This window comes from Dyadobacter sp. 676 (assembly GCF_040448675.1).
In the GTDB taxonomy this organism is placed as follows: Bacteria; Bacteroidota; Bacteroidia; order Cytophagales; family Spirosomataceae; genus Dyadobacter.
In genome coordinates this window covers 3182672-3240342 of sequence record NZ_CP159289.1, presented here as the reverse complement: position 1 = coordinate 3240342, position 57671 = coordinate 3182672, and the positions used below count along the sequence as shown (strand labels likewise).

Below are 57671 nucleotides of genomic sequence, written 5' to 3'. Positions count from 1 at the left end.
AACGGGTTCGCGTAGAACTGCGAAAATTGCGGGTCCTGGCTCCAACCTTTCAGGCAAAGCAGTGTCAGTAGGAAGAGAGGAAGTAAACGCTTGATCATAGATTTATTGGCTTGCCGCTTCCTGAAAAACGGCCCCGTTCCGGGCTCAAAAAATTTACCTGATTAATTTCACAAAATATCCTCAAATTGCGTATTAATATTCAAATTAGAGTGGTTTTCGCGACATTACCGCACAAAATTTTAACATTTTATTTTCGTTAGTAATGTCGGGTAACTTGAATATTCTATGAGACGGCCAGGGGTGTTTGAACAAGTAACGAAACATGGGGCGATTTTATAATAGGTACCAGCACTTTTTTTATGTCCTCTGCCTGCTCATGCTATTAACCGGCATGCGCACGCTGGCGCAGACGCCCTTTTTGGTTCAGGGACAATGTATGCAAAACCCGGATTGCGAAGCGGACTCTACTTCGTTCAGGGATACCGTCAGCACGGCCAGGGCATGGCGGTGGAGCTTCGGTGAAGGCGGAGCAACCGATACGCGCCGCAATCCGCAACATTCTTACATGGCCCCAGGCGCCTATACGGTGACGCTCGTCCGTACGCTGCAAAACGGGGCGCAGGAAACAGTGTCCAAGGTCGTCAATATCGGCGAGCTCCCGCCGCAGTTCCAGCAATGGCGCCAGGATACGACCATTTGTAAGGGCGATACGCTCATTCTCGATCCCTATCCCAACGGTGCGCCGGCCGGTGCCAAATACATCTGGTATCCCAAAGGCGATACGACACAAACGTTAAAAGTTGACAGTTCAGGCTGTTACTCCGTAGAGGTTATCATGCCCAACGGCTGTAAAATCCAGGATCGTATCAACGTCAAGATCTGTATGGAGCCGCAAGCGCAGGAAGGGTCGAAATGGTACTTCGGTGGTAATGCAGGCCTGGATTTTTCGAATACGCCGCCAAGTCCGCTTACCGACGGCAAGCTGAATACCCCGGAAGGGACGTCGTCCATTGCCAATTCTAAGGGCCAGCTGCTGTTTTATTCCGACGGTATCAAGATATGGAACAAGAACGGGGACGAAATGACGTGTACCTTCGGCCCCTGTGCACCCATGAAGGGCAGTCCGAATTCCACGCAATCGGTACTTATTGTTCCCCAGCCAACTTGTAAAGGCTGCGAGTACCTATATAATGTATTTACGACATCGGATATCAATGGCGAAAAGTTGCTGACGGTAAGCGTTGTGGATATGCGCAGGAATAATGGTTTAGGGCAAATCATCGAACAAAACACTACCCTGCAACAGCCTACCACCGAGCGCATCGCCTCCGTCCGGAACGACCGAGACAGTACCTACTGGGTCGTCTCGCACGATTACGGCACCAATAAATTCCGCATTTTCCACGCCACCACCGGCGGGCTCGTCGAAGTATCGGCACCTGAGTTGGGAATGGCGCATGACAGTACCAACAAGGCCGAGGGTTATATGAAATTCTCGTCGCCCGACAGTACTACCGGCGAACGCCAACTGGCCGTGGTAATTCCGGGACCGGCAAGAAACTACGTGGAGCTATTCAGTTTCAACGACTCGACAGGCACATTGACCTACAAAAAAACCATGGACCTCGGCCCCGCGCCGCCTATTGCCTATGGTATCGAATTCTCTCCGAGCGGCGAAAAAATGTACGTATCATTCCAGGGTGAGAACGGCACGAAATCGCTTTTGAAACAATACGACCTGTCCTTGCCCGACAGCCTTGTAACGGCAACAGCCATTACAATCGACAGTTCCGCGACGCAGAAATACGGCGCCCTGCAATTCGGGCCGGACGGCAGGATTTACATGGCCATTGAAGGCAGCGAATACCTTGCTGTGATCGGCGAACCGGAAGGCAACTCATTGACCGGCGTCGATTATGAGCGCGACGGCGTAAATCTGGGCGGCAAAAAGAGCCAGCTAGGCCTTCCGAATATGGTACAGGACTTCACCCAGGAATCACAAGGACCTGGCTTCGAGGCGGATGGATTTTGCACCAATGAACCTACCATCTTTCAGGCCAGTCCGATGTGCGACCCTATCGAAGACACCTATTCGTGGGATTTTCTTGGAAATGGCCAGTTTACCGCACCTTCCAAGCAACAGCAAGCTACTTATACCTATACAAAGCCCGGCACTTACATGGTAGCCATGCGCGCTACCAATAAATGTACGGATACCACAATCGTACAGGAGGTTACCATTTACGAAACACCTTCGAATATCGATCTCGGCCCCGATAAAGACACTTGCGGCGCCTATGTGCCTCTCGATATGAAAGTGAATGCAGAGGTATACGCGTGGATCAATCGTGGACGGGTCGTAGGTCGCGGACGTACCTACAATGCCACTTCAACCGGCCGCTATATCGCCATCGCATTCAATGGTCCGCAAGGCGACTGCTATGCGGCTGATACCATTGAAATCACATTGCGCAAACCACCGGCCTTCTCTATCGGGCCCGATACTACATTATGCCGCGACAGCTCCATCGTACTGCGCGTTCAAAGCGACCGGTGGATCGAATATAAATGGAGTACCGGCGAAGACACCCGCGAGGTGACGATCAGCCAGCCGGGCCAGTACAGCGTTGTGGTCAAGGATCGAAACGATTGCTACAATTCAGACACGATCCAGGTGGGCGAACGGCCTTCTCCGATCCTCGGCCTGGCGCCGGAGAATTTCATTTGCATTCCGGATGGCCAGTCGGTGATCCTGGACGCTGGCGGGCAGGGGCCGTATTCGTACCTGTGGCCTCACTCGGGCGATACCACGCGGACCATCACGGTCAACCAGGAAGGCAAGTACGTCGTCCGCGCTACCAACAAAGAAGGCTGCGTTACAGAGCAATCCACCGAAGTCGTCGATAAATGCGAGCCTCGTTTCTTTATACCCGATGCATTTACACCCGACGGCGAGGGGCATAATGAGATTCTGGAAGTGTTCGGGGCATATTACACCAACTTCTCGATGCGCATTTACAACCGCTGGGGCGAGGTCATTTTTGCTACTACCGACATCGAGGCGCGCTGGGACGGCACCTACAAGGGCCTGAAAGTGCAGCCGGGAAGCTATCCTTATATCATTTCCTATGAAGCACTTTATTATCCCGAACGTGCGCCCATCGTGAAGCGCGGATCGGTGATGGTGATTCGCTAGGCTTTCCTTTTGCAGATTAAAACAGTTATTTTTGGTTAATATTATTCAAACCAGCTGCCGTTGAAACGGTCGGCTGGTTTTTTCAACGTCTATTCAACCGACTATGCGCCAGGATTATCTGTCCGGAGATAAAGAAAATCTTTCAAATACCGATAAAGACATCGAACGGGCGTTGCGGCCGTTGTCTTTCGAGGATTTTACCGGACAGGACAAGATTCTTGAAAACCTGAAAATATTCGTGCAGGCGGCCCGCCAGCGGGGCGACGCCCTCGATCACGTGTTGCTGCACGGCCCCCCGGGATTAGGCAAAACCACATTGTCGAATATCATTGCCAATGAGCTCGGTTCGGGCATTAAAATCACCTCTGGCCCCGTACTCGACAAGCCCAGCGACCTTGCCGGCCTGCTTACGAATTTGCAGGAGCACGATGTCCTCTTCATCGACGAAATCCACCGGCTGAACCCGATTGTGGAAGAATATCTGTACTCGGCGATGGAAGATTATAAAATCGACATTATGCTGGACAGCGGCCCGAACGCACGCAGCATTCAAATTGGCCTGAACCCCTTCACGCTCATAGGCGCAACTACGCGCGCGGGCATGCTCACCTCGCCTCTACGTGCGCGGTTTGGGATTAATGCACGGCTGGAATACTACGATGCACAACTGCTGTCGTCCATTCTGAAACGTTCCGCTTCGATATTGGGAACCCCGCTGGAAGACGATGCTGCATTTGAAATCGCCCGGCGCAGCCGAGGGACCCCGCGTATCGCTAACAACCTGCTTCGCCGGACACGCGATTTTGCCCAGGTGAAAGGTAACGGGCGCATTACGGTAGCCATTGCCGAAATGGCTTTACAGGCGCTCGATGTGGATCAAAACGGTCTGGACGAGATGGATAACCGCATTTTGAGCACCATTATCCAGAAATTCAAAGGCGGGCCGGTGGGGCTGTCGACCATTGCGACGGCTTGCGGTGAAGAAGCGGATACCATCGAGGAAGTGTACGAGCCATTCCTGATCCAGGAAGGTTATATCAAACGAACCTCCCGGGGCCGTGAAGTGACCGAAAAGGCATTCAGGCATCTGGGCATTCTGCCCCGCCATCGCTCCGGCGAACTCTTCTGAGTTTTAAGTTTTTAAGAAGTTTTTACATTGACATACAACATAAACGTGAAAATTGTAATTTTGCGGTAAATTAGCGTGACCGCCTCTTATGATCGAAGTACTGGTTTCCGAAAAGTTGGTAGTGAGAGTGCCCTGTGCTGTGATTGAACATGATGGAAAAGTACTTGCCGGGCAACGGAGCGCGGCCTTGTCCTTCCCTCTCCAATGGGAATTTCCCGGCGGAAAACTCGAAAAAGGCGAAACAGACGAGCAGGCGTTGTTCCGTGAAATCATGGAAGAGCTCAATGTAAGTGTCGAGATCGTCGATAAACTTCCCGAAACTTCCAAAGATCAGGGCTGGCGCGAGATCGTGCTGGTACCGTTTGTGTGCAAGGTGGATAGTACCGAATTTGTACTAACCGAGCATGAACAAATCCTCTGGATGGACCCGGCCGACCTTCCTACCCTCGACTGGACGGAGGCCGATCTGAATGTGATCCAGAATTATTATGATTACCTAGCGGCTAAAAGTTAACCGCTTTCCCTTCACCGTTTCATCGAACCGCCCATTCTCATAAACCAGGTGCCCCGACACAAATGTATGGGTAACGCGTGAGTGGAATTCCGTGCCTTCAAATGGCGACCAGCCGCATTTGGAATAAATATTCGATTTATCAACCCGGGTCGTCGCATTCAGGTCCACAAGGATTAAATCCGCCCAATAACCTTCCCGAATATATCCGCGGCCGTTGATGTCGAAAAGGTCGGCCACGGCATGACTCATTTTTTCGGCCACCCGGTCAATCGAAATCTTACCGGCCTTGCTCAATTCCAGCATTACATTCAATGTATGCTGAACGAGCGGTAACCCGGACGGGGCCTGCCAGTAATGCTGCGCTTTTTCTTCAATGGTGTGGGGCGCGTGGTCGGTTGCGATTACGTCTATGCGATTATCGAGAACAGCTTGCAGAATGGCCTCTTTATGATGTGGCGCTTTAATGGCCGGGTTACATTTGATTTCGTTACCTAATCTACGGTAATCCTCCGCATCGAACCACAAATGATGGACACAAGCCTCGGCCGTAACAAGTTTTTGCCGGCCGTCGGCGAGCAGGATTTTGCCGTCACTGCGGTTTCCTACTTCGAATAAATGCACCTCGTCACCGGTTGAAATGTGGAGAATATGAAGCCGGGTACCGTGTTTGTGCGCCAGTGAGCTGGCAAAAGTGGATGATTTCAGGCACGCTTCCTCGTTCCGGATCAATGCGTGAATGTCATAGGGTACATCGTCACCGTATTTATCCTTGAAATAGGCCATTCTGGCTTTTACGGTCGGTTCATCCTCGCAATGTGTCGCGATAATGCAGGGCGCATTGGCAAAGAGCTTTTCCAGTACGTCGGGTGCATCCACGAGCATATTGCCCGTTGACGATCCCATGAAAATCTTGATACCGCATACCTGCGAGGGGTCGGTGCGCATTACCTCGTCATAATTGTCGTTCGAGGCGCCCATGAAGAAGGAGTAATTAGCCAGCGAAGTATTTGCCCCGATCTGGTATTTGTCTTCGAGCAACTGCTGTGTCAATGTATTAGGAACCGTATTGGGCATTTCCATGAAGGAAGTAACGCCGCCGGCCACCGCTGCTTTCGATTCGGTATAAATACTGGCTTTATGTGTAAGACCAGGTTCGCGGAAATGCACCTGATCGTCTATTACGCCGGGCATGAGGTAGAGCCCCTTCGCATCAATCACCCTGTCCGCCTGCACATGCTGCAAATCCCGTTCGATTTTTTTAATGTGACCATTTTCAATTAGTACGTCTAAATACTGAACCTGGCTCTCGTTTACGACCTGGGCATTTACGATCAGCGTTGTCATAGGCGGCGATTGGTGTTTTGTCGTGCAAAGGTATTCAGACAGGTTGATATTCACCTTTAAAAATTGGAAAAATGAACCTGAAACAACTTCTCCGCGATTTCGCCGACCTGCTTTTTCCCCGATGCTGCGAAGGCTGTGACCGCACGCTGCAGGGTAACGAGGCCACGATCTGCACGCTTTGCCGGATATCGTTGCCGCGCATTGGCACAGGCGGCCTTAACAGTGAATCCTTGCAGTTCAAGTTTGTCAACCTGCCGGAGGTTTTATCGACCCATTCTTTCCTGCTTTTTACAAAAAGAGGGAAGGTCCAAAAGCTGCTGCATGCTTTGAAATATAAAGGAAACAAGGATGTAGGGTTGTTGCTCGGACAAATGTTCGGGCAGGAGCTGAAAGCATCGGGGCATTTGCCGGACGCGGAGGTCATCCTGAGCATCCCGCTGCACAGCGCAAAGCGAAAACAACGCGGTTACAACCAAAGCGACCTGCTTGCGGAAGGCTTTTCGATGGCAACCGGCATTCCATGGTCGGGGACGGCCCTCGAACGTGTTAAATATACAGCCACACAAACAGGCAAAACCAAAATGGAGCGGAGGGAAAATGTGCAAGGTGTATTTTCGGTCAAGCCGGGTTTTGCCCCCAAAAGTGTAATGCTGATAGACGATGTACTCACAACAGGCGCCACGCTGGAAGAATGCGCCAGAACATTACTAACGACAGGCTGCGAGGAATTTCATATCCTGACTATCGCATTGGCACAGCATTAAATCCGAAAAGCCGCCATTCGGAAGAACAGCGGCTTTTCGGATTGGCATTATCTGAGACCTTACTCTTTGTGAGTTCCGGTAGCGATCATCGCGCAACGGAAACCAACCATCGCAGTAGCGGAGTCCTGATCCATGTAGCGGCGTGTGCCCGGCGACAACCAGTAAGCAACGTCGGCCCATGAACCACCTTTGTAAACTCTCAGCCTGTCGTCGATCATCGAGTTATTGTTCTTGGTATCGTAGTTTTTGGCTTCGTCCTGATAACCGTCGCGACGGAAAGAGTTCAGGTCGTTTACGTCGGAGTTTGAAAGCGGACGGTATACGTCGTAAACCCATTCGCTTACGTTGCCGGCCATGTCGTAAAGTCCGTTATCGTTAGGCGGATACGACCTGATTTCCTGCGTAATGATCGCACCGTCATTGGATTTACCGGCGATACCCGCGTAGTCACCGGGACCACGTTTAAAGTTTGCCAGCATAGTCCCCTGCTTACGGCCGCGTGGCTGGCGCATTGTAGAACCATCCCATGGATAAATTCTCGAATTGGCCTGGTTCTCGTCGGAATACTGTGTCCCGATCATCGCCATAGCGGCATATTCGAACTCGGCTTCTGTCGGCAGGCGGTATGGAGGCATTACATAACCGCTCTCGATGCGAAGTTGTGGTGCCGGAGCATCGGCCGCAGCGACTGCCTCGCCTTCTGCTTTTTTCTTTTTACCGAAGGAGAATCCTTTTTTCTTACCACCACCTGCGGCAGCCGCGCCCTTAGCGTTGTTTGCCTGGCTTACGGCGGCAGTACGCCATGTACAATAGTCATTGGCCTGCACCCACGATACACCAACCACCGGATATAAGCGGAAGCCCGGGTGGCGCAGATACATCGTTACGTAGGAATCATTGAAAGACAATTCGTTATACCAAACGTTTGTGTCAGGAAGCGCCTTGCTGTAAAACTCTTCCGAAGAGTCCTTCTGAACCGCATTCAGGTATTCGAGATAGTGAACATTCGCCACTTCCGTCTGGTCCATGTAAAATGACTGGATACTGACGGTCCTTTTGGGGTTATCGCGACGCATCATGACATCCTCTTCCAACGAACCCATCGTAAACCGGCCACCTTCGATGTATACAAGGTCAGGACCGGCCGGCAAAGCTTTGTATTGCTTCACTTCGAACCCGTCTTTACCGTTATAAGCCAAACCCGTTTTCGAGCTGGTTTTACCAGGTTTCAAGCTGGTTGGCTTCTTTTTACTACACGCAGTTGCCGCTAATAACACAATCAGAATCAACGCGATCGACCGGGTACCCATCTTTTGCATGCAAATCATTGCTTTAAAGTGACTTAAGTGTTTGGTATTTTATAGTATGCGAAACCGCAAATGTATGAAATCAATCGGTATTATTTTTAAAAATCAATTATCAGGTCAATGAGGCCTTTTATCTACCGGGTCATTTCCATTAGAATCTGGCGTGCCTGATCAATGCTTTTCACGTCCTCGCAAATCAGTATCAGCTTGCCCTTCTGGTCTTTAAGCGAAATTTGCCTGGGGTGTTTTTTAATATAATCGATCACCTGCCCAAACTTCGCCGACTGAAAGAATTCGTCATTCTGCGAAGTAACGAAGTACCCTTTCATCGTATTGCTTTTCAAAGTCAGTTTTTCAAACTGTAAAGCCTCTGCTTCCCAGCGCAAACGGACCGTTTTCAGCAAGTCCTGCACCTCATGCGGTATCGGGCCGAAACGGTCGAGCACTTCCTGCTCAAACTTACCGAGTTCCTCCTCTGTCGCAATGTTATCGAGGCGGGTATATAACGACAGTCGTTCTGAAATATTTTTGACATAATCGTCCGGTATAAGCGTCGCGAAATCGGTCTCGATCTGTGTATCGGGCACCAGATTCTTTGGCAGGCTGATTACGCCTTCAAACAGGTCTTTAAACTCATTACTTTTCAGCTCCTGGACCGCCTCGTCGAGCATTTTGTGATACAATTCATACCCCAGATCATTCACAAAACCACTTTGCTCGGCCCCTAGCAGGTTACCGGCGCCACGAATGTCGAGGTCACGCATGGCTACCTTGAAACCGTCGCCGAGATCGGAAAACTCTTCCAACGTCTGTAAACGTTTGCGTGAATCACTGGCCAGTGTCGATGCCGACGGCGTCAGCAGATAACAGAATGCCTTCCGGTTGGAACGTCCCACACGCCCGCGCATCTGGTGAAGGTCCGAGAGCCCGAACATGTGCGCGGAGTTGATGATGATGGTATTCGCATTGGCAATATCGATGCCGGATTCGATAATGTTTGTGGAAACAAGAATATCGTATTCGCCTTCGATGAAGTTCATCATCACTTTTTCCAGCTTATCACCATCCATTTGTCCATGCGCTACCCCAATACGAACATCCGGAACGAGGCGCAGGATAATATTCGCAATGGATTCGATGTCATTTACGCGGTTATGCACGAAGAACACCTGCCCGCCACGCTGCACTTCAAAACTGATGGCATCGCGAATGAATTCCTCGCTGAATGTATGCACTTCGGTTGTAACCGGCTGGCGGTTTGGCGGCGGCGTGGCGATTACCGAAAGGTCCCGCGCGCCCATGAGGGAGAAATGCAACGTCCTTGGAATAGGCGTCGCGGTAAGTGTGAGCACATCCACGTTAACACGCATTTCTTTCAGGCGGTCTTTCGCTTTTACACCGAACTTCTGCTCTTCATCGACGATCAGGAGGCCCAGATCCTTGAATTTGACATCCTTATTCAAAATCCGGTGCGTCCCGATCAGAATATCGATTTTTCCCTCTTCGGTTTGCTTCAATGTTTCCTTGATCTCCTTAGCCGATTTGAAGCGGTTGATGTACCCGACCCGCGCCGGGAAATCGGCCAGACGTTCGCTGAATGTCTTGTAATGCTGCATCGCGAGAATGGTCGTAGGAACGAGCACTGCCACCTGCTTACTGTCACAAACCGCCTTGAACGCGGCGCGGATCGCTATTTCGGTTTTGCCGAATCCCACATCACCACAAACCAGCCGGTCCATCGGGTGGGCCTTTTCCATGTCTTCTTTCACATTGGCGGTAGCCGTTGCCTGGTCTGGCGTGTCTTCATACAAAAAGGAAGATTCGAGCTCCACTTGCAGGTAATTGTCCTTCGAGAACGGGAAACCGGGGGCCTGGCGGCGTTTGGCATACAATGCGATCAGCTCGTGCGCAATGTCTTTCAGCTGTTTTTTAACTTTCGACTTTTTAGCCTCCCATTCACCCGAACCCAACTTGCTCATAGCGGGCGGCGTGCCTTCCTTGCCGGTATATTTGGCGATTTTGTGCAAGTTGTGCACACTTACGTACAGTAAGTCGTTGTCCCGGTAAATCAGCCGCACCGCCTCCTGCTCCTTGCCGTTCACGTCCTTACGCTCCATGCCCGCAAAGCGTCCGATCCCGTAATCGACATGCGTTACAAAGTCACCTACCTGCAAGGATTTCAGCTCTTTCAAGGTCATAGCCTTCGATTTGCTGAATTTTTCTTTCAGACGGTATTTATGAAAACGCGCGAAAATCTGGTGATCGGTGTAACACGCCACTTTCAGATTGTCGTCCACAAAGCCTTCGCGTAACGAAATGTTCATTGGCCGGAACTTAACGAATGGATCGAGGTCCTCGAATATTCTTTCCAGCCTGTCGAGCTGCTTGGGCTGCTCGGCGACGATGATATTGATGTAACCTTTGTTCTGGTTTTCGGACAAATCGTCCAAAAGCCTTTTAAAATCCTTGTTAAATGAAGGCTGCGGCTTCGACGAATAAGGCAGCTTTGTTTCCGTTTTGAAATAGAATTTCTTGCCGAACTCGACAGTTTTGAATTTCTTGACCTGGTTCAAAAACCCTCGACGCGTTTCAAAAAGCTCCTGGGGGTTCGAAACAACCTGTACGCCTCCGCCGGTAACTTCTTCGAGCGCTTTTTCAGCTCTTTCAAAACATTTTTCGATGACTTCCAACGTCAGCTCCGCGTCCTTGAACCAAATGGTGGTATCGTCGCCGAAGAAGCTCAAAAACGAATCGCGCGTTTCATGCGAGAGCTTTTGCTGGATGTCGGGAACGATGTTGATTTGCTTCACGCTCTCGATCGAAAGCTGCGTGTCGGGGTCAAAAGAACGGATGCTCTCCACCTCATCCCCGAAAAGCTCGATCCGGAACGGGTGTTCGTTCGCAAATGAAAACACGTCGAGGATCCCCCCGCGAACCGAGAATTGCCCGGCCTCGAATACAAAATCGGTGATTTCGAAGCCATAACTATTCAAAAACTCCGTCAGAAACGCGGGATCGAGTTTTTCGCCGACCTTTACGGAAAAAGTATTCGCCCGTAGCGAGCGCTTGTTGATTACCTTTTCAAACAATGCCTCGGGATAGGTCACAATCTGGACAGGTGCGCTGCGGCCTGCGCTCAGTTTGTTCAAAATCTCGCCGCGCATGAGCACGTTGGCGTTGTCTACCTCTTCATAATGGTAAGGCCTCTTGTAGGAAGTCGGGTAAAAAAGCACTTCCGTCGGCCCCAGCAGGTTCTGCAAATCATTCTGAAAATAAGCGGCCTCCTCACGGTCGCTCAAAATATATAATGCCGCTGTTTTTTTCCGGTGCTGCATTGCGGCCGCGATAACCGCGTCGAGGCTTCCCACCAATCCCTTGATCTGCACATGTGCTGCCTCAGCATCCTTCGAAGCGACTTGCGTGCTCAGCACATCCAGGTAACTGTCGCCTCCGTATAGTGTCAATAAGTCTTTAACTTCCAATTATATTCCAATGCTGCGCGGCGCTGGCCGCAGTGAATGTAAACGCAAAAAGCCGTTTCGGGGAATTTCCCGACCGGCCAAAACTCATAACAACAGTCGTACCAATTTTGTTGCTCTTCTGTTCGAATCGCAAAAATAGCCTGAAATAACCCGGCGTAAAAATCCGGAATATCATTTTATTTTTACCTTTCCGATGAATTCCCTCATGACCGACTGGCTCAACCAACCCCTTTCCCTGGCCGGATTAGCGACCACAATGCTCGAAATACTGGGTTTTGTAACGGGCGCGATCTGCGTTTACCTCAACACCCGCCAGAATGTACTCGGCTGGTTTTTCGGAATTGTCAATGCGGTGCTGTACGGCGTTGTTTTCTGGCAAGTGAGATTGTACGCCGATATGGGTTTGCAGGGCTATTACTTCCTGACGAGCATTTACGGCTGGTGGATATGGAAATTCGGTGGGCAGAATCACGACGGCGTGCATGTAACCCGCACACCCGCGAAACTCTACCCCGTTTTCGGATCGATCTTTATTGCCGTAACCCTCTCCTGGGGCTTCCTGCTTGGCCGGTTCACCGACGCGAGCCTCACATACGCCGATTCCGCATTAACGATCGCCAGCCTGATCGGCCAATGGATGATGGCGCGAAAGTATCTCGAGAACTGGATCGTCTGGATCGTCGCCGACACGGCTTATGTGGTTATGTATTTCTACAAAGACCTGCATCTCACGGCAATTCTGTACGCGGTGTTCCTCGTGTTAGCGGTTATGGGGTATGTGCAGTGGCGCCGTGACGTTGTCAGGCATAGTCAGGGATGGTCATGAAGAGTCAGGTAATAGTCAGGTGTGGTCAGGCATTGTCAATTGTTGTCATGAACGGTCATTATCATCGGTTTAAATCTCTTCCTTATAATGTCAATATCGAACAACACCTGACCATAAGTGACAATATCTGACCATAAATGACCACACCTGACAACACCTGACTACGAATGCCCCACCCCGGCAACATTCGACAAAGCCGACGTCCCGAACAAGAATACTGTATCAGTCGAGCGTATCGAACGGTATTTCCTGATCTTCGAGCAAGGTACGCATGCGCTGAGAATCCTGGAAAACGATTTGCAATTCCTTTTTTGCTACGCCTTCTTCCTCTTCGTCGAGCCATTTCCAGTCTTCGGCGGTGGCATCGAAAATGTCGATGATTGTCAGCAGCTTTTCTTCCGACTTTTCCTTTGAAAGCCACGCCCCGGAATTTTCAATGTAGATAATTACCTTTTTCTCATCGATCCATTCGAGATCGTTGAGCATTTCATCGAGCGCGTCAAGGTTTTTGCCGGAGTAATCCGGGAAGTGCATGGCAGCGGCGATTGCCTCGTGAAAATCTTTGACAGACGTTGCCTTGTTTCCATCAATGTGGGCTATGAATGCGCCCAGGAACGTTTTACGTACATCGGATTCTTCCCGGGCCAACAGGAAGTGTGTGTTTTTCATAGAGTCGTTGATTTTAAAACACTGCAAGTTAGAGAAAAATGGACGTGCAAGTCCAGCCTTTCAGTCGTGTTTTATTTCAAATACCGCTTTCTTAACAAATGCATCATATGCACATTAATGCCCCACTGATCGGACAGCGGCTGATGGGTGAATGGCACGGTAGGCTGGTAGTTTGGTGGTCCGAACTCGGTAAGAACGGTCAGGGTTTCGCCGCTCTTGACCTTGTATTCCACGACTTTGTCCCACCAGGCCAGATGCGCCTTCACTGCGGCTTCCCATTCCGGCGCGCGAGGATCGTTCACCTGCGGGCCTTCTTCGTGTCCCACGCGCGAGTGTATGTGCCCCACGCGTGCAAGTGCGAGCTGAACGGTTTCCTCCTGATCCTGTAACAGGCTTTCGTGCACATTACACCAATGCGAAATGTCGAGCGTCAGCCGCAATGCGGGATTTTCCTCGATGAAATTCCGGGCGATGTGTGCGGCAAAAAGCATCCGTCCACGGTGGGTTTCATGGTAAATAGGGATGCCGCTTTTGACGCTTGCTTCGGTGGTGTGGTCGATAAACGCCTTGTTCTGCTCGTAGGTAAAATGGTCGCGGCCACTATGGCAGTTAATGTAAAGAGGCTTCACGGGCCATTGCGTCGTTGCCGCGTCGATCTGCGATTTGAATGCATTTAAATGTGTCCGATAATCCTTCTCGCCCGATCCGCAGAGAAATCCTACTTCGAGGTTATGTTTTTTCAATGCGTCAAAAAGCTCCTTTTGCTTGTCCCTCGAACCTTGCCACCACATTTCGATGCCGTCATACCCTTCCTTTTTGATTGCCTCGCAAAACTGATCGGTCGTACCCCTGAAACCCCAGTTGGTGCCGAGCACTTTCAATGAGAGTTTGTTGTCAAACTGTGCCGGGGCCTTGTTGCTGTCGGCAATCGATTCAAAGGTGGTTAAAGCTCCCGCTGTGGAAGCGGCGGTGGCTGTATTGATAAAATCCCGGCGGGTCATTTTTAATTTTGAATGAGTGAATGATTGAATGGGGAGAGGTCAGGGATTGTCAAGTGTGGTCAGATATAGTCAGGAGTGGTCAGGTATTGGCATTTGCTCTCACGCAGACACTCCTGACTATACATTACAATACCTGACAATACTTGACCATACATGACTATACATTGACCACATCTGACCATACATGACAAAACCCGACTATTTCTTTGCCGCTACCGGCTTGGTTGCCGTGCTGTCGCCTGCTTTCAGAAACTGCGCCACTTCTGCCTCGCTGAAACCGTTGACGATCTGCAAACCAGGCGTCTGGCGGGCCGTTTGGGCAACCGCACTGTCGGTAACAGCCGATTGCCACACATAAATAGAGCGCAAACTTTTCATGGCCGCGATATTTTTCAGCCCGCTATCCCCGATTTTGGTATCGATCACATTCAGGTATTCCAGATGTGGCAGGCCTTTGATCTGCGCCAGGCCCTGGTCGGTTACGCCTGTGTATTCGAGGTGGAGTTTGGTGAGGTTTTTCAATTTCGCTATTTCTTTCAAAGCACCGTCGGTGATTTGCGTGCCCCCGAGTTTCAACCAGGTTACCTGTTCAGCGACGGGCAGCAGCAATGCAATATCCTTGTCACTGAACTGCGGCGCGTTCACGGCGCTCACTTCCAGTAGGTTCTGGTCTTGGGATAAAGTATTGACAATGAGGCCCGCCTTACGTAACGCCTGAATGTCGGCGTCTTTCGCCGGCGCTACCTTCAATGTCGCAATCGCTGATTCCTTCTGTTTAACTGCGCCCTGGCCGCCTGTTGGCGAACCGCCGCCCAAAGAAGCCAGGGCCGGTTTTACCTGATCCGGCACGGTCAACTCTGACACTTTTTTGTCGGCCGGGGCACCTTGGTCGATCCACCACGAAAGCAATGCGATTTGCTCGGTGCTTAGTTGCGGTTTGCCTTTGGGCGGCATGTGATTGTCGTCGTTTTCATCGAGCAGGCAGCGTTTGATCATATCGCTTTCCGCTCCTTTTCCGGGTACCAGCGCCGGGCCGTTTTCGCCGCCCTTTATGAGCAATGCAAGTTCGTCCATGCGCAAATCGCCCTTTTTCTTGCTCGCATTATGGCATTGCGTGCAACGCGCTTCGAGAATGGGCTGAACTATGTCCTTGTATACTACCGCCTGCTGCACATCGGTAATAGGCTTGATTTCCTTCGCTTTTTCTTCGATCGGGTCCATTCCCGCCAGGCTCCGGAAGGGCTCGGGCGTATATTGGGTAAGATAACCGTCGCCATGGGTAAGCGAGCCGCCATCGTGGCCGGCAGTCATCGTCAGCACGACGGCCACGGCAAATGCGGGCAAATAAACCGCTTTACCAAAAGAGAGCTTACCAACCAGCCTGTCCGACTTCACAAGCCAGGCCACCCAGGCGAATACTGCCACGCCAATGCCCTTCCACATGTGCGCGCCGAGCAGGTCTTCATCGTAGCCGCCGCCCAGCGAAAGCAAATAGCCGGCAATGCAGGCAAATGTGGCGCTCACTGCCGACCAGAACAGCACGAATACCACGGCCGATTCGCTTACCACGATCTTACCTGTCCGCCTGCCAATTTCGATAAGGGCGGCAACTAATAAAAAACCAATCGGCAAATGCACCAGCACCGGGTGAAACCGCCCGATAAAAAGCGCCCAGGGCGACGCCTGAAGAAGAGGAATGAGCATACCGGAAATCGAAAGTTATGGTTTAGGATGTACTTTAAATTGAATGCATTACAATCTGAAAACTTCGGGGCAGGCTACGGCGATCGGAGAATTGTCGGGATTGACTTCCATAATATCGGCCATGTAATCCCACCATTTTTTCATTATCGGCAACCCGGCCAGGCCGGCGGTGGTGTCGTTCGCTTCCAGTTTTTGAAATGCAAAAAGCGCAAGTGTCTCTTGGTCGAGGAAAATATAGTATTCCTTAATACCTGCTTCTTTCAAGAGCCGGCTCAATTCCGGCCATATTTCGTCGTGTCTTTTCTTGTATTCTGCTTCAAATCCGGGTTTGAGCTGCATCCGGAATGCCTTTACTGTTTCCTGCGCCATGATTTGGGTTAAATACTCTAAAAAATGGTATTCCTAAGCGATGATTTGTTTTACAACTTTGCCTTCGGTGTCCGTCAGCCTGAAATTCCTTCCCTGAAAAGGATAGGTGAATTTTTCATGATCGAAACCCATCAAATGCAGGATCGTCGCCTGCAAATCGTGGACGTGAACACGGTCTTTCACACCGTAATAGCCCAATTCGTCGGTTTCGCCATGGCTGTACCCGCGCTTTACGCCCCCTCCCGCCATCCACATGGTATAGGCTTCGAGGTGATGGTCACGGCCCATATAAGGCATTACCACGCCGTTCCTGTTCTCCTGCATGGGCGTCCGTCCGAATTCCGCACCGAAAACGACCAGCGTTTCTTCCAATAGCCCGCGCATTTTCAAATCCTTGATCAATGCTGCAATAGGCCGGTCTGAAATCTGGCATTTGGCGCGCAGGCCGCCTTCTACATTATCGGTGGCATTAGTACCATGACCATCCCAGCCCCAGTCGAAAAGCTGTACGAAACGGACATCGTTTTCCACCAGCTTCCGTGCCAGCAGGCAGTTCATACCAAAGCTCCCTTCACCCGCTTTTACTCCATACATATCGAGAATAAATTGCGGCTCTTTCGAAACGTCCATCACTTCGGGCACCGACATCTGCATGCGGAATGCCATTTCATACTGACTGATCCTCGTCAGAATTTCCGGGTCGCGCACTTCTTCGTAAGTCTGCCGGTTGATTTCATTGATCGCGTCGATGGTCTGCTTTCGGATATTCCGGTTCATTCCTTTCGGGTCGGTCACATACAAAACAGGGTCGCCGCCGGTGCGGCATTGCACACCCTGGTACACCGAAGGTAAAAAGCCGCTGCCGTACACACTTTTACCTGCGTCGGGCTGCCGGCCGCCGGAGGCCAGTACGATAAAGCCGGGTAAATTGCGGTTTTCGGAACCTAACCCGTACACAGCCCATGCTCCGAGGCTCGGACGGCCCAGCCGCGCGCTACCCGTATGCAGGAGCAACTGCGCAGGAGCGTGGTTGAACTGATCGGTATGCATGGCTTTCAGGAACGTGATCTCGTCGGCGACGGTTTGCAGATAGGGCACGTAGTCCGACAGCCAGGCACCTGACTGACCGTATTGAGCGAATTTACCCTGTGGCCCCAGCATTTTCGGCACTCCCTGGATGAATGCAAATTTCTTTCCCTCCAAAAACTCCGCCGGGCAATCCTTTCCGTGATATTTTTCCAACTCCGGCTTGTAATCGAATAATTCGAGTTGTGACGGAGCGCCGGCCATGTGAATATATATCACGCGCTTGGCCTTAGGAGCAAATTGCGGGATCCCGGTCGATGCCAGCGATTCCGAAGCACCCGCGGCCTCGCCGGCTTTCGATGAGCCACATGACCCGAGCAACGAGCCGAGCCCCAAAGCGCCCAGACCGAAGCCCGCCGATTGCAGAAAGTGCCTGCGCGTCTGGCGCAGCACGTCCGCGTGTTGTAGTTCTCTTAGTAGCTTTTCCATTCAGAAATTTGGTCGCTCACGACTTAACTTTTCTATTTAATTTCGCTCCGAATCTGATACCGCCGACTTCCAGTCAACGGAAAAGGGCCGAAGCGGAACCCGTAACCGGGTCGCGTCTACGCAGTTTTACTCTTTCGTCACGACGTTATCCAGATTCAGTAATACGTTCGCTGAAACGGTCAGCGCGGCCAGTTCGGGCGATTTTTCTTTTCCATACACCAAAATACTGTCCACCTCAGAGGGCTTCTGCCGGTACTCATTGAGCGCGTCTTTATACACTTTCATCAATACATTTAAACTCTTCTGCTCAATAGGTTTGAACGTCAGCAGCCGGTAACCTTCTTTGAGCTGTTGTTCAGGCGTTTTGCCGCGTGTTTTCATCTTTGAAGCCAGTTTTTCGGCCGCTTCGAGGTACACCGGGTCGTTGAGGGTCACCAATGCCTGCAAGGGCGTGTTGGTAATGATCCTTCTCGACTGGCAAAATTCCCGGCTCGGCGCATCGAAAGTGGTCATCGACGGGTACGGCGCTGTCCTTTTCCAATAGGTGTAAACTGCCCTGCGGTACTTGTCCTCGCCCTGGCTCACTACCCAGCTCTCGCCGCTGTAAGGCGACTGCCAGATTTTATCGGGCTGGGGCGGCATCACACTCGGGCCGTACATTTTATTGGAAATGAGGTCACTGCATGCCAACGCCTGGTCGCGTACCTGCTCGGCGCTCAGGCGTACGCGCGGGCCGCGCGAGAGCCACACATTGTAAGGGTCCTTTTCCTTACGATGGTCGTCGGAGCGGGAGTCCTGGCGGTACGTGGCCGACATGACGATCGTTTTCAGCAACTTTTTGACACTCCATTTGTAATCTTCCATAAACGACACTGCCAGCCAGTCGAGCAGTTCGGGATGGGACGGTTCCGCGCCTTGCGAGCCGAAATCTTCCACCGTTTCCACAATCCCCCTTCCGAATAGCTGTTCCCAGAAACGGTTTACAATCACCCGGCCGGTCAATGCGTTATCGCGGCTTACGATCCACCGGGCGAGTCCGAGCCGGTCCCGCGGGGCACCTTTCGGCATCGGCGCAAGCAGCTTGGGAACATCCGGTTTCACTTCCGGACCCTTCACCATCCAGTTGCCGCGTACGAACACATTGGTTTTTCTGGCAAAATCGCCTTTCCCTTCCCAAAGTACCGGCATACTCTCCGTCGGCCGCGTCAACGTGGTAGCGTAATCGGCGACAATCTGCTCATAACCCGGCTGACCCGCCCCCGGCAATGCCCGCTGGAATGCCGCCCAGGTAATGCGCACCCATTCTTCCGGCGCTTTGGGGCTGCTTAACGACAGATAAACGTCGTGCTTCCCGGCAGTTTTGGTAATCGGCGCGATGATCACCGTGTCGCGTGTGGGCACCTTGATGGTCGAAAGCACCGGGCCGTCCAGTTTATCCAGATGCAAGGTCAAAACGGCGTTTTCGGCTTTGGTACCGATGTTCATCAGCACATTGTCGGCCCCGGTGAGGTTTACCTGCGGAATGCGGGCATTGCCTTTGTCTTTGACTCCGTAATAGGAAATCACCAGCACGGTAGACTGGTCGCCCTTGATGAAATTATGCGCATTGATCTTCGGTTCGATCACCTTCATGAACTGCGTTTTGGCTTCCAGGTCTTTGGGATCGAATTTTTTTATCCAGTTCTTAACCCTTTCGAAACGGGCCGAATCTTCGCCTTTGTAGAACCGCAGCTTTGGCCATTCGTCCCACACATCTTCGTCACGCGAGTTGTTGAAGAACGCCGCGTACTTGTAATAATCCTCGTGCGGAATGGGATCGTACGGGTGGCTGTGGCATTGAATGCACGCAAATGTGGTTCCCTGCCAAACTTCCCAGGTCGTATTGACGCGATCGATCAATGCTGCTGTACGAAACTCTTCGTCGTCGGTTCCGCCCTCGTTATTCGTCATCGTATTGCGGTGGAAACCAGTCGCTATGACGTTTTCTTCTTTCGGGAAACCATCTTTCTTTTCGGGCAGCAGGTCGCCGGCGAGCTGTTCGATGGTGAAACGGTCGAAAGGCTTGTCTTCATTGAAGGATTTGACCACGTAATCGCGGTAGCGCCACATCGTGCGGCCTCCGTCGCTTTCATAACCCTTTGTATCCGCATAGCGGGCAAGGTCCATCCACATGGATGTCCACCTTTCGCCGTAAGCGGGTGACTTCAGGAGCTTATCCACCACTTTTTCATAGGCGTCGGGGGATTTGTCATTGACAAAATCCTGCACTTCCTTTTCGCTGGGCGGCAAACCTGTAATATCCAGGCTTACCCGGCGGAGCAACGTGGCGCGGTCGGCTTCCGGCGAGGTTTTCAAGCCCTCTTTCCTGAGTTTTTCGGCGACAAAATGGTCGATTTCGTTTTTAGCCCAGGCCTTGTCGCCCGTATTCAGCAGGCCGAACAGATTGGAAAAACTGTTCAGCGACGGCACATCCGGCTTTTCGATTTTCCTGTAAGCCCAATGCGTTTCCCATTCGGCCCCTTCGTTGATCCATTGTTTGAGAATGCCGATTTCCTTCTCATTAAGCGGCGTACCATTTTTCGGCATTTTCTCGTCGGGATCGTCGGTCACGATCCGGCGGATCATTTCACTGGCGTCCGCGTCGCCGCGCACAACAGGTATCTTGCCCGATTTGCCTGGTTCCAGCATTTCGTGTTCGAACAGGAAGCTCACGTCCCCGGCCTTTTTCACGCCGCCATGGCAGCCCATGCAATGCTTGTTGAGGATCGGCTTTACATCGGCATTGTAATCCACCTTCTTTCCCCAGGGCAACCCGCCCCAGGAAAAGTACATTACCGGCACCGCCACCACCACTAAGCCGATCAAAAATCTGGTATGCATTGTTTTGTTTTAAATATTTATACCAAAACTTCAATATAGGATTTGCCCCTCCGTCACTTCCGCTTAGTTATCCAGCAGCGTAGTTCATTTATCGTGTTTCATACCTGGCTAAAAGACTGAATTTAACCAAAATTACCCGATAACATACCGTCAGTGACGAAGGTGCAGCCTGCTATTCCCAAATAGCGTTTTGTTTCACATTCGGATTACCCTGCAACTCTTTCTGAGGCAACGGCAGCACATAATCCCGTTCTTTGGGCGCGCGGTCGAGGTTGTATTTCTCGGCAAAGTGTTTGATCTCCTTTCCGAGGTAATCCACCGGCCCGCCCGGCTTGCTTTTCCGGCGTAATTCCGGATACATAACTTGCTCGAAAACAAACTCCTGCATGCGCTCGTGGATAATCGCGTCGCGCAAAGCGGACTGGCTGAGGCCCTTCAAGGGCGCAAGTCCCGCGCGGGCTCGTACCTTGTTGATCGACGCAAACGCATCGCCCTGTCCGCTTTCGTTGCAGGCTTCCGAATGCCCCAGCAGAATGTCGGCCAGGCGGATGTAAATCGTGTTTTTCTCCGTAGCTGCATTGCTTTTGTCGAGCTCGACGATCTTTGCGGCCCAGGCCTTCCCGAAAATCATCTGCGCCGGGTCGTTCGGGTTGGCATCCGATTTCACGACACCGCCGAAGCGCGACAGGTTATAGTCGGCCTTCTCGCTCCAGTGCACGATCGGGTAGGTGCCATTGATCTTGCCAAAACGGCCCGTAGGGTAACTTTCGATGAATGTTCCCGGAATACGCTTGTCTTTCGGGTCATAATTCGCCCGGAATTCCTGCGTGGCGCTCAGCCAGCTCCAGCCCGATCCGCCTAGTTCGCTGGGAAAATCTTCCGGATTGAAATGCATCGAATGCACGTTGAACTCGTTCGGGTTGGCCGAGGCCGATACCTGGGCCTCAAAAATCCTTTCTCCCTGGTTTTCATGGCTCAGATCAAAATTATGAGAGAAATCCGCGAACAATGTAAGGCCGCTGTTATTGATAATGTCTTCGGCCGTAGCCTTTGCTTCGGCCCATTTTTCGTCCCACAACTGGGTTTTCATAAGGATCGACTTGGCTGCCCATTTGGTAGCACGGCCAAGGTCGGCGCCTGTGTAGCTGGCAGGCAAAAGCTCCGCGGCGGCTTTGGAATCGGCATAAATCTGCTCGATTACGGCCGCTTTTCCGCCGCTGTTCGATGGCAGTTCCGAAATGTTTTGGGTCGATTTGGTTGTCAGCGGTACGTTATCGAAATAGCTCAGCAGGCTGTAATAGTAAAACGCCCGCAAAAACAGCGCTTCGCCTTTGATGCGTTTGACCAGAGCGTCGTTCGTTGGATCCTTCATAGCTTCGGCAGTTTCGATGATCGCATTCGCCCGGTTGATCGAGCGGTAGCAAATTCCCCAATAGGCCTCGATATACTCGTCGGCCGGGTTCACATTGCCCAGGTTGTATTGCAGCGGCCCTTTCTCCCATCCTACCTGGTAACCTATTAGACATTCAAATACATAACGGTCGTAGAAGTAGCCTGAGTATTGCGAATTGAGATCATCGTAAACCGCATTGACGCCCAGGGCCAGCTCGGTGGCCGATTTATAGAACGTTTCCGGATTGATAAAATCGGGTTTCTCCTTCAAATCCGAACAACCCGCAACGGCCAGCAGCACTGCCGAAAGTCCTGTCAATCTGATTTTATATAAAAATGGCTTTTTCATAACAAGCTGATTTCAATTTTTGGAATATTAAATACCAAGATTCACGCCCAATGTGAACATGCGGGCCCGCGGGTAGGCGTCGTAGTCGTCGCCGCGGTTGAGGTTGTTCTGGCCCTGGTTGTTCACTTCGGGATCGAAACCTTTGTATTTGGTGATCAAAAAGAGATTCTGCCCGCTCACGTAAACGCGCGCATTGCGTATGTAGGCGCTCTTGATCGGGAGCGTATACCCGAGCGCAAGATTCTGCAAACGCACGAACGAGCCGTCCTGGATGAAGAATGACGACCGGCGGAAGGAAATGAAGTCGCGGCGGCCATCGATTACCGGACGGGAAGCATTCGGATTTTCCGGCGTCCAGGAGTCGGTCAGGATATTGGCTATCTGATTGATTTTCTGTACGCCGTCAGCCATTTCGGACTGTTGCAGGTTGCGGATCTTGTTGCCGTGCACACCCCGGAAGAATACCGCGAGGTCGAAGCCTTTGTATTTCAGGTTGGTATTGAAGCCCCATGTCAGTTTCGGGTTGGGATCGCCGATGATCTTGAAGTCGTCGGTGGTGTATTTGCCGTCGCCGTTCACGTCCTCATATTTGGGATAACCGGCTTTGGCGGAATAGCTTTTTCCTTCCTCGTCGGACTGGAACAACCCAATGTAGTTGTATCCGCTCCAAACGCCGATCGGATTGCCGCCCTCTACCCAGCTGCCCAGCACGCCGAGGTGACCGCTGGGAGTGCCGGAAAAGAAAGGCGTGCTTTTGCCGAGGTCAAGGATCTTATTGCGCAGGATCGACACGTTACCGCCCACATCCCAGGTCAACGCATTGTTACTGATCAGCTTATAATTCGCGGAGAATTCGAGCCCCTTGTTGCTGAGGGAGCCGGAGTTGAGCATAATCGTGCTGAAACCCGTGCTTTGCGGAATGGAAACGTCGAGGAGCAAATCGGTCGTTTTGTTTTTGAATGCGTCGATCGTCAGGCTGAGACGGTTATTCAGTAACGCGAAGTCCAGGCCCACATTGAGCATCGAGGTGCTTTCCCATTTCAAGTCAGAGTTCGGGATCCGGTTGGGGCCGTAGCCCGAAACGAGCGTCGGTACCGCACCGAAAACATAATTGTAGGATATCAAACCAGCCACCGAACGGTAGACCGGGATTTGCGAATTACCGGTAAGCCCATAGCTTGCGCGGATTTTGAAATCATCGAATGCATTGCCCAGGCCCGAATTTTTGAAAAAATCCTCGTTCACAATGCGCCAGCCGACCGCCGCCGACGGGAATGTCGCCCATTTATTATTCGGTCCGAATTTCGAAGAGCCATCGCGGCGAAGCGTTACGGTGAGCAAATAGCGGTCTTTTAAATTGTAGTTGATCCGCCCGAGCACCGACATCAGTTCCCATTCCACGCGCCCGGAAGTGGGTACCAGCGGCCGGCTGCCGTTCTGCATATTCACAGCGTCGATATCGTCCGAGGGCAGCCCGCGGGTAGCATTGGATTCGAAATAATTGATCTCCTTTTGATAAGTGTAGCCGAGCGTCACGTCCAGGTAATGCCCTTTAGCAATCTCTTTATTATAGGTTAAAATGTTCTCATTCAGGATGTTGTTAGAGTTCCGGTTGGCCTTCTGCAACTCACGGCCATTCTGGCGGCCGAGGTAAGTGAAGTTGTTATAAAATGTGGTCCGACGGGCATTCACGATGTCGAGGCCAAGGCTCGTACGGAATTTCAGGCCATCCAGAATATTGACGCTTAGTGCCGAAGTACCGAAAAGGCGGTTGGTATAGTCCCTGTCATAACCCTCCACGGCCTCCGCCAATGGGTTGGTCATAAAACGCTGGTCGTAGCTCGCATACTGGTAACCGCCGTTCTGATCGTAAACCGGCCCGGTAGGATCGAGGCCCAACGCGGTAATTACAATACCGCCCGGTCCGCCGCGGTCGGTAGGCACATTGCTGCTGCCCGACCGGTTGAACGACCAGCTATTGGTTAAGGTCGCTTTTCCTTTGAGGAAGTCGTTGTCCAGGTTCATCCGGAAACCGTAGCGGTTGAAATCGGTATTTTTGATAATGCCTTTGTTATCCAGATAATTTCCTACAAATGCATACCGCATTCCCTTGGTACCGCCCGTGAACGAAAGCTGATGATTGGAAAGTGCGCCTGTACGCGAAATAACGTCCCACCAGTTGGTACCGGCTCCGATTTGCGCGATTTGTGCATCGGTATAGCGCGGGTTACCGCCCTGACTGCGTTCCAGCATATTAATGTAACGAGCATAGTCAGCGCCATTCAGCACATCCACTTCGCGTGCGATGGTCTGAAAGGAATAAGAGCCATCGTAATCGACACGGCTCTGGCCTTCTTTTCCCCGCTTGGTAGTAATCAAAATCACACCATTGGCACCCCGTGAACCGTAAATGGAGGTTGCGGAGGCGTCTTTGAGTATTTCAATGGATTCGATTTCATTGGGATTGATCGTCGCCATCGCATTGGTAGGCTGGCGGTTGCCGCTGGTGCCCAATGCGCCGTTATCGGGATAAATAGGAAAACCGTCGATCACGTAAAGCGGCTCGCTACCGCTGTTGATCGAGTTCGCACCGCGCACCCGAATGGAAATACCGCCCCCGGGCGCACCCGACGTTTGCGTCACCTGCACACCCGGCGCCCGCGACTGGATCGCCTGGTCCACCGACGTCACCGGCATTTCGCGGATGGCGTCGCTCTTGATACTGGATACGGAACCTGTGAGGTCGCTTTTCCGCACCGAGCCATAACCTACCACCACTACCTCTTCGAGCGACTGGTTGTCGGGCTGCATTGTTACATTCAATGTCGTTTGACTACCCAAAGCCACTTCCTGTGGTTTATATCCAACAAAACTGAAAACCAGCACCGCACCGGCCCGCTCGGCCACTTCGATTGCGAACGCGCCTTCCTGGTCGGTGGTCGTGCCCTTCTGTGTGCCTTTGATAATCACACTCACACCCGGCAGGCCGGCATTGTTTTCGTCCACTACTTTTCCTTTAACCAGCCCGACATTTACAGAAGTCCGCAGATCCACAGGGTCTTGCGGCTCCAACGGCGCGGAAACCGCACCGACCTCCGCTGTAAGCAGAATGCGCCCTGCTGTAAGCTCATAGGCGATGTGCAGAGGATCAAGCAATGTACTTAACGCCGCCGAGAGTTTCTGGCGGTTGATATGCACATCCACTGTACGCTCCGCCCGGATGTTTTTCTGGCTGTAAGCGAACTTCACGTCGGCCTGCTCCTCGATATCCTTGAGGACATTTCTCAATTCGGCGTTCTGTGCGTGGATTGTCACCATTCTCTCCATGACTTCCTGCGCCCGTCCCTCGCTCGCGGCGTGGGTGAGCGTTGTGAAAACCACTGCAAAAAGGATTTGGGCAAATGTTATTTTCATGACCAGGCACAGTGACTCACACCATTTTAACTGTTGGCTTTTTTGCATATTTTTGAAGGTTCTATTTGTGAAAAACAGGACATCCGCCCGCTTACCGTCTGTCCAGGATCTCGTAAGCAGGCATTTCCGAAGCCGGTAGTGGTGGTACACTATCGGTTTCTTTGTTTCAGGTCGGTTGGGTAGTTTTATGGCTTCATAGTTAAGGGGTTAGGGTTTGGTAAAACTCAGTCGCAGCCGCGACCGTTGATCAGGATGCGCGTACCTTTCACTTCGTAATCGGCCCCGTTGGATTTGCAAACAAGCGCCAGCTTATCATAAAGCGGCATATCCGTCAGATCGCCCGTGAACGTGCAATGTGCCAGACGGTCGTTCGCGAACACGATCTCGATGCCGTAAGCCTCCTGCAATGTCTCCACGATTCCTTCCAGCTTTTCGTCGTTGAAAATCATTTGGGCTTCTTTCGCAGCTTCTGTCGCTTTTACCGGTTCGGGTACCAGTCCGGTCATCAAATGCCGGCTTTCGGGGAAATAGGTGACCCGCTGATTTGGCGTCAGCACCACGCCATTATCCTGATTATCAACCGGATCTATTTCACTGAATGCCTCACGGTTTTCAAATACGGAAACCTTACCGGTTACAACCTCCACCTCCAGCGCCTTATCTTTCGCATTGGTTTTGATCCTGAAACTGGTTCCAAGCACCCGGGTGATGATTTTGCCGCTGTACACAAGGAAAGGCTGGTCGGGATTACGGGTTATCTCAAAAAATGCATTTCCCGAAAGTTGTACCGTGCGCTTGTCGCCGGAGAATGTCGCCGGAAAAACAATGCTGGCCCCCGGTTCCAGGGTCACCGTACTCCGATCGCTCAGCGTCAACCGTTTCGGTACGTCGGTGTTGTTTTTCTCCGTAATCAGCCGGCTGTTCGGTGCCTGAACGAACACTTTTTCCCGCGCCACGTGCTGTGTCGCCCTCCGGTTGCCGAATAGCGTCCAAAAACTGATTACCACGAGTAGGGCCGCAGCCGCGGACAAGTACACTACTGCACGGCGCCACCATGTCCGCACGATAACCGGCTCGGCAAGCCCCATTCCGGACGTTTCCGCTGCGAGCTTGCCCAGCATTCGCTCCTCCATTTCACGCTTTTCCCGCTCATCGAGCACCGCCAGTTCGTCGGCATGAAGGTTTTCATACCATAAATGGACTTTCAATATTTCCTCTTTCGTGCAGTTCCCTTCCCGGTATTTCAGGAGCAGGGCCTGCCATTCTTTTTTGTTCATTGATGTGAAACGGATAAAATCAGGCCTTTTATAATAAGCCGGAGAAATGGCACCATTCCCTAAATAGATTTAGAAAATATTTGAATTGTTCAATTTGAAAACCTTTTCAAGAGAAAAGTTCTTTGAAAAGATAATGAGGGGCAAAGGGATAAAGGAGGAAAGGGAGGATGGAGGAGGGACTTTTCAGACGAGAAAAGGGGAAGTCAGAATAGTCCCCAGGTGGCGAGCAGGAGTACCATTACTTCTTTCAGGTGCGTCCGCATTGCGCGTACGGATTTGGTGAGATGGTATTCAACCGCCTTTTCCGACAGCCCGAAACGGGCGGCTATGCGGGAGATCGACCAGTATTCCAGTTTGTGGAGCCTGAAAATTTCACTTGTTTTTTCGGGCAGAATATGCAGGCATTCATCAATCACCCGCAGCAACTCGTCGAGCGCCAGCTGGTTTTCGGTGTTTAAATCCTGAATGCCGGGGAATGCTTCATGATCGAGGTACTCGAAGGTACGGCCTCTGGTACGGATGTGATCGATGACCTCGTAGCGCACGGCCGCGAAAAGGTAGTAGTTCAGGTTCCCGATGTACAGTGTATCGCGTTCCCGCCACAGCCGCAGGAAAATGTCCTGCACAATTTCCTCCGCCGCTTCCTTGTTTCGCAGCTTACGGTACGCCACGAGGAACATGTCGTACCAGTAGGCTTTGTAAATCGCCGTAAACGCTTCCGCATCCCCATTTTGCAATGCGAGGAGCAGGTGGCCGGCTTTGTCGTTATCCACCATTACAGCTTGGATTTGATTAAGGTTCAGGAAACAGGATTATGGCAAAGTTATATTATTTGTTTCTATTATCCATTAATTAAAATTAGCTGTGTGTTTGAAACCGGTTGATAATGTGAAGCAAATCGGTTGATCACTAGAAGCCTGCCACATTTGGTGCTCTGCACCTTTCGCAATGTGACTTGTTCGGCGGTCGGTGCTTTGCTATCGCAGTTCAAAAAACACCATACGTCAGGCACCCAAAATCTTACGGTGCGCTGCACCTTGAACTTCTATCATTCTGATTCTTTCTACAAATATTGGGGTGCTCTGAACCCTTCCCAATACGGATTATTCGGCGGTTGGCGCATTGCCGGCATCGTCCAAAACATCGACACGCAAAGGCGCAGAGCGCCGTAAGATTTGTAGAAAAGTCGGTATCTTCACGGATAACAAGGTGCAGCGCACCGTAAGATTTGTATACGGAGCGTCATAATATTTGCCAGTGTACCCGATAGTGATAACGTTCCCTGGCAAATTTTTTGCTGCCTTATTTATTTAAAATTCAACAAATATCCCGTCAAATCGGCCAGATCCTGCTCATTTAGCCCCAATGCGGTAGGCTCCGGCATCAGCGATGAAGGCATTTTTTCCCGGCTTTTGATCTGATCGGCTTTGATGGTGTGCTGCTGTCCGGCGGCGTCTTTCAGCACCACATTCGCACCGTCGCTCATAAGGAATCCAAAATAGGTATCGCCCTTCCTGGTCACAATCGTGTAGCTTTCATAACCGAAAACCATACTGGCAGAAGGATTGATGATAGCGTCCAAAAGTGCCGATTTATCGAATTTTTTATGAATCGTGGTCAAATCCGGCCCGATCTCTGCTCCCGTTTTACCGTGCTTGTGGCACGCTGCACAGGTGGCCGAGAAAATTTTCTGACCGTGTGCCGGATCGGCTTTCATCCTCGAGATAAAATCGGTTTTCAAAACCTTTCCGTTCCTCGGGAAAAACTGGCTGGCGACAACGCGTACGTTCTGGTCGGGGTTTTTGAAGATGATTTCGCTGATCTCCCTGGCTATGGGGTCCGGCAATTGGCCTTGTACACGCATGTCCACGAGGATATTACCGCCATTCACGTCCGACGCCATTTCCTTCGCCGCTTCGATTCGTTGCGGAGTGGCCTGAGCCTTGTCGGCGACGATCTTCTTCAGTTCGAGCATGCGCTTGTACGCGGGCGTCATCGCCTGTGCGGTAGCTTCTTCCCAGTTCCTCAAATCGGCCCAGTCGTTACTTTTACGGAAATTGATCCAGTAGGACGCCTGCGTCGCCACATCCTGCAAAGTAGACTTCGACAAGTCGATCATCGCTTCCACCGCTTTTTTGTCTCTGATAAAACCGATGGCCGTTAACGCCCTGCGGCGCTCCGACTCCGGCACTTTGGATGAACCGGCCCGGATTCTGAGCTCTTCCACGGCCGAAACCGGATGCAGACGCCAGGCTAAATTCGCCCGCTGTGGCTGCCATTTAACGGGATCGGCCTTGAATGTCTCGCGCACGTAAGCGTACACTTTTTCTTCTTTCCCATCCGCCGCCGTACCGATCGCTTCCAGCATCCACGGATCTTTGCCGTCATATTTCTTTATAAGATTTGAAATAGCTGCAAACGCCTGGTTATAAGTGACATCGCGCAACGCTATACCAACTTCACGCCGCACAGCCGCATCGGGGTCTTTCGACATTTGCTCAAAATATGCATCGGCTTTGCCTACTGATTTCAAGGCACGAAATGCCGTGAGGCGATGCATGGCATTCGCTGACGCAAGCAGCCCGACCACCTCTTCATTGCCCTGTGTCCCCAATTGCGCCAGCAGCCAAATGGCCCTCGCCTGGTGGTATGGGTTTTCGGCTGTCAACAAGCCCTTCACTTCCGGTATCACAGCTTCGCCTTTTGCCTTTAATCCCTCAAAACCCAACGCACGGACGTTGATAGCAGGGTTTTTCAAGGCATCGATCAAACCTTTTGTGGTCGTGAAATCCAACTGCGGCGTTGTAAGTTTATGCCCTTTGGGGGTAATGCGGTAAATGCGGCCATACCCTTTTTTGTCCTTCATCGCATGCCCGCCTACCACGGGATCATACCAGTCGGCGATGTAAATGGCACCGTCCGGGCCGACGGCCACATCCGACGGCCGGAACCATTTCCGGTAATCCTGGTCGGTTTCGTACCATTCGTAGCGTTCGGAAACTTTGGGAAAAGAACTGATGAGATCGCGGCGGCTCAATGTGAAGCCTGCGCCTTCCTGCTTAGGTTGGTAAGCAAACAACACATTCCGGCCCGCTTCGCAGCTTAATAATGTTCCCCGATAATTTTTTCCCAACTGCTCCCCTTCATAAAAGACAATACCCGTAGGCGAGCCTGCTCCGGTATTGTCTCCCGCAGGCATCACGCCCGGATCTTCCTGATGCCAGTGCGTGGTAAAAATATCCTGTCCGGGGCGGCGATCGGCTTGCCAATAGCGGGTGCCGTCGGCCGAAAAATATCCTGCATTGCCGTTTTCCTGCAAAAAAGACACGCGACAAGTGATCACCTGGTCGTCGTTATCGTTCTGCCACATGTTGCCGTAGCTATCGAGGCACACTTCATAGCTGTTCCGGAAATTATGGCCCAGCACTTTCAGGCCGGTACCGTCCGGGTTGATGCGTAATGCGAGGCCACCCACCCAGATACGGCCGTCGTCCGACTTCTGGTTCCCCTCATTCTTTCTGTTGTAAGGCGTTCCGCCGATATAAAGGCTCCCGCTGCGCAAGTTCCACCCGCTTTTGTCGACGACATGGTGCGGGCCTGCATTACCGGTATTGAAATAGTACTTCCCGTCCGGCCCCACGATCAGCGAATGCAGCGAATGGTCGTGATCGAAGCCACCGAATCCGGTAAGGAAAACCTCACGTTTGTCGGGCTTGTCGTCGCCGTTGGTATCTGTGTAAATGAGCAGGTTAGGGGCGCAAGAAACGATGGTTTTATTACCAATCACCGCAATGCCCAGTGGTGCCGTCAACAAGGTGTCTTCCACATAAACTTTTGAAGATTCGGCTTTGCCGTCGCCGTCTTTGTCTTCCAGGATCATCACCCTGTCGCCTTTCTGCTTGTGGCTGAGGCGTTCGGCGGGTTTGGTGTTGAAATCGCGGTAATTGACAGCCTCGGTGACCCATATCCGCCCTTTGGCGTCGATATCCATGTTGGTGGGATTATAAAACATGGGTGCCTCGGCCCAAAGGGTAGCCTCTAGGTCGTCGGGCACGTACAGGCGCGAGGAATCGCCGGCTTCGGTTACGGGCAGGATAGACTTAACCGGCCGCCCCGGATTGTTCCTGAACGGATTAATGCTGAAAACAGAAGCCAGTAGCATACTTGCCGCCAGAATGCCGGTTCTTTGGAGTGGTAAAGCGTTGATAATGTTCATGATGTATATAGCCCGTACCAGATTTGCGGGATGACTGGGACTAGGTTTGAAATAGTCCTTTGAGGTATTGGAGGTTATGCTGGTAGCACGGAATAATTTCGCCACCCTGCGGTGTGGCGCCTTCGATCTGCATCCATCCCTCATAACCAATGTCTTTTACCGCTTTTGCCACCCGCGGCCAGTCGAGCGGCCCCTCGCCGAGTCGCTGGCCGTTTTCCTTCATATGAATTTCGCAGATCATATCTTTGCCGAGCATCGGAATTTCCTTAAAAATATCGTGGCCGGCATCGGTTGAATTCCGAAAATCGTAATAAACTTTCACGGCCTTCGACCCGACCGCGTCGATAATATCCAAATGCTCCCGTCCGCTCAGCCATGATTCGATGCCCAGCGTAATGCCCTGCTTCTCGGCATGCGGCGCTACTTTTTTCAAACGCGCTATCACCGCTTTTTTTGCCGGCCTCGTCATTGCGTAAGTCACCGTCCGAAAAGAAAGCGAGCAGGATCACTTTCACTCCCAAGGCTTTGGCTGCATCTACGCTGCTCCAGACCCATTCCTCGGTTTTTGGTTGCGATTTATATGGTACGCGGTTAAGTTCGCCGATCGCCAGGCTCGACACCTTCACCCCGGTGCGCGCGGACGCATCGCGGATCGCCTGCAACGTTTCGGGTACCGAAAGGCCCTTTTCGTCCTTACCGGTATTGTAACTGACCTGAATACCCTGCAAGCCGATCTGTTTTGCCCGCTCGAATGCCTCCGGACTCAACTGCCGCCCCACCGACCAGTCACAGGCCCCTATCCGATATTTCGGGACAAATGCATTGCCTGTTTCCAACGCCGCAGAAGCCAGCAGCAAAGCGCTGCTTTTGATCATTTCCCGCCGGTTGAGCAATACGGTTCTTTTCATCAAGGTCAGATTTTGAAATACTTACAAAAACATCTTCAAAATCTGCGATGATTTGGTTTCTACTTATGCCGGTGACAACGTTACCTGCTGAATGCGTCTTCGATATGCCGGATGTCGGCGGAGCCGTCGGGCAAAATGAGGATGGAAACGATATCGAAACGGACGTCGTACTCCCAGTCGGTATCGAAGATATATTGCTCGGCGGCCCGCATGATAAGTTTGGCCTTCGTCGCATTTACGAATTCCTCCGGCATTCCAAATGCCGTGCCAGTCCGGGTTTTTACTTCCACGAAAACGAGCGTATTGTCTTTTGAGACGATCAGATCGATTTCGGACTGCCAGCTGCGATAGTTTCTGGCTACAATTTTAAAGCCTTTTTCGAGCAGGAAGGATGCCGCGGCAGTTTCGCCCCAGCGGCCTAGGTCGTTGTGTTGGGCCATTTTGTGAGTGTGTGTCGTTTGAACTCCGATTCAAACCTTCGCGTCGTTCTGACAAAGTAACTCGTTCGGGAACTCTTTTGCGCCCCTGGTTTCTAATTTACCCTGTTCGAGCAGATGCACATCGTCAACAATCCGAATGGCGCCGTCCAAAATTCTGAAATGGATCGCCTCAAGCTGCTTTGCTTTGACATACGGAAGTTTTTGAAGCTATTCCATAACCGCTTCCTCTTATCATCTTTAACATCCAGTAAAAGCTCCATAACCACAGAATTTAGTTGCACTGACAAATTTAACGAACATTTACCTAATAAATTAGCGTTCTGAAACGGGACACGTGTGTACAATCCGTTTCCACAGACCGGAAGTTTCCGTTCCGATATTTAGACGTCACTTCTACAAATTGGTAACACCTCGTTCCCGTAATTTTTTGAATACAAGAAAATGAATGCCCTGATCAATAAAAAAGTACATTTCCGGGACCTTGGCCTGATCGATTATCAGGAGGCGTGGGATTATCAGGAAAAAATCTTCGCCGAGACTTTGGCGATTAAGACCCGAAACCGCGGCCTGGAAACCGAAAACCAGCAATTAACACCGAATTTTCTGCTTTTTTGCCAGCACCCGCATGTATATACGCTTGGCAAGAGCGGTAAGCCTGACCACTTGCTGCTGGCGGAGGAAGATCTGGCCGCTAAACAGGCGAAATACTATAAAATCAACCGGGGCGGGGATATTACTTACCACGGGCCGGGACAGATCGTAGGATACCCGATCCTGGACCTCGACAATTTCTTCACGGATATACATGTGTACATGCGCACCCTCGAAGAAGCGATCATCCTTACATTGGCCGAATACGGCTTGCAGGCCGGTCGTATTGCCGGGTTAACCGGCGTATGGCTTGATTTTCAGGAGCAGAAAAACCCGCGAAAGATTTGCGCATTGGGTGTAAAGGCCAGCCGGTGGGTGACAATGCATGGTTTTGCATTGAATGTAAATACGGATTTGTCGTATTTCGGGAATATCGTACCGTGCGGGATCGATGACAAAGCCGTGACGTCGCTTTCGGCGGAATTGGGCAGGGAAGTGAATTTGGAGGAAGTTTCAATGAAGTTAAAAAACCATCTGGCACAGTTGTTCAGTATGGAATTGCAGGCAATGTAATGAAGAAAGACATTATTTTTCATCCCGTAAAAGGGATACAGGTCGCGATAGTGCGAAGTACCAACGAGCTGAATGCCGAGGAATGGAATGTGATCGTGATCAATCGCAACGATGAGCCGGTTACCAGCGTTTTTGTGACGTCGAAAGGTTACAGCAACAGCGAGTCGGGTACGAATACCGACCAGCGTACATCTACCTTGAGGCATTTCTTCCCGGAAATACCGGCGGGCGGGCATGTGGTGGTGGAACCGATTATGCCCGACGTTTTTCACTTGAATAACGAGTTCTGGGTCAGTTACTTTATCGGCAGCCAGATTTACGACAAGAAGTTCATCTTCGTGCCCGACAGTATCATTGAGGAAAACATGATGACGATCGATCCGCCTGGCCTGGAAGGTGTTTTGCACGAATGACGTAGGGTGGTAGATGGTACCATAAGGCTAGTCGGTATTGTCAGGTATAGTCAGGAGGTCATTTGTTGTTGGGGTCAGGTTGCTGTCATATCCGCTGGATGGCGCAGATCTACTTTATGATAAATGATCCGGTGTGATGAGAAGATGATATTGTGAGTTTCAATAATTTCTATCATATTGAAAACCAACATCGAACTAATTCCCTCCAAAACAAACCGCAAAGACGACAAATGACCTCTGACCACACCTGACTGATCCTGACAATTCCCAATCTCACCAGAACCGCTGCACACTATGACAGAAGAATTCAAACGCCGAGCCAAAAATTTCCTGCTTCTCGACATCGAAACCGTTTGCTCGCACGCCAGCTACGACGAGCTTCCCGAACGGATGCAAAAGCTTTGGGACAAAAAGGCGCTCAGCCTCAAGAAAGGCGACGATACCGTCAGCAATGCCGAATATTTTTACGACCGGGGCGCGATTTACGCGGAGTTCGGAAAGATCGTCTGCATTGCATTCGGCGCTTATTACTGGAACGAAAAAGATGAAATTGCGTTTAAAGTGAGTAGCTTCGCCGGAAACGATGAAGCACAACTGCTGTTGCAATTCAAGGCGCTGATTGAAAAATACCCCGCCGAACAACTGATCCTTTGCGCCCATAATGGCAAGGAATTCGACTTCCCGTTCATTTGCCGACGGATGCTGGTCCACTGCATCGAAATCCCCAAAGCATTACAGATTACGGGCAAAAAACCCTGGGAACTTCTCCACCAGGATACGATGGATCTCTGGAAATTCGGGGACTATAAAAGCTATACGTCGCTGGATTTGCTCGCCGCTGTTTTCGATATTCCAGGAAGCAAAAACGAAATGAGCGGCGACCAGGTGACAAAGGTATATTACGAGGAAAACGATCTGGCTAAAATTTCCCGATATTGCAGAGAGGACGTAGTAGTGCTGGCACAGTTGTATTTGCGGCTGCATTGCTTTGGCCCAATACCGGAAGGAAATATCGTACGGGTTGAATAAACTTCGACCGTCGGCTCTCGAAAATGCCGCGGCGACAAGCGACAGCAAACCCCCAATGTCGAGGTTCCGTGAGATACACGGGACATTTTATATATTGAATACATGAGAGATAAAAAAAATAAAAAGAAACTCCAACCTGAAAAAAGGGAGGCCGCAACGCCTCATCACATTGTTTCTTACATAGATAACTTAAAGGCGGATATTGCCGCGTTCTTCGACCTGAACGCCGAGCAAGCATTCCGGCCATTCGACGTTCACGACCATTTCGGAGTCCACGACAAAAAAGTACGGCTCCTTTTTAATGAAATCCTGCACGAACTGGAACAGGACGGCAGGCTGATCTACAATAAAAACGGCACGTATGCCGCCGTCCCGCTCAAAACTAAACAAAGGGGCCTGACGGGGCGCGTCGATCGTGTGAACAAAGGTTTTGCCTTTGTGGTGATCGAAGGGCGGGACGACGATATTTATGTGGACCTGGAATTACTGAACGGTGCCTGGGACGGCGATATCGTCGAAGTTCAACCGCTTTCGAGAAGTATCCGTTCGAAATCCCGCGATTCGGCCAGAAACCGGACCGAGGGGCGTGTTACCGCCATCGTTGAACGTTCGAATGCGGAAATTGTGGGTATAATCGAAATCAACCCGCGCTTTGCGGTCGTCCAGCCTGATAATAAAAAACTTTACGACCCGATTTTCCTTGAACCCGACGAAGTCGGCGAAGCCCGCCATGGCGACAAGGTTATCGTAAAAGTAACCGAATGGCCTACGCGCAGAAGCCAGGCCGAGGGCCAGATTGTTTCCGTACTTGGCAAAGCCGGTAACAACGACGTGGAGATGCACGCGATCCTGGCCGAGTTTGGCTTACCCTACCATTTCCCTCCGGAAGTAGAGGCCGAGGCGCAGAAAATACCCGATAAAATCGCCAAAAAAGACATTGCCAGGCGTCGCGATATCCGCGATGTGCTCACATTCACCATCGATCCTGTGGATGCCAAGGACTTTGACGACGCTTTATCGGTGAGATATCTTAATGAAGATGTGGTGGAAGTGGGTGTACATATTGCCGATGTTTCGCATTACGTATTGCCCGGAACCGAGCTTGAAAAAGAGGCCTTTCGCAGGGCAACCTCTGTTTACCTGGTCGACCGGACTGTGCCGATGCTGCCCGAAAAGCTTTCAAACAATCTGTGCTCCCTGCGTCCGAACGAGGACAGGCTGGCATTTTCGGCGATTTTCGAGATTACTTCGAAAGGAAAGTTGTTGAAAGAATGGTTTGGCAGGACGGTGATTCATTCGGATCGCCGCTTTACCTACGAGGAAGCTCAGGCCGTGCTCGATTCGGGCGAAGGCGACTTCCCGGAAGAACTCGGAACGCTGAACAAATTGGCGAAGATATTTCGCAGGGAAAGGTTCAAAAAGGGTGCTATCAATTTCGAAACCCCGGAAGTCCGCTTCCGCCTCGACCCCGAGGGAAAGCCGTTAGGCATTTACACCAAGGAACGTCGCGATTCGAACAAACTGATCGAGGAATTTATGCTGCTCGCCAACAAGCGTGTGGCGGAATACGTGTATTCGCTTTCGAAAGGAAATGATAAAAACACAATGGTATACCGTGTCCACGAAGCTCCCGATCCTGACCGCTTGCAGACCTTCGCTACTTTCGTGGCCAAGCTGGGACTGAAACTGGAGGTGGAAGATGAAAATAAAATAGCCAAATCCATGAACGCCATGCTGGCAAAAGTGGAAGGCAAGCCGGAGCAAAACCTCATCGAATCGCTCGCGGTGCGCACCATGGCCAAAGCGCGGTACAGCACCGAGGACATCGGCCACTTTGGATTGGCATTCAGGCGTTATTCGCACTTCACCTCGCCGATCCGCCGGTATCCCGATATTATGGCACACAGGCTATTGCAGCATTACCTAGACGGCGGTGCGAATTTGGACAAGGAACCTTATGAGCTGGCATCGAAGCATTCATCCGAACGTGAACGTCTTGCCGCCGAAGCGGAGAGAACGTCGATCAAGTACAAGCAAGTGGAGTTCATGAGTATGATGGACCCCGAGAAGGAGTTCGACGGCATTATCACCGGGGTGACCGAATTTGGCATTTTCGTGGAAATCACGGAAACCGCTTCCGAAGGGTTAATCCGCATGACCGATCTTGGCGATGATTATTATGAGCTCGATAAGGATAATTACCGCATCATCGGCCAGCATACCAAGAAGATTTATGCGTTCGGGGATGCTGTGAAGGTAAAAGTGAAGGAAACAAACCTTGCCCGCAGGAGTATGGATCTGTACCTCGCCGGAACCAAGCCCGGCCGCAGAAGCGAGTTTAGCCGTCCGGGCTTTGACCGCGATAGCGATCGCCGTTCGCGTGAACGCAAGTCGAAGGAGCCGAGAGGTTCCGGCCGCGTGAAGCGGGGTTCCGGAGGGACCGGAGGTGGGAGTTCGGCTAAGGTGAAGCGGCGGAGGCGGTAGTTGTTACCTTTTCGATCTTCTACGTCTAAATAGGACAACAAATCCTATTTACGATGGAAATCATCTACAAAGCAGAATCTTATGCCATTGTTGGCAAATGCATCGAAGCGCATAGGGAGCTTGGTCACGGTTTTCTTGAAATTGTCTATAAAGACGCGCTGGAAATACTTTCCGAAGGGATACATCTATTTCGGGAGAGAGAGAGAAAAAAAGAGTATCCTGTTTTCTTCAAGGGCATTTTGCTGCCTCAAAAGTTTTTCGCCGACTTCGTTGTCTTTAACAAGATTATCCTTGAAGTCAGATGTGTCTCCTGTCTTACGGACGAGCATATCGCACAGACTTTGAATTATCTGAAAGTTTCAGGGAACAAATTGGGGCTGTTAGTGAATTTCGGGCGCGGGAAGTTGGAATGCAAGCGGCTTGTGCTTTAATTTAATGCCACGGAGACTCGAATTAAACACGAAGAGCGTTCGTGAAAATTCGTGCCTTCGTGGCATTTAAAACAAACAAGCCACCAATGATCCAAAAACTAAGCCTTCTGCTACTCACATTATCGATTTCAATTACCGCCCAAGCCCAGAAATCCGCCGATAAAGAAGAATGGCAATCCCTCTTCAACGGTAAGGACCTTACAGGCTGGGACATCAAAATCGCCGGCCACAAGGTGAATGATAACTACAAAAATACCTTCCTGGTCGAAGACGACATGATCCGGGTGAATTATAAGGAATACGATAAATTCACCACGGAGTATGGCCATATGTATTATCACAAACCCTATTCCCATTATAAAATCAGGCTGCAATACCGCTTCACCGGCAACCAGGTGCCCGGTGGCGCCTCGTGGAATGTGCGCAATAGCGGCATTATGCTGCATTCGCAATCGGCTGCAAGCCTTGGAATCGACCAGGATTTTCCGATTTCATTGGAAATGCAATACCTGGGCGGGCTGGGTTCGGGGGAACGCAATACCGGTAATCTTTGCACACCCGGCACGATCGTCGATATCGACGGAAAACTCGCCGAAGCGCATTGTATTAATTCGACTTCCAAAACCTACAACGGCGACCAGTGGGTGAATGCCGAGGCCATCGTACTCGGCGATTCGATCATTTATCACCTGATCGAGGGCGACACGGTGCTCGTTTATACCAATCCGCGTGTCGGTGGCGGTTATGTGGGCAAAAATCACACTTTCAAAGATGGCAAAGTGGGCAATGAGGCCGAATGGATCAAAAAAGACGGAACGAAGCTCGGCAGCGGCTACATTGCATTACAGGCGGAAAGCCATCCGATCGACTTCCGGAATATCGAATTGCTGAACCTGAAAGGCTGTATGGACCCTAAGGCGGCAAATTACAAATCCTATTACATTGCCGCCGACAATTCGACTTGTACTTATAAAAAGAAATAACCTCGGCTAACCAGGCAATAAAACCGGTTTGGTTTTCGGTTTTTTATATTTTTGCAGGAATGGGCGTTTCGTCTGAATCGTCCATTTTTTGTTTGTAAATCAGCGTTCGGCGAATGAAAAATACCATTGTCCGGTTTGTGTTGCTTGTAATTGTCCTGGCAGGGATCAACTGGCTGGCTTCTTCGTTCTTTTTCAGATGGGACCTTACCGAAGACAAGCGTTACAGCATTTCCGACGCCACCAAGCAGCTTTTGGGGAGTCTGGAAAAAGATGTAATTGTGAACGTATACCTGTCCGGCGACTTCCCGGCCGGCTTCGAGCGCCTCGAAAGTGCTACGCGGGAAACCCTGGAAGAATTTAAAACCTACGCCAACGGGCATCTGATCGTCAACTACTCCGACCCCTCCGATGCCACCAGTGAAGAGCAGCGCCAGAAACAATACATGAGTTTAATCGACCGTGGCCTGAACCCCGCCAATGTGTTCGCGAATGAGGACGGCAAACGGACCGAAAAAATTATTTTCCCGGGAGCCATTGTGCAGGCCGATACGCTTTCCGTTCCGGTGCAATTGCTGAAAGGTAATAAAGCAAGCTCTCCGGAAGAACAGCTGAACCAATCCTACGAGGGTGTTGAGTTTGAACTGGCATCCGCAATACGCGTGCTCGCGAACCCCGAACGCAAAAAAGTAGGGTTTGTAGTTAGCCACACGAAAATTCCCCCAGCCCGTTTGAGCGATCTTATTGCTACAATCCAGCAGAGCTACGATGTATTTCTGGATATGAACAATCCCGAGTCGTATGAGGGCCTCGACGCATTGATCGTCCTGAAACCTGACAGCGCGTTTTCCGAAGAGGAAAAATACAAACTTGACCAATATGTGGTTGGAGGTGGCAAGGCGCTGTTTTTTGTCGACGGCGCGCGGGTCGACAGCGTGAGCCTGGATGGTAATTACGCGCAACCATTGGATCTGAACCTCGGAGATCTGTTTTTCAAATGGGGGATCAGATTGAATACGAATCTCGTTAAAGACCTCAATTGTGCCCAAATCCTGTTGAATGTCGGCAATGTAGGCGATAATCCGGCGATTCAGCCTATGCCCTGGCGTTTCTTCCCGCTTTTGAACAATTTTGGAAAGCATACCACCACGAGAAACCTGAATGCGGTTTATACACGTTTTTTGAGCTCCATCGATACCGTCGGCGGGGCGAATAGCATTATGAAAACGCCATTGCTCATGACTTCGCCCTATACACAAATTGTGAATACGCCTGCGCTCGTCGGGTATAATGAGGCGCGCAAGGATCCCCAGCCATCGGATTACCGTTCCGGCGTCAAACTCGCCGGCGTGCTGCTCGAAGGATCATTCAATTCGCTCTTTCAAAACCGCATTCTGCCCGGTGATCCGAGGGCGGCAAAGTTCAAGGTACAGGGTAATGGCGGTAAAGTGATCATCTGCTCTGACGGCGACCTGATCGTGAACGATTATGATTATAAAAGGAATGCACCGCTACCGCTCGGTTATGACCGCGTGACGAAACAAACCTTCGGAAACAAGGATTTCGTGCTGCACGCACTCGATTACATGACCGACGCCAACGGACTGATCAATGCGCGCGGTAAACAAATCGAAATCCGTGCTTTGGATAAAATCCAGATCCGGGAGAACCGAAAGTTCTGGCAGGCCCTGAATTTATTGCTTCCGATAGTAATAATCGGCATTTTCGGGGCTGTCAGATATTACCTACGGCTTCGAAAATTTGGTTAGTAACCCCGGTGGCGCTTCCGTAATTTTTTATACTTTTGTTCCCTCCAACAAAGTTTTTCCGGAATCTTCCGCATATAAATCTATCAACTAAACACTTACGTCACGAATTATGAAGTTTGTCGTTTCGTCATCAGTTCTACTTAAACAGCTGTCTGCTATAAACGGTGTCGTTTCAACGAACCCAATTGTGCCAATCCTTGAAAATTTCCTGCTGACACTCGACGGAAATTCTCTGACCGTGACTGCATCCGACCTTCAAACCGTCATGATTACGGAAATTGAAGTGGAATCATCTGAAAAAGGAGCCATTGCCATTCCCGCAAAGCTGCTGCTCGACACCCTCCGCGGCTTGCCCGAGCAACCGATTACCTTGCAGGTGAATGCTGAAACGTTTGGTACCGAAATTATTTCCGATAACGGCCGCTATAAGCTCTCGGGCGAAAACCCGATCGATTTTCCGAAAACACCGGTTGTGAACCGCGGCCAGTCGGTGGATTTTTCATCATCAGCTTTGGGTGCCGCCATTTCAAATACGCTGTTCGCAACGAGTACCGACGACCTCCGCCCTGCCATGACGGGGGTTTTCGTGCAAATGGGAGCTGAAAGTGCGACTTTCGTTGCTACCGATGGCCACCGCCTCGTGCGCTACCGCCGGACCGACATCAAATCGGACATCGATACGTCGATGATTATCCAGCGCAAAGCGCTAAACCTGCTGAAAAGCTGCCTGCCCTCGGAGGATGTGCCCGTGAAAGCGGAATTTACTTCTTCGAATGCATTTTTCAGCTTTGGTAATATCCGGATGATCTGCCGGCTGATCGACGAGCGTTTCCCCGACTATGAGAACGCGATCCCGACCAACAACCCGAATACACTCACCATTAACAGGCTGGAAATCCTCAGCTCGCTGAGACGTATTTCGATCTATTCAAACAGGACTACCCACCAGATACGCATGAAAATGGCGCTGAACGACCTGGTCATCTCCGCCGAAGACCTGGATTATTCGAACGAAGCCAACGAACGCCTGATGTGCGAGTATAATGGCGACGATTTGGAGATCGGCTTCAATGCGAAGTTCCTGATCGAAGTATTGGGGAATCTTTCCAGCAAAACCATCACTTTCGAACTTTCCGCCCCGAACCGCGCCGGACTCATTATTCCGGTAGACCAGGAAGAAAATGAAGATATCCTCATGCTCGTAATGCCGGTAATGCTGAACACCTATGTTTAGAGAGCCGTAATCATACAACATTCAAGTCCGGCCTCCGCCGGACTTTTTTTTATTCCGTAATGCTCTCGGACACAATACTTTATACACTATTTACCGTTAATTACGAAAAAAATCGTAGTAAAGGCTTGCAAGTACGATTTTTTTCGTAGACATTTGATACGAAGATTATCGTAGCAACTAATATCATGTATATCAAGCCCACCGACTCCGAGCTGGAAATCCTGAACTACCTCTGGCAGGCAGGCCCTAGTACCGTTCGCGCTGTGCACGATGCCCTTTCCGAAACCAAGGACGTTGGTTACACTACCACGTTGAAGCTCATGCAGATCATGCATGACAAAGGGCTGCTCTACCGCACGGAGCAGGGCCGGTCGCACATTTATGTGGCACTCCTCGGTAAAGAGGAAACGCAGCAAAATCTTGTAGGCAAAATGGTCGAGACGTTGTTCCAGGGCTCCGCTGCACAAATGGTGATGCAGGCGCTGGGGAATCACACCACCTCCAAGGAAGAACTGGATGAAATCCGCGAGCTATTAAATAACCTGGAAAACAATCGTTAGCCATGAAATTTTTCTCAAATCTCTTACCCGGTCCGGCCGTCTCCGCATTCGGTTGGACGCTCATCCATTCCATCTGGCAGGGAACGCTGCTAATGTTGATCGGCATCGCCGTTTTCTATTTTTTGAGGAAAAAAACGGCCGGTATGCGCTACATCGCGGGTGTCGGCTTTCTGTTCGCGCAAGTGCTCGCCTCTGCCGGCACTTTCATTTACTACTACCCTAAAACCGTCGGCACCGTTTCAAACGCAAAGACACTGGCGCGTTACACCGCATTAACCGCTTCCCGCACGTGGGCGGAGGTTTCACGTGACCTTCCCGTTACATTGAAAGTGCAAATGTGGCTGTCGGCCCATTTACACGAACTCGTCATTTGCTGGCTTATCGGCTCCGGTATTTTGCTGCTGCGTTTTGCCGGCGGCTGGATTTTTACGGAACGTCTCCGCCTGAATGCCAGGGCCGTTACGGACAGGGAATGGCGGGCGAGGTTCGGGGTTATCATCGCTAAAATGAATATTTCCAAATCAGTTGAATTCCGCGAGTCGGCCAGAGTGCTTACTCCCATGGTAATCGGCGCTTTCCGTCCGGTGGTTTTAATCCCCATCGGCTTGCTATCGGGATTTTCCACCGCGCAGGTAGAAGCCATTCTCGCACACGAGCTGGCGCATATCCGCAGGAACGATTATCTGATCAACATGCTGCAATCGTTCGTGGAAGTGATATTCTTCTTCCATCCGGCGATCTGGTGGCTATCGGAAAAAGTGCGCGCCGAACGCGAACATTGCTGCGATGACATCGCGCTGTCTGTTTGCGGGGACAAAATGTCGCTCGCCCATGCACTGGTGAAAGTAGCCGAATGGCAGGCAACACCCGGACTAGCCATGGCGTTTGCTTCTAAAAAACCGTTACTGCTGCACCGTGTACAGCGTGTTTTAGGTTTGGATCCCAAACCTGTCCGCACATTTTCGAGTCTTCCGGCGATGATTTTCGCGATAGGACTGGTGCTCGGTGTTTCAGCTTATGCGGTGGCCCAAAAAGTGGAGAAGGATAAAGAAAAGAAAGCCGCCAAGCACATGACCGTCAAAAAGCGGAAACCGGTAAAAGCAGACATCCGCGAGGAGCGTGAAATGGAGGAATTGGCTGAAGTGGCTGTTGACGAGAACATTCATGAAAATATCGAAGCCGAACTGGCCCATGTAGAGGCTGACCTGGAAGAGCCTGAAATGGATTTGGAACAAACCGGCAATGACACGCTGGACCAGAAACTATGGGAAATAAACCGCAAAATACGCGCAATGCACGATGAACTGAAACCTTACCATGCGAGACTGGAAGAGCTGAACCTTCAAAAAGAAAAGCAGCAGTTCGAGACAGAGCGGTTCGAGCGGGAGATTCAGAAAATCGAATGGAAAAAACAACGTGCATCGGAATTGCGAATGGACCTCATGGAAAAAAGATCCGTCATTTTTAATCAGGATGCCAAGGATTCGAAACTAAGCGACGCTGACATCGACAAGCAACTGGCAGATTTCGAACAGCAGATTAAAGCGCAGGAGCAAATCATTTCAGATCTCAATAATCAGATATCGAATGCGAGAAAAGAGGCCGCCAGAGCGGCAGAACCCGAGCTGAAACTCCAGAGGGAAATCGAAGAAATACACTTCAAAATCAGTGAGCTCGGCAAGAAAATAGGTCTGGAAACATTGAGCTACCAAAAATTGCAAAGCGCCAATGAACCGCGGATAGCACGCAGCGCGCGTGTAGCACGTGCGGGACGTGTGCAGCGCGCGGGAACCCCTGCCCTGCCACCGGCGCCCGTCAAAGTTGCCAAACCGGCACCGGCACCTAAACCGCCACTTCCGCCTAAAAAATACCCGAAGGATTAAGCAAAAGGGCAGCGACTGACTGCCCTTTTGCTTTTTATGCATTACTTCGTTATTCCACCTCGATGACCACGTCATCGCTCATCGGGTGCGTTACGCAGGTGAGGATGAACCCTTCATTGATCTCCGCTTCTGAAAGCGCGTCTTCTTCATCCATTTGCACTTTGCCGGACGTGCACCGGCCCATACAAGCAGTACACATGCCCGCCTGGCATGAGTATGGCAGGTCGATATCCATATTCAACGCCGCTTCGAGCACGGTTTCATGCGGTTTTACAGGCAATTTATATTCCGTGCCTTCATAAAACAATGTGATTTCACGCGTTTTGGGAGAATCGTCGTCTTCCACCTCCGGCTCTACCGTCACCTCGCCCGGCTTGGCCGAGGTAGCTGTTGCGAAACTCTCCTTTCGGATTTTGTTCTCCGGCACCGCCAGGATCGAAAGCGCGCGGTGCGCCTCTTCCATCATATCTTCCGGCCCGCACAGGAAATATTCCGCCTCTTTTACATTCAGTGCAGGCAGCTTTTCCATGATCTTCAACACATGGCTTTTATTCAACCGTCCGGTTTCGCCCTGCCAGCCTTCGCCCGGCTGGCTTAATGTATGTACAACCGTAAACCGCTTGCCATATTTGCGTTCCAGAGCCGCGATTTTATCTTTGAAAATAATGCTCTCCTCCCTCCGGCTTCCATAAATCAGGAAAACTTCGCTTTCCGGCTCCACCATCAGAATGGATTTCAAAATCGAAAACAATGGGGTAATGCCGCTTCCGGCCCCAATGAAAACCGCCTGGCGCGTCTGGTCGTCCGCCTGTTTAGGAAAGAAATGGCCCATAGGCTCCAGTGCCTCCAGCACATCGCCCTCTTTCAGCGTATCCAGGAGCAGGTTCGAAGCATAGCCTCCCGGAACCCGTTTGATGGTTATTGCCAGCGAAACATCTGTATAAGGCGAACTCGACATCGAATACGACCGTCTGATCTTCTTGTCTTCAAACGGCAGTAACAATGTCAGGAATTGGCCCGGACGATATTGAATAACTTCATTGATCGGATGCCAGAAATGGATGGTGGTAGCCTCGTCCGTCTCTTTCTCTATTTCCTTGACTTTTAAAAAATAGTATTTGCTCATTGTTGGCTGTAAGCTTTAAGCCTTAGGCTCTATGCTTATTTGTTCAAAAAACTGTGTGCTAATGTGATATAAAAACAACATAAAAGCCTCACAGGTAACACCTATGAGGCTTTTATGATTTCATTTTGCTATTATTTCAAAGTCGCGACGGCGTCTTTGATGCGTTTTACCGCTTCTTCCAGTGCTTCGTCGGCCGCTGCGGTTGAGATACGGATGCAGTTGGGAGCTCCGAAGCCCGAACCGGCTACAGTCGAAACATAGGATTTGTTCAGAAGCCAGTTTGCGAAATCGTCGGAATCCTTGATCGTCGTTTCACCGTCCGATTTACCGAAATAGTAGCTCACATCCGGGAACGCATAGAATGCGCCTTGTGGTACATTCACCTTGAAGCCGGGGATTTCTTTCAGCAAACCTACAACCAGGTCACGGCGACGGTGGTATGCCTTCGCCATTTCGATAGAAGGCTCTTTAGGGCCGTTGAATGCAGCGGTAGCCGCTTTCTGCGCGATAGAGTTTGTTCCCGAAGTTACCTGACCTTGCAGTTTTTCAACGCCGTCGGCGATCCATTTTGCCGCGGCGATGAAGCCGATCCGCCAGCCCGTCATCGCATAACCTTTCGCCACACCGTTCACCGTGATTACGCGGTCTTTCAACGCGGGGATGGAACCAATGCTGAAATGGCCTTCCTCGGTGAAGTTAATATATTCATAGATTTCGTCGGCCAGCACATAAATGCCTTCGTGCTTTTCAAGCACCGCCGCGATTTCTCTCAATTCTTTCTCCGAATAAACAGCGCCGGTCGGGTTGTTCGGCGAAGCATACATCACCACTTTCGTGCGAGGCGTAATCGCCGCCTCCAATTGAGCCGCGGTAACCTTGAAATCGTTTTCAAAAGCACCGTCGATAATTACCGACTTTCCTTCGGCCAGCTTCACCATTTCGGAATAGCTCACCCAGTAAGGCGCGAAGATTATCACTTCGTCGCCCGGATTCACCAGGACCTGGATTACATTGGCCAATGAATGTTTGGCACCCGTCGAAACCACGATATTTTCGGGCTTCCAGTCGATATTATTGTCGCGCTTTAACTTGTCAGCAATGGCCTTTCGCAGATCAGGGTAACCTGCTACGGGTGAATAACCGTGAAAACCATCGTCGATGGCTTTTTTTGCGGCCTCGCAAATGTGTGCGGGCGTCTTGAAGTCCGGCTCTCCTACGCTCAGACTGATCACTTTGTGGCCTTGGGCGGCCAGTTCACGGGCCATTTTGGTCATCGCCAGCGTCGAAGATTCTTCGAGGGCGTTGATCCGGTCGGCCAACCGGGTTTCCAACCGGGTTTGCTCTGCTACTGCGGACATTGCAATGTTTTAATTAAGTTAAAGAAGGTACTGCGAACTGTATCAACAAATTGCCCGCAAAGGTACGGCTTTTTTAGGAGTTGCATTGTATTATGTTTAGAAAGATTTATCGGCTATACATTACTTAGCCGGCGGCGACGCTTATCTGCTTGAAATCGCGGCCTCAACAACGATATTTGTCTATGGACACACCAATCACCATTGAAGAAATCATTTTCCTGGCCAATGTGCCGGAAAACCTGCACACCGCATTCCTGCGCGTCGCGAATGGGCTGCACGAGCGCGCGAAATACCCGAAGGAAAAGGTATTTCTGATGCTCGTCAAAATGCTGAACGACCCAAAGAAATATGCTTTTTCCAAAAACAAGCTAACCAATCTGGCGAAAACGGTGTACGACCTGCGGAAAAGCGGCACGGAAATCACACTTACAGATGACGGCAAAGAATTGATTTACAACGAAGAAGCTGTATTAACACTGGAAGAAAAGGAACCTCAGCAAAAGAATACCTTCCAACTACGGGAAGACAAACTGCATTACGCCGTTTTCGGGAAAGAGCAGATCGAAGAAGGCGCATTGCAGCAAATGGAAACCGCCGTTAGCTTGCCCATATCGATCGCCGGCGCATTAATGCCTGATGCACACCAAGGTTACGGTCTGCCTATCGGCGGCGTACTTGCCACCGAAATCGACAAGGTAATCCCTTACGCCGTAGGTGTCGACATTGCCTGCCGCATGTGCATGTCCGTTTTCGACATTTCTCCCGATTACCTTAAACGCGAGCCGCATTTCTTGAAAAAGATTCTCACGGAAAACACCAAATTCGGCATGGGCGGCGAAACGTCGCGCAAATACGACGATAGCATTATGGACGCGCCCCAATGGGAAGCCACCAAAACGATCCGTTCGCTGAAAGACAAGGCTTACCGGCAGCTAGGTACCTCGGGCACCGGTAACCATTTTGTGGAATGGGGCATCGTAGAAGTATTTGAAGACGACCCGCTTTTAAATTTACCCAAAGGCGAATATCTCTCACTCCTCTCGCATTCCGGTTCCCGTGGTTTCGGAGGAAGCGTGGCCAACTACTATTCAAAACTGGCTATGCAGCGGACCATCCTTCCCAAACAAGCCGCCCACCTCGCCTGGCTCGATCTTAACACCGAAGAAGGTCAGGAATACTGGATCGCGATGAACCTCGCCGGTGACTACGCCTCGGCCAACCACCACGAAATCCACAACAAAATGGCCAAATCACTCGGTGAAAAACCCTTGAAAATCATCGAAAACCATCACAACTTCGCCTGGAAGGAGCAATTAGCGGACGGCCGAGAAGTGATTGTCCACCGCAAAGGCGCCACACCGGCCGGCGCCGACGAACTCGGTATTATACCCGGCTCCATGAGCCAGCCAGGTTATGTGATTCGTGGCAAAGCCAATGCAGCTTCCATTAACTCCGCTTCGCACGGCGCCGGGCGCGTAATGTCCCGCACGAAAGCATTCTCGACTACTACGCGAAGCCAGATGAACAAAATTTTGCAAGATAATAGTATTCAGCTCATTGGCGGGGATCTGGACGAATCACCGATGGTTTATAAGAATATTGAAGATGTGATAGCGGCGCAATCGGAGCTGGTGCACGTGCTGGCAAAGTTTTCGCCTAGGATCGTGCGGATGGCGGATGCGAATCGGAAGGAGGGGCGGGAGGATTGAAATCAATCGATTCCCAATTGCGCTTTTACCTCTTCCAAGCTATGCCAGGTTTTGGTTTCCGCTTTAATCTTAACGGCAGTTAAATAGTCGGAAAGATCTTCGAGGCTTTCAAAGTCTGAGAGTTCACTGAGTAATGCCTCGTACTCCCCAATTGGTAAAACAGCAAATTTCGGCTTGCCGTCCTCTTCTATAATTTGTGCATTCAGGTTCATCAGTATATTTCTTTTCTGTGTCCTACATCAATAATCTCTAAAACCTCAAACTCATTATACTTATTGAAAAGAACTCTATAATTCCCAACTTTCAGACGAAATACAGCTCTCTGATGATTCTCGAGACATTTCACATTGCTTTTGAATTGTGGGTGTTCAGCCAGTTCTTGGAGCTGCGCGATTATCTTTTCAGCGTCCCGTTTTGGAATAGATTTCAGGCCCTTCAAAGCCCGATCTGTAAAAATCAGTCTGTACATCAGGAGGCATAGTGTGTTTTCTATAAAATTAAAACACCTCCCCCAAATTCACAAACAACCCTCTTGACCCATCCATCCCAAACCCATAATCAATCGCAATATTCGCCCCCGAAGTCTTATTTACCTTAATACGAATTCCCAATCCGCCGGCAGGCGCAATCTTACGAAAGCTTTTCGAAGGCCAGTCTGAAACACTCTGCGCATTGGCGAAGAGCACGCCGCCAAAAAGGCCGTTTTTGGTCAATGCGAAGCGGTATTCGGATTCAAGGTAAAGCAGGTTGGTACTGCGGAAGCGGCCTTGAATGTAGCCACGGCCGATGTTGGTCGTTGGGTCCCAACCGGTAGCGGGGAGATCGAGATAAGGCGGTTTGCCGATGGTAAGCCAGTTGTAATTCCAGAATGCGAGGGTATTCTGACTGCCTTGAGGCAAGTTGAAATAGCGACGAACGTCGATCACAATCGATTGCCAGTTATTGGTGCTGCCGAGCGCAGTCATATTCGGGCGGAACTGGACGTTGCTGTAAAAGCCTTTGAGAGGGTTGATGGAGTTGGTCCGGCTATCATAAGCGACGGTCACCAGCGGCCCGACGGACGATGATTTATGCCCCAATCCATAATCTTTAATATCCTGGTTCAGCTTTTCCTCCTTATCCGTCTGCATAATTTGCCACCTTTTGTCGTAGGCAAAACCCAACCCGACGAAAAACGACTTGCCGATCTTTTTCAACACGGTCTGATGCAGCCGCAAATGCTTGTATTTCAGCCCTGTGGCGTCGCGCATCTTCGAATCCATACCCAAACCATATGTATCCTGAGGATATTTGAAAAACCGCCAGTCGACTACGAAATTATAGTTGTTATGCCGTGTCCAGATGTTGGCCTGAACCGGAATTGTCATTTGCCTGTATTCGGTATAAATGAAATTAGTGGTAATGCTCGAAATATTGGTCGTTTTGGGGTTGCTGGTGTAAAATGCAATGTTCGCATTGAGCGATCCCGTGAGCCCGGACGAGAGCGTGTACCCGCCTGCGGGCACGAGCGAGAAAATCGGCTTGCCCGAGCGGATTTTCGGAACACGCACCGAATCCGATTTGTCCTTCGATTTCCACTGCCTGAGCACGTCGATCAGGTCTTTTTGCATCACTTTTTGTGCCGAATCGCCAATTGCGACGGTATCCTGTCCTGCCACATTCATGGTGGTTACATAGTTTCCGGCCTGCAAACCATTCACGGTCAGCATAATAAGCGCGGGTACTATGTAAAAAAGCTTCATTACCAGGTCGGGTTTGTCAGGCACATTCCTAGTAATATATAATAAAATAGTACCCGCCACAAAAAAAGCCACCGGCTTCTCGCGAAACCGGTGGCTTTATACCACTAAATCTGGCTATTATGCCAATGCAGCTTTCAGATTGGTGTCGATAGCTTCCAGGAACTCCTCTGTGTACAGGTAGTGCTCACCGTGTTTCACATCGTTTCCATAGATACCCACAGCCAAGTCCTTCGTCATTTTTCCACTTTCCACAGTTTCGATACACACTCTTTCAAGCGCTTCGGCGAAGTCGATCAGCGGCTGGTTATTGTCCAGCTTGCCACGGAATGCCAATCCGCGTGTCCATGCGAAGATGGAAGCGATTGGGTTAGTGGAAGTTGGCTTGCCTTTCTGATGCTCGCGGTAGTGGCGGGTTACGGTTCCGTGCGCGGCCTCAGCCTCCATGATCTTGCCGTCCGGCGTAACCAGCGTGGAAGTCATCAGGCCCAGTGAGCCGAAACCTTGTGCAACTGTATCCGACTGAACGTCACCGTCGTAATTTTTACAAGCCCATACAAAGTTACCTTCCCATTTCAACGCGGAAGCTACCATGTCGTCGATCAGACGGTGTTCATAGTGTACTTTTCCTTTGTATTCGTTTTCGTATATCTCCTGGAAAATATCCTTGAAACGGCCGTCGTATTTTTTAAGGATGGTGTTTTTAGTAGAAAGGTACAAAGGCCATCCTTTATCCAAAGCTACATTGAAGCATGAACGCGCAAAACCGCGGATCGACTCGTCGATATTGTACATTCCCATCGCCACACCGGCACCTTTGAACTGGTACACTTCATGCTCGATCACCTGTCCGTCCTCGCCTTCGAATTTGATCGTCAGTTTACCTTTTCCGGGAACCACAAAGTCGGTAGCGCGGTACTGGTCACCGAATGCGTGACGACCTACGATAATCGGCGCCGTCCAGTTAGTAACCAGGCGAGGCACGTTTTTCATTACGATCGGCTCACGGAACACGGTACCATCGAGGATGTTACGGATGGTTCCGTTCGGCGATTTCCACATTTGTTTCAGACCGAATTCTTCAACACGGGCTTCGTCAGGTGTGATAGTCGCACATTTGATACCCACGCCGTATTCTTTGATGGCGTTGGCAGCATCGATAGTCACCTGGTCATTGGTCTCGTCGCGGTACTCGATACCCAGATCGTAGTATTTGATATCTACGTCGATGTAAGGGAGGATCAGTTTTTCCTTAATAAATTTCCAGATGATGCGGGTCATTTCATCGCCATCCAGCTCTACGACGGGATTGTCAACTTTAATTTTGCTCATGTCTTAAATTCTATACAATAGTTAAAGATTTTGAAATCAGACCGTGAAAGTACGAACAATAGAATAAAAAGGCGAAATTTCCTCCGATTACATCCCCAAAAAAGACGACAGTACCCTATGAAAAAGGCTGCATTGCGCAAAGAGTTTTTACAAAAAAGAAAGGAAGCGGATGAGCCCTCGCTGATCGAAAAAAATGCCCTTATCGCGCAGAATCTTGAAAAATATGTTCAGAGAAATCTGTTTAAAACCCTTCATACATTTCTTCCCCAGCTCGGCTCACGGGAAATCAACACATTCTATCTTATCGAATTATTCCGGATCTCGTTTCCGGCAATGCGCATTGCCGCGCCGTATATCGTCCCCGGCACGCGGGAAATGGAGCACTTCCTGCTGACGCCCTTCACACATTTGGTAATGAATCAATGGCGCATCCCCGAGCCCGACCCAACTACCTCGAGGAAAATCGCGCCGGAAGAAATCGACATTGTCCTCGTCCCGCTGCTTGCGTTTGACCGCAAGGGTTACCGCGTAGGTTATGGCGGCGGATATTACGATCGTTTTTTGCCTCAAACCCGCCCCGAATGCATTAAAATGGGCCTTTCGCTATTTGAAGAAGTGGATGAGATAGAGGATATTGATGCATTCGACATTCCGCTCGACGTGTGCATTACGCCTGAGCATGTATACAATTTCAGTGATCGGTAGGCGAATTACCGAAACTCAAAAGCCTAGTAAACGACTCTGAAATGTCGGCTTTAACCCTTCCTTCCTGAATTTTAATGCATTAAAAGATGAAATTCGGGTATCATTCTAAAAAACCTCGTAAATTTGCGGCACTTTTCGCAAGGCAATGCACTCGCTCGGCAAAAAGTAAATCATATTCTATCCATTTTTAATCTTAATGCAAGAATGAAAATCGCAGTAGTAGGCGCTACCGGTCTGGTGGGCGGCGAAATCCTCAAAGTGCTCGAAGAGCGTAATTTCCCGGTGACGGAGCTGTTACCCGTCGCATCTGAAAGGTCTGTCGGTAAGGAAGTTACATTCAAGGGTAAACAGATAAAGGTGATCGGCTTCGAGGATGCGATTGCTGCCAAACCGGAGATCGCGATCTTCTCGGCTGGCGGCGGCACTTCCCTCGCCCTTGCACCCAAATTCGCGGAAGCAGGCATTACTGTGGTGGATAACTCCTCCGCCTGGCGTATGGACCCTACCAAAAAACTGGTGGTTCCGGAAATCAATGCGGGCGAACTGACCAAAGAAGACAAAATCATCGCCAACCCGAACTGCTCTACCATTCAAATGGTGGTGGTGCTGAACCCGTTGCACAAGAAATATAAAATCAAACGTGTGGTTGTTTCCACTTACCAATCGGTAACAGGAACCGGTAAAGCCGCGGTTGACCAGCTTTTCTCGGAACGCGCCGGCGATCACAGCAAAGGCAAAGTGTACCCGCACCAGATCGACCTGAACGTGCTGCCGCATATCGACGTGTTCCTTGACAATGGTTATACCAAAGAGGAAATGAAGATGACCAACGAAACGAAGAAGATCATGGGCGACGACAGTATCGCGGTAACTGCTACAACTGTTCGTATCCCGACAATCGGCGGTCACTCCGAGGCGGTTAACATTGAATTCGAAAACGAATACGACCTCGATGAGGTACGCCGGATCCTGAGCGAAACCGAAGGCGTTATCGTACAGGACGATCCGAAAAATGCGGTTTATCCGATGCCGTTGACTGCTCACGGCAAAGATGAAACTTTTGTAGGCCGTATCCGCCGCGACGAATCCCAGCCTAAGACGCTGAACCTGTGGATCGTTGCCGATAACCTGCGCAAGGGCGCTGCTACCAATGCGGTTCAGATCGCCGAATATCTGGCGAAACACGAGCTGGTTGGCGAAGGCGCAGTCGCGTAATTTCAGGAGTTATATCAATGAAAAAGAGCCGTTTCCCGGCTCTTTTTCATTGATATCCTATTTTAAAAAATTACCTGTCGACCTCGCCCATTACCACGTCGATGGAGCCAATAACGGCGACAAGGTCGGCGAGCAATGCGCCTTTTGATATTTCACCAATTACCGAGAGGTTATTGAAAGAACAAGCCCGCGCCTTGCAGCGAACGGGAATATCGGAGCGGCCGTCGGTGCGGAAATAGAAGCCCAGCTCCCCTTTCGGGTTCTCCGCACGAACATAGAAATCCATCGCTTTCGGCCGGATTTTTTTCGGGACAACCGCCTGCGGATCGAAGTCGCGGGTTCTTTTATAATCTCCCTGCAATTGTACCAGGCATTGCTCGATCATTTTCACCGATTCCCAGCATTCCACCACGCGTACCCACGTCCGGTCCCAGCAATCGCCTACTTTTCCGAGCTTTCCTTCACCAATAGGCACTTCGAAATCCAGTTCGGGATATACCGAGTAACCGTCTACTTTTCTCAAATCGTATCTTAAACCAGATCCGCGGAGCATTGGCCCGGTACAGCCGTAATTAATGGCCACATCCAATGGCAGCACTCCCACATTGGCCGTTCTTTGGATAAAGATCTTATTGTCGACCACAAGCTGCTGCAATTCGATCAGCTTGGGTTTCAAATATTTGATAAACTCGGAACAGCGCTCTTCAAAGCCGACAGGCAGATCGTAGAACAACCCGCCTATCCATATATAATTGTACAACATCCGCGCGCCGCAGGTCCATTCGAGCAGGCGCAGGATTTGTTCGCGGTCGCGCATCATCCATAGGAAGGGCGTATACGCGCCTATGTCCATCGCGTACGTACCGAGCGCGACGAAGTGCGAGGCCAGGCGGTTCAGTTCCGCGGCTACTACCCGGATATATTCAATGCGTTTGGGAATATCGTTTTCAATGCCCAGCATCCGCTCCACACCCATCACATAAGCGTGCTCCGAGTTCATGGCAGCCACGTAATCCATGCGATCGACGTAAGGAATGATCTGGTTAAATGGCAACGACTCTGCGTGTTTTTCAAAGCAGCGGTGCAGATAACCCAAATGCGGCACCACGTCGATCACCACCTCGCCGTCCGTTACCACTTCCAGGCGCAATACGCCGTGCGTCGACGGGTGCTGCGGGCCCATATTGAGCACCATTTCCTCGGTACGAAGGCTTTCGGAGTTATATTTCGTGGGCGCCGATGCAATGAAATGCTCGGGTTTGTATTCGTATTGGATTGCGTTGCTCATACCTTAAAACCGGACTAACTTCTGATCGTGTACTTCCACGCGCAACGGCCCGATCGGGCGGCCTTCATTGTGCAGGCGATCTACCGCTGTAACATAATAGACATATCTTTTACCCGCTTCGGCGGTCATGTCCACAAACTTTTCGCCTTCATAACACATGCCAAGAATGCGGCGCGGGTCGTGTGCGGTGGCTTTTTCCTCCGGCGGGAAACGGTAAATGACGTAATACCAGGCCTTGTCGCCGTCCGCGGCCGCATCGGGTTGCTCCCAGGTAAGCTCGATGCCGCGAGAAAGCAATGTGGCTTTCAGGCTTTTGGGCGACAACGGCGGAATTTTGTCCTTCCAGGGCATTGTCGGGATCAAAGCGGGGTATTTGAAAAGGTCTCTTCTCAATGAATCCACAAAACCCAGACTGTTAGCCCTCAAAGACCTTGAACTGAAAAAAATCGACCCATCCGCCTCGCTATCGCGGAAATAACGAACCTGATTTGGTATCTCGGCGGGATTCGACCAATGCGAATCCTTGTCCTTGTACCCGACGCGGTAAGCGCCCATACCTATATATAAGTGTCGGTCGAAGCGGTTTTCGGTCCACCAATCCACCAGGTTTTTATAGGGCACACGGTTAAAACCTGACGAAAAATAGACTTGCGGGGCAATGTAATCGATCCAGCCCTCTTTAACCCAGCGGCGGCTGTCGGCGAAAAGGTCGTCATAGGAAGCCAGCGCACCGAAAGTTTTCGAGCCTTCGGCATCGCGGTCCTTGTTCCGCCACACGCCGAACGGACTGATACCGAATTTGAGCCGCGGATTCAATGCTTCGAGCGCGTCGTGGATTTGTTTTACCAATAAATCCACATTATGACGGCGCCAGTCGGCCTTGTTGGTATAGCCGTCCGGGTATTTCCTGAACGTCGCGTCGTCCTGGATAACCTGCCCTGGCGCGGCATAAGGATAAAAATAATCGTCGAAATGGATGCCGTCGACGTCATAGTTCCTGGCAACGTTCACGGTCATATCGGTAATAAACTTTCGTACTTCGGGAATGCCGAAATCGAAAAGTTTATAGCCGTCGTAACTCAAAATCCACTCCGGATGAAGCCGGCTGATATTGTCGGCGGAAACGCTTTTGGAGGATTTATGGACCAGGCGGTTAAGGTTCAGCCAGGCGTGGAATTCGAGGCCGCGCTTATGGGCCTCGGTGATCATGAAGTCGAGCGGATCCCACATCGGTTCGGGCTTACGCCCTTGCACGCCCGTGAGCCATTCCGACCATGGCTCGGGGCTTTTGGCATAGAAAGCATCCCCCGCCGCACGTACCTGCACGAACACCGCATTCATCCCTACCCTTTTGTGAAAATCGAGCAGTTCGGAAAACTCTTCCTGTTGCTCTTCGGGAAGAAGATTTTTGCTGCTTGGCCAATCAATATTGTCGACAGTGGCTATCCAAACCGCTCTGAACTCTCTCTTCGGGGGGCAGATTACTCTCTGTTTCCGCGCTCTGAGCCATGCAACTTTCCAGCAAAAATGTGATTATGACGAAGGAAAGCGCAACAATTTTAATTTTTTTCACTATCTGACCAATGCAAAATGTTAATCCAACCAAAGTAACGTATTTTGGAACAAAGTTAGCCGACAACCGTCTTAAATTCGAGCAATAACGGTTTGATTTGGATCGTCGTATGAAAATCGTTGCCACCGGCCTTTTCTTGACTTAGTTATATTTTAGTGCTGGAACGATGTTTTAAACTGCCTTTATGGCCGTGTGGACAAACATTCAGGTATTGTAATTCTGAATTATTTTTCTGCATATTTATTGTGTAATAACAAGGATTTTTGTGACATAACCGGAAGCAGGATCCCCTTAAAAAACACCCTAGTAACGCTTAAAACTGTACCCTAATTGGAACCATTTGTCAAAACCACTAAGAAAAACGTCCTGTTCGAAGTTGCATGGGAGGTTTGTAATCAAGTTGGAGGGATATATACTGTAATAAGGACCAAAGTACCTGCCATGGTTGAGAAATGGGAAGAAAACTATTTCCTGCTGGGCCCTTATTTCGAAAAAAAAGCGTCTTCCGAATTCGAACAGATTCACGACCTCGACGATTCACCCGCCGGCCGGATCGTCAAGCGAATGCGGGAAATGGGTTTTGCTGTGTATTACGGCTACTGGCTCGTGACGGGTAAGCCACGGGTTGTGCTTTTCGATATCGACAGCATCATGGGCCAGCTCGATGCGATCAAATTCAACCTTTGGGAAAGAAACCGCATTCCGACGATTAACGTCGAACATCTTGTAAACCAGACCCTTTGCTTCGGAGAACTCGTACGTATATTCCTGAAAGAATACGCCGAAGAGAATGCGAAACGGGAAGAAATCTTTGCCCAGTTCCACGAATGGATGGCCAGCAGCGGGTTACCGGAACTGAAACGCGAGAATGTCAAGATCGCGATGACTTTTACGACGCACGCCACTATGCTGGGCCGTTACCTGGCGCAGAACGTTTCCGGTTTTTACAACAAGCTCCCCTTCTTCGACTGGGAGCAGGAAGC

44 protein-coding genes (2 of these 44 running past the window's edge) are annotated in these 57671 nt (G+C 50.7%); 19 read left to right on the top strand and 25 right to left on the bottom strand.

The genetic code is table 11. From position 1 onward, the window contains the following. On the bottom strand, positions 1 to 98 hold the 5' end (the start) of the coding sequence (locus tag ABV298_RS14525; protein ID WP_353722785.1) for a type IX secretion system membrane protein PorP/SprF. It extends 934 nt beyond the left edge of the window; 98 of the gene's 1032 nt are visible here — the first part of the coding sequence; its start codon is at positions 96 to 98; its stop codon lies off the left edge, out of view. Positions 99 to 391: 293 nt separating this feature from the next. On the opposite strand from ABV298_RS14525, the gene ABV298_RS14520 reads away from it, so the two are divergent. The 3 genes from ABV298_RS14520 (at position 392) to ABV298_RS14510 (ending at position 4839) form a co-directional block, all read left to right on the top strand. Continuing rightward, positions 392 to 3196: a PKD domain-containing protein gene (locus ABV298_RS14520; protein ID WP_353722784.1), complete on the top strand. Its 2805-nt coding sequence runs from the start codon at positions 392 to 394 to the stop codon at positions 3194 to 3196. A gap of 103 nt (positions 3197 to 3299) precedes the next feature. Next, a complete protein-coding gene (gene ruvB, locus ABV298_RS14515) occupies positions 3300 to 4325 on the top strand; it encodes a Holliday junction branch migration DNA helicase RuvB (RefSeq protein ID WP_353722783.1) in 1026 nt (341 codons plus the stop codon). Between the two features lie 88 nt (positions 4326 to 4413). Continuing rightward, entirely contained in the window at positions 4414 to 4839 is a 426-nt protein-coding gene (locus ABV298_RS14510; protein WP_353722782.1) for a (deoxy)nucleoside triphosphate pyrophosphohydrolase, read from the top strand. Here ABV298_RS14510 and ABV298_RS14505 read toward each other — a convergent pair. Next, a complete protein-coding gene (locus ABV298_RS14505; protein ID WP_353722781.1) occupies positions 4822 to 6183 on the bottom strand; it encodes a dihydroorotase in 1362 nt (453 codons plus the stop codon). The two genes, ABV298_RS14510 and ABV298_RS14505, sit on opposite strands and share 18 nt — an antisense overlap. A 71-nt stretch (positions 6184 to 6254) precedes the next feature. Between ABV298_RS14505 and ABV298_RS14500 the strand changes: the two genes are divergently transcribed. Then, complete coding sequence (locus ABV298_RS14500) at positions 6255 to 6947, top strand: ComF family protein (protein WP_353722780.1); 693 nt, start codon at positions 6255 to 6257, stop codon at positions 6945 to 6947. A 59-nt stretch (positions 6948 to 7006) separates the two neighbouring features. Here the strand turns inward: ABV298_RS14500 and ABV298_RS14495 are convergent, their stop codons facing one another. Beyond that, on the bottom strand, positions 7007 to 8266 hold the full coding sequence (locus tag ABV298_RS14495) for an SUMF1/EgtB/PvdO family nonheme iron enzyme (RefSeq protein ID WP_353722779.1): 1260 nt from the start codon (positions 8264 to 8266) through the stop codon (positions 7007 to 7009). A gap of 122 nt (positions 8267 to 8388) precedes the next feature. After that, positions 8389 to 11736, bottom strand: coding sequence for a transcription-repair coupling factor (gene mfd / locus ABV298_RS14490; protein WP_353722778.1), 3348 nt, complete (start codon positions 11734 to 11736; stop codon positions 8389 to 8391). A gap of 193 nt (positions 11737 to 11929) precedes the next feature. Here mfd and pnuC point away from each other — a divergent pair, with 193 nt between their 5' ends. After that, positions 11930 to 12562 carry a nicotinamide riboside transporter PnuC gene (gene pnuC / locus ABV298_RS14485; RefSeq protein ID WP_353722777.1) on the top strand — a complete coding sequence of 211 codons (633 nt, stop codon included), beginning with the start codon at positions 11930 to 11932 and terminating at the stop codon, positions 12560 to 12562. 222 nt (positions 12563 to 12784) lie between these two features. Here pnuC and ABV298_RS14480 read toward each other — a convergent pair whose 3' ends face one another. The 13 genes from ABV298_RS14480 to ABV298_RS14420 all read right to left on the bottom strand — a co-directional run bounded on the left by ABV298_RS14480 (position 12785) and on the right by ABV298_RS14420 (position 32696). Then, complete coding sequence (locus tag ABV298_RS14480) at positions 12785 to 13231, bottom strand: barstar family protein (RefSeq protein WP_353722776.1); 447 nt, start codon at positions 13229 to 13231, stop codon at positions 12785 to 12787. A 71-nt stretch (positions 13232 to 13302) separates the two neighbouring features. Then, positions 13303 to 14232 (bottom strand): TIM barrel protein, encoded by a 930-nt coding sequence (locus ABV298_RS14475; RefSeq protein ID WP_353722775.1) that lies wholly within the window; start codon positions 14230 to 14232, stop codon positions 13303 to 13305. A gap of 198 nt (positions 14233 to 14430) precedes the next feature. Continuing rightward, positions 14431 to 15936, bottom strand: coding sequence for a c-type cytochrome domain-containing protein (locus ABV298_RS14470; protein ID WP_353722774.1), 1506 nt, complete (start codon positions 15934 to 15936; stop codon positions 14431 to 14433). Positions 15937 to 15984: 48 nt separating this feature from the next. Beyond that, positions 15985 to 16305, bottom strand: coding sequence for an L-rhamnose mutarotase (gene rhaM / locus ABV298_RS14465; protein ID WP_353722773.1), 321 nt, complete (start codon positions 16303 to 16305; stop codon positions 15985 to 15987). 33 nt (positions 16306 to 16338) lie between these two features. Then, positions 16339 to 17820: a DUF1501 domain-containing protein gene (locus ABV298_RS14460; protein WP_353722772.1), complete on the bottom strand. Its 1482-nt coding sequence runs from the start codon at positions 17818 to 17820 to the stop codon at positions 16339 to 16341. 126 nt (positions 17821 to 17946) lie between these two features. Beyond that, complete coding sequence (locus tag ABV298_RS14455) at positions 17947 to 20700, bottom strand: DUF1553 domain-containing protein (RefSeq protein WP_353722771.1); 2754 nt, start codon at positions 20698 to 20700, stop codon at positions 17947 to 17949. 172 nt (positions 20701 to 20872) lie between these two features. Further along, a complete protein-coding gene (locus tag ABV298_RS14450) occupies positions 20873 to 22441 on the bottom strand; it encodes a RagB/SusD family nutrient uptake outer membrane protein (RefSeq protein WP_353722770.1) in 1569 nt (522 codons plus the stop codon). A gap of 27 nt (positions 22442 to 22468) precedes the next feature. After that, entirely contained in the window at positions 22469 to 25855 is a 3387-nt protein-coding gene (locus ABV298_RS14445) for a TonB-dependent receptor (protein ID WP_353722769.1), read from the bottom strand. 224 nt (positions 25856 to 26079) lie between these two features. After that, entirely contained in the window at positions 26080 to 27132 is a 1053-nt protein-coding gene (locus ABV298_RS14440; protein WP_353722768.1) for a FecR family protein, read from the bottom strand. A gap of 203 nt (positions 27133 to 27335) precedes the next feature. After that, on the bottom strand, positions 27336 to 27908 hold the full coding sequence (locus ABV298_RS14435; RefSeq protein ID WP_353722767.1) for a sigma-70 family RNA polymerase sigma factor: 573 nt from the start codon (positions 27906 to 27908) through the stop codon (positions 27336 to 27338). A 530-nt stretch (positions 27909 to 28438) separates the two neighbouring features. Then, positions 28439 to 31348, bottom strand: coding sequence for a PVC-type heme-binding CxxCH protein (locus ABV298_RS14430; protein ID WP_353722766.1), 2910 nt, complete (start codon positions 31346 to 31348; stop codon positions 28439 to 28441). Between the two features lie 40 nt (positions 31349 to 31388). Beyond that, on the bottom strand, positions 31389 to 31817 hold the full coding sequence (locus tag ABV298_RS14425) for a TIM barrel protein (RefSeq protein WP_353722765.1): 429 nt from the start codon (positions 31815 to 31817) through the stop codon (positions 31389 to 31391). A gap of 519 nt (positions 31818 to 32336) precedes the next feature. Then, entirely contained in the window at positions 32337 to 32696 is a 360-nt protein-coding gene (locus tag ABV298_RS14420; protein WP_353722764.1) for a YraN family protein, read from the bottom strand. Positions 32697 to 33137: 441 nt separating this feature from the next. Between ABV298_RS14420 and lipB the strand changes: the two genes are divergently transcribed. The 10 genes from lipB (at position 33138) to ABV298_RS14370 (ending at position 44643) form a co-directional block, all read left to right on the top strand. Beyond that, positions 33138 to 33860 (top strand): lipoyl(octanoyl) transferase LipB, encoded by a 723-nt coding sequence (lipB, locus tag ABV298_RS14415; RefSeq protein ID WP_353722763.1) that lies wholly within the window; start codon positions 33138 to 33140, stop codon positions 33858 to 33860. Then, positions 33860 to 34273 (top strand): hypothetical protein, encoded by a 414-nt coding sequence (locus tag ABV298_RS14410; protein ID WP_353722762.1) that lies wholly within the window; start codon positions 33860 to 33862, stop codon positions 34271 to 34273. Before lipB ends, ABV298_RS14410 begins: the two co-directional genes overlap by 1 nt. A gap of 294 nt (positions 34274 to 34567) precedes the next feature. Continuing rightward, positions 34568 to 35302, top strand: a complete 735-nt coding sequence (locus ABV298_RS14405; protein WP_353722761.1) for a 3'-5' exonuclease — start codon at positions 34568 to 34570, stop codon at positions 35300 to 35302. Between the two features lie 102 nt (positions 35303 to 35404). Further along, positions 35405 to 37786: a ribonuclease R gene (gene rnr, locus ABV298_RS14400; protein ID WP_353722760.1), complete on the top strand. Its 2382-nt coding sequence runs from the start codon at positions 35405 to 35407 to the stop codon at positions 37784 to 37786. 53 nt (positions 37787 to 37839) lie between these two features. Continuing rightward, positions 37840 to 38217 (top strand): GxxExxY protein, encoded by a 378-nt coding sequence (locus ABV298_RS14395; protein WP_353722759.1) that lies wholly within the window; start codon positions 37840 to 37842, stop codon positions 38215 to 38217. An 86-nt stretch (positions 38218 to 38303) separates the two neighbouring features. Next, positions 38304 to 39200 carry a DUF1080 domain-containing protein gene (locus tag ABV298_RS14390; protein ID WP_353722758.1) on the top strand — a complete coding sequence of 299 codons (897 nt, stop codon included), beginning with the start codon at positions 38304 to 38306 and terminating at the stop codon, positions 39198 to 39200. Between the two features lie 113 nt (positions 39201 to 39313). After that, positions 39314 to 40966 (top strand): gliding motility-associated ABC transporter substrate-binding protein GldG, encoded by a 1653-nt coding sequence (gene gldG / locus ABV298_RS14385; protein WP_353722757.1) that lies wholly within the window; start codon positions 39314 to 39316, stop codon positions 40964 to 40966. Between the two features lie 109 nt (positions 40967 to 41075). Further along, the gene (gene dnaN / locus ABV298_RS14380; protein WP_353722756.1) at positions 41076 to 42200 is read left to right on the top strand and encodes a DNA polymerase III subunit beta; all 1125 of its coding nucleotides are present in this window, start codon (positions 41076 to 41078) and stop codon (positions 42198 to 42200) included. 185 nt (positions 42201 to 42385) lie between these two features. Further along, positions 42386 to 42760, top strand: coding sequence for a BlaI/MecI/CopY family transcriptional regulator (locus ABV298_RS14375; protein WP_015813170.1), 375 nt, complete (start codon positions 42386 to 42388; stop codon positions 42758 to 42760). A 2-nt stretch (positions 42761 to 42762) separates the two neighbouring features. Continuing rightward, positions 42763 to 44643 (top strand): M56 family metallopeptidase, encoded by a 1881-nt coding sequence (locus tag ABV298_RS14370; protein ID WP_353722755.1) that lies wholly within the window; start codon positions 42763 to 42765, stop codon positions 44641 to 44643. Between the two features lie 49 nt (positions 44644 to 44692). On the opposite strand, the gene ABV298_RS14365 is transcribed toward ABV298_RS14370, so the two are convergent. Together ABV298_RS14365 and ABV298_RS14360 are read right to left on the bottom strand one after the other, a co-directional pair. After that, complete coding sequence (locus tag ABV298_RS14365; RefSeq protein ID WP_353722754.1) at positions 44693 to 45769, bottom strand: ferredoxin--NADP reductase; 1077 nt, start codon at positions 45767 to 45769, stop codon at positions 44693 to 44695. 131 nt (positions 45770 to 45900) lie between these two features. After that, a complete protein-coding gene (locus ABV298_RS14360; protein ID WP_353722753.1) occupies positions 45901 to 47127 on the bottom strand; it encodes a pyridoxal phosphate-dependent aminotransferase in 1227 nt (408 codons plus the stop codon). Positions 47128 to 47309: 182 nt separating this feature from the next. Here ABV298_RS14360 and ABV298_RS14355 point away from each other — a divergent pair, with 182 nt between their 5' ends. Beyond that, positions 47310 to 48836, top strand: coding sequence for an RtcB family protein (locus tag ABV298_RS14355; protein WP_353722752.1), 1527 nt, complete (start codon positions 47310 to 47312; stop codon positions 48834 to 48836). 2 nt (positions 48837 to 48838) lie between these two features. Here the strand turns inward: ABV298_RS14355 and ABV298_RS14350 are convergent, their stop codons facing one another. The 4 genes from ABV298_RS14350 to ABV298_RS14335 form a co-directional block, all read right to left on the bottom strand. Next, positions 48839 to 49048 (bottom strand): prevent-host-death family protein, encoded by a 210-nt coding sequence (locus ABV298_RS14350; protein ID WP_353722751.1) that lies wholly within the window; start codon positions 49046 to 49048, stop codon positions 48839 to 48841. Further along, complete coding sequence (locus ABV298_RS14345) at positions 49048 to 49305, bottom strand: type II toxin-antitoxin system RelE/ParE family toxin (RefSeq protein ID WP_353722750.1); 258 nt, start codon at positions 49303 to 49305, stop codon at positions 49048 to 49050. The genes ABV298_RS14350 and ABV298_RS14345 overlap by 1 nt, the downstream gene beginning before the upstream one ends. A 28-nt stretch (positions 49306 to 49333) precedes the next feature. Next, positions 49334 to 50578: a hypothetical protein gene (locus ABV298_RS14340; RefSeq protein ID WP_353722749.1), complete on the bottom strand. Its 1245-nt coding sequence runs from the start codon at positions 50576 to 50578 to the stop codon at positions 49334 to 49336. A 117-nt stretch (positions 50579 to 50695) separates the two neighbouring features. After that, entirely contained in the window at positions 50696 to 51907 is a 1212-nt protein-coding gene (locus ABV298_RS14335; RefSeq protein WP_353722748.1) for an NADP-dependent isocitrate dehydrogenase, read from the bottom strand. Between the two features lie 117 nt (positions 51908 to 52024). Here ABV298_RS14335 and ABV298_RS14330 point away from each other — a divergent pair, with 117 nt between their 5' ends. Both ABV298_RS14330 and ABV298_RS14325 read left to right on the top strand, forming a co-directional pair. Then, positions 52025 to 52612 (top strand): 5-formyltetrahydrofolate cyclo-ligase, encoded by a 588-nt coding sequence (locus ABV298_RS14330; protein WP_353722747.1) that lies wholly within the window; start codon positions 52025 to 52027, stop codon positions 52610 to 52612. A gap of 204 nt (positions 52613 to 52816) precedes the next feature. Beyond that, the gene (locus ABV298_RS14325; protein WP_353722746.1) at positions 52817 to 53827 is read left to right on the top strand and encodes an aspartate-semialdehyde dehydrogenase; all 1011 of its coding nucleotides are present in this window, start codon (positions 52817 to 52819) and stop codon (positions 53825 to 53827) included. A gap of 70 nt (positions 53828 to 53897) precedes the next feature. Here ABV298_RS14325 and ABV298_RS14320 read toward each other — a convergent pair whose 3' ends face one another. Further along, complete coding sequence (locus ABV298_RS14320; protein WP_353722745.1) at positions 53898 to 55115, bottom strand: NADH-quinone oxidoreductase subunit D; 1218 nt, start codon at positions 55113 to 55115, stop codon at positions 53898 to 53900. 3 nt (positions 55116 to 55118) lie between these two features. Beyond that, the gene (locus tag ABV298_RS14315) at positions 55119 to 56543 is read right to left on the bottom strand and encodes a family 10 glycosylhydrolase (protein ID WP_353723187.1); all 1425 of its coding nucleotides are present in this window, start codon (positions 56541 to 56543) and stop codon (positions 55119 to 55121) included. Between the two features lie 475 nt (positions 56544 to 57018). Between ABV298_RS14315 and ABV298_RS14310 the strand changes: the two genes are divergently transcribed. Then, positions 57019 to 57671, top strand: partial view of a glycosyltransferase gene (locus ABV298_RS14310; protein WP_353722744.1) — the beginning only. 1162 nt of this gene lie beyond the right edge of the window; only the first 653 of its 1815 coding nucleotides appear in the window; it begins with the start codon at positions 57019 to 57021; its stop codon lies off the right edge, out of view.

Coding starts and splice junctions, on each gene's coding strand:
- ABV298_RS14410 (WP_353722762.1), top strand. CDS start 33,860: ATGAAGAAAGACATTATTTTTCATCCCGTAAAAGGGATACAGGTCGCG.
- ABV298_RS14350 (WP_353722751.1), bottom strand. CDS start 49,048: ATGAACCTGAATGCACAAATTATAGAAGAGGACGGCAAGCCGAAATTT.
- ABV298_RS14440 (WP_353722768.1), bottom strand. CDS start 27,132: ATGAACAAAAAAGAATGGCAGGCCCTGCTCCTGAAATACCGGGAAGGG.
- ABV298_RS14395 (WP_353722759.1), top strand. CDS start 37,840: ATGGAAATCATCTACAAAGCAGAATCTTATGCCATTGTTGGCAAATGC.
- ABV298_RS14420 (WP_353722764.1), bottom strand. CDS start 32,696: ATGGCCCAACACAACGACCTAGGCCGCTGGGGCGAAACTGCCGCGGCA.
- ABV298_RS14470 (WP_353722774.1), bottom strand. CDS start 15,936: ATGCTCATTCCTCTTCTTCAGGCGTCGCCCTGGGCGCTTTTTATCGGG.
- ABV298_RS14365 (WP_353722754.1), bottom strand. CDS start 45,769: ATGAGCAAATACTATTTTTTAAAAGTCAAGGAAATAGAGAAAGAGACG.
- lipB (WP_353722763.1), top strand. CDS start 33,138: ATGAATGCCCTGATCAATAAAAAAGTACATTTCCGGGACCTTGGCCTG.
- ABV298_RS14475 (WP_353722775.1), bottom strand. CDS start 14,232: ATGACCCGCCGGGATTTTATCAATACAGCCACCGCCGCTTCCACAGCG.
- ABV298_RS14320 (WP_353722745.1), bottom strand. CDS start 55,115: ATGAGCAACGCAATCCAATACGAATACAAACCCGAGCATTTCATTGCA.
- ABV298_RS14340 (WP_353722749.1), bottom strand. CDS start 50,578: ATGAAGCTTTTTTACATAGTACCCGCGCTTATTATGCTGACCGTGAAT.
- ruvB (WP_353722783.1), top strand. CDS start 3,300: ATGCGCCAGGATTATCTGTCCGGAGATAAAGAAAATCTTTCAAATACC.
- ABV298_RS14425 (WP_353722765.1), bottom strand. CDS start 31,817: ATGACGAGGCCGGCAAAAAAAGCGGTGATAGCGCGTTTGAAAAAAGTA.
- ABV298_RS14355 (WP_353722752.1), top strand. CDS start 47,310: ATGGACACACCAATCACCATTGAAGAAATCATTTTCCTGGCCAATGTG.
- dnaN (WP_353722756.1), top strand. CDS start 41,076: ATGAAGTTTGTCGTTTCGTCATCAGTTCTACTTAAACAGCTGTCTGCT.
- ABV298_RS14335 (WP_353722748.1), bottom strand. CDS start 51,907: ATGAGCAAAATTAAAGTTGACAATCCCGTCGTAGAGCTGGATGGCGAT.
- ABV298_RS14330 (WP_353722747.1), top strand. CDS start 52,025: ATGAAAAAGGCTGCATTGCGCAAAGAGTTTTTACAAAAAAGAAAGGAA.
- ABV298_RS14390 (WP_353722758.1), top strand. CDS start 38,304: ATGATCCAAAAACTAAGCCTTCTGCTACTCACATTATCGATTTCAATT.
- ABV298_RS14360 (WP_353722753.1), bottom strand. CDS start 47,127: ATGTCCGCAGTAGCAGAGCAAACCCGGTTGGAAACCCGGTTGGCCGAC.
- ABV298_RS14445 (WP_353722769.1), bottom strand. CDS start 25,855: ATGAAAATAACATTTGCCCAAATCCTTTTTGCAGTGGTTTTCACAACG.
- ABV298_RS14500 (WP_353722780.1), top strand. CDS start 6,255: ATGAACCTGAAACAACTTCTCCGCGATTTCGCCGACCTGCTTTTTCCC.
- ABV298_RS14405 (WP_353722761.1), top strand. CDS start 34,568: ATGACAGAAGAATTCAAACGCCGAGCCAAAAATTTCCTGCTTCTCGAC.
- ABV298_RS14435 (WP_353722767.1), bottom strand. CDS start 27,908: ATGGTGGATAACGACAAAGCCGGCCACCTGCTCCTCGCATTGCAAAAT.
- ABV298_RS14325 (WP_353722746.1), top strand. CDS start 52,817: ATGAAAATCGCAGTAGTAGGCGCTACCGGTCTGGTGGGCGGCGAAATC.
- ABV298_RS14460 (WP_353722772.1), bottom strand. CDS start 17,820: ATGGAAAAGCTACTAAGAGAACTACAACACGCGGACGTGCTGCGCCAG.
- rhaM (WP_353722773.1), bottom strand. CDS start 16,305: ATGGCGCAGGAAACAGTAAAGGCATTCCGGATGCAGCTCAAACCCGGA.
- ABV298_RS14495 (WP_353722779.1), bottom strand. CDS start 8,266: ATGCAAAAGATGGGTACCCGGTCGATCGCGTTGATTCTGATTGTGTTA.
- ABV298_RS14510 (WP_353722782.1), top strand. CDS start 4,414: ATGATCGAAGTACTGGTTTCCGAAAAGTTGGTAGTGAGAGTGCCCTGT.
- ABV298_RS14455 (WP_353722771.1), bottom strand. CDS start 20,700: ATGCATACCAGATTTTTGATCGGCTTAGTGGTGGTGGCGGTGCCGGTA.
- ABV298_RS14520 (WP_353722784.1), top strand. CDS start 392: ATGCGCACGCTGGCGCAGACGCCCTTTTTGGTTCAGGGACAATGTATG.
- ABV298_RS14480 (WP_353722776.1), bottom strand. CDS start 13,231: ATGAAAAACACACACTTCCTGTTGGCCCGGGAAGAATCCGATGTACGT.
- ABV298_RS14430 (WP_353722766.1), bottom strand. CDS start 31,348: ATGAACATTATCAACGCTTTACCACTCCAAAGAACCGGCATTCTGGCG.
- gldG (WP_353722757.1), top strand. CDS start 39,314: ATGAAAAATACCATTGTCCGGTTTGTGTTGCTTGTAATTGTCCTGGCA.
- ABV298_RS14345 (WP_353722750.1), bottom strand. CDS start 49,305: ATGTACAGACTGATTTTTACAGATCGGGCTTTGAAGGGCCTGAAATCT.
- rnr (WP_353722760.1), top strand. CDS start 35,405: ATGAGAGATAAAAAAAATAAAAAGAAACTCCAACCTGAAAAAAGGGAG.
- pnuC (WP_353722777.1), top strand. CDS start 11,930: ATGAATTCCCTCATGACCGACTGGCTCAACCAACCCCTTTCCCTGGCC.
- ABV298_RS14450 (WP_353722770.1), bottom strand. CDS start 22,441: ATGAAAAAGCCATTTTTATATAAAATCAGATTGACAGGACTTTCGGCA.
- ABV298_RS14370 (WP_353722755.1), top strand. CDS start 42,763: ATGAAATTTTTCTCAAATCTCTTACCCGGTCCGGCCGTCTCCGCATTC.
- ABV298_RS14505 (WP_353722781.1), bottom strand. CDS start 6,183: ATGACAACGCTGATCGTAAATGCCCAGGTCGTAAACGAGAGCCAGGTT.
- ABV298_RS14375 (WP_015813170.1), top strand. CDS start 42,386: ATGTATATCAAGCCCACCGACTCCGAGCTGGAAATCCTGAACTACCTC.